General features: G+C 31.9%; 40 protein-coding genes, 1 tRNA gene, 1 pseudogene and 1 riboswitch (1 of these 43 cut by a window edge). Of the genes and pseudogenes, 17 read left to right on the forward strand and 25 right to left on the reverse strand.

The window, feature by feature from the left end:
• The 3 genes in view from hisI to ACMC9J_RS04320 are tightly spaced (at most 9 nt apart) and all read left to right on the forward strand, a layout consistent with a single transcriptional unit that may run on beyond the window.
• On the forward strand, positions 1–131 hold the 3' portion of the coding sequence (gene hisI, locus ACMC9J_RS04310; RefSeq protein ID WP_094516116.1) for a phosphoribosyl-AMP cyclohydrolase. It extends 268 nt beyond the left edge of the window; the window shows 131 of its 399 coding nt (coding positions 269–399); its start codon lies beyond the left edge, outside the window; its stop codon occupies positions 129–131.
• 1 nt (position 132) lies between these two features.
• Positions 133–1983, forward strand: a complete 1851-nt coding sequence (locus ACMC9J_RS04315) for a PINc/VapC family ATPase (protein WP_427003603.1) — start codon at positions 133–135, stop codon at positions 1981–1983.
• Positions 1984–1992: 9 nt separating this feature from the next.
• A complete protein-coding gene (locus ACMC9J_RS04320) occupies positions 1993–2739 on the forward strand; it encodes a sugar phosphate isomerase/epimerase family protein (RefSeq protein WP_019266801.1) in 747 nt (248 codons plus the stop codon).
• On the opposite strand, the gene ACMC9J_RS04325 is transcribed toward ACMC9J_RS04320, so the two are convergent.
• Positions 2722–3231 (reverse strand): methylated-DNA--[protein]-cysteine S-methyltransferase, encoded by a 510-nt coding sequence (locus tag ACMC9J_RS04325; protein WP_427003604.1) that lies wholly within the window; start codon positions 3229–3231, stop codon positions 2722–2724. The genes ACMC9J_RS04320 and ACMC9J_RS04325 overlap by 18 nt on opposite strands.
• Before the next feature lie 32 nt (positions 3232–3263).
• A riboswitch (Fluoride riboswitch) is annotated at positions 3264–3337 on the forward strand.
• 26 nt (positions 3338–3363) lie between these two features.
• On the opposite strand from ACMC9J_RS04325, the gene ACMC9J_RS04330 reads away from it, so the two are divergent.
• Entirely contained in the window at positions 3364–4497 is a 1134-nt protein-coding gene (locus tag ACMC9J_RS04330; RefSeq protein WP_427003605.1) for a cation:proton antiporter, read from the forward strand.
• A gap of 23 nt (positions 4498–4520) precedes the next feature.
• Here ACMC9J_RS04330 and ACMC9J_RS04335 read toward each other — a convergent pair whose 3' ends face one another.
• The 8 genes from ACMC9J_RS04335 to ACMC9J_RS04370 form a co-directional block, all read right to left on the reverse strand.
• On the reverse strand, positions 4521–6839 hold the full coding sequence (locus tag ACMC9J_RS04335; RefSeq protein WP_019268788.1) for a DEAD/DEAH box helicase: 2319 nt from the start codon (positions 6837–6839) through the stop codon (positions 4521–4523).
• Between the two features lie 139 nt (positions 6840–6978).
• Complete coding sequence (locus ACMC9J_RS04340) at positions 6979–21858, reverse strand: beta strand repeat-containing protein (RefSeq protein WP_427003606.1); 14880 nt, start codon at positions 21856–21858, stop codon at positions 6979–6981.
• 364 nt (positions 21859–22222) lie between these two features.
• Complete coding sequence (locus tag ACMC9J_RS04345; RefSeq protein ID WP_427003607.1) at positions 22223–23755, reverse strand: Mur ligase family protein; 1533 nt, start codon at positions 23753–23755, stop codon at positions 22223–22225.
• Positions 23748–25130, reverse strand: coding sequence for a Mur ligase family protein (locus tag ACMC9J_RS04350; protein ID WP_427003608.1), 1383 nt, complete (start codon positions 25128–25130; stop codon positions 23748–23750). Before ACMC9J_RS04350 ends, ACMC9J_RS04345 begins: the two co-directional genes overlap by 8 nt.
• 238 nt (positions 25131–25368) lie before the next feature.
• On the reverse strand, positions 25369–26556 hold the full coding sequence (locus ACMC9J_RS04355) for an aconitase X catalytic domain-containing protein (RefSeq protein ID WP_295869895.1): 1188 nt from the start codon (positions 26554–26556) through the stop codon (positions 25369–25371).
• Position 26557: 1 nt separating this feature from the next.
• On the reverse strand, positions 26558–27892 hold the full coding sequence (locus ACMC9J_RS04360; protein WP_427003609.1) for a DHHA1 domain-containing protein: 1335 nt from the start codon (positions 27890–27892) through the stop codon (positions 26558–26560).
• Entirely contained in the window at positions 27882–28280 is a 399-nt protein-coding gene (locus tag ACMC9J_RS04365) for a 30S ribosomal protein S15 (protein WP_004032740.1), read from the reverse strand. Before ACMC9J_RS04365 ends, ACMC9J_RS04360 begins: the two co-directional genes overlap by 11 nt.
• Before the next feature lie 56 nt (positions 28281–28336).
• Positions 28337–28885 (reverse strand): XTP/dITP diphosphatase, encoded by a 549-nt coding sequence (locus ACMC9J_RS04370; RefSeq protein WP_019266811.1) that lies wholly within the window; start codon positions 28883–28885, stop codon positions 28337–28339.
• Positions 28886–29279: 394 nt separating this feature from the next.
• Between ACMC9J_RS04370 and ACMC9J_RS04375 the strand changes: the two genes are divergently transcribed.
• Both ACMC9J_RS04375 and ACMC9J_RS04380 read left to right on the forward strand, forming a co-directional pair.
• Entirely contained in the window at positions 29280–30440 is a 1161-nt protein-coding gene (locus ACMC9J_RS04375; protein WP_427003610.1) for an AAA family ATPase, read from the forward strand.
• 236 nt (positions 30441–30676) lie between these two features.
• Positions 30677–31950, forward strand: a pseudogene (locus ACMC9J_RS04380) (ATP-binding protein).
• A 217-nt stretch (positions 31951–32167) separates the two neighbouring features.
• Here ACMC9J_RS04380 and ACMC9J_RS04385 read toward each other — a convergent pair.
• Positions 32168–33784, reverse strand: coding sequence for a bifunctional N(6)-L-threonylcarbamoyladenine synthase/serine/threonine protein kinase (locus ACMC9J_RS04385; protein WP_427003611.1), 1617 nt, complete (start codon positions 33782–33784; stop codon positions 32168–32170).
• 137 nt (positions 33785–33921) lie between these two features.
• Between ACMC9J_RS04385 and ACMC9J_RS04390 the strand changes: the two genes are divergently transcribed.
• Positions 33922–34383, forward strand: coding sequence for a hypothetical protein (locus ACMC9J_RS04390; RefSeq protein ID WP_304160806.1), 462 nt, complete (start codon positions 33922–33924; stop codon positions 34381–34383).
• Entirely contained in the window at positions 34380–35447 is a 1068-nt protein-coding gene (cobT, locus tag ACMC9J_RS04395) for a nicotinate mononucleotide-dependent phosphoribosyltransferase CobT (RefSeq protein ID WP_019268000.1), read from the forward strand. The genes ACMC9J_RS04390 and cobT overlap by 4 nt, the downstream gene beginning before the upstream one ends.
• Positions 35448–35450: 3 nt before the next feature.
• Here cobT and uppP read toward each other — a convergent pair whose 3' ends face one another.
• Together uppP and ACMC9J_RS04405 are read right to left on the reverse strand one after the other, a co-directional pair.
• Positions 35451–36284 (reverse strand): undecaprenyl-diphosphatase UppP, encoded by an 834-nt coding sequence (gene uppP / locus ACMC9J_RS04400; protein ID WP_019265723.1) that lies wholly within the window; start codon positions 36282–36284, stop codon positions 35451–35453.
• 12 nt (positions 36285–36296) lie between these two features.
• Entirely contained in the window at positions 36297–37220 is a 924-nt protein-coding gene (locus tag ACMC9J_RS04405) for a branched-chain amino acid transaminase (RefSeq protein WP_019265091.1), read from the reverse strand.
• A 153-nt stretch (positions 37221–37373) separates the two neighbouring features.
• On the opposite strand from ACMC9J_RS04405, the gene ACMC9J_RS04410 reads away from it, so the two are divergent.
• The 3 genes from ACMC9J_RS04410 (at position 37374) to ACMC9J_RS04420 (ending at position 39661) form a co-directional block, all read left to right on the forward strand.
• Entirely contained in the window at positions 37374–38516 is a 1143-nt protein-coding gene (locus ACMC9J_RS04410; RefSeq protein WP_250415678.1) for a M48 family metallopeptidase, read from the forward strand.
• A 60-nt stretch (positions 38517–38576) separates the two neighbouring features.
• Positions 38577–38648: transfer RNA gene (locus ACMC9J_RS04415), tRNA-Val, on the forward strand.
• Positions 38649–38833: 185 nt separating this feature from the next.
• A complete protein-coding gene (locus ACMC9J_RS04420; RefSeq protein ID WP_019265093.1) occupies positions 38834–39661 on the forward strand; it encodes a F420-dependent methylenetetrahydromethanopterin dehydrogenase in 828 nt (275 codons plus the stop codon).
• 62 nt (positions 39662–39723) lie between these two features.
• Here the strand turns inward: ACMC9J_RS04420 and ACMC9J_RS04425 are convergent, their stop codons facing one another.
• From ACMC9J_RS04425 to ACMC9J_RS04450, 6 genes are all read right to left on the reverse strand, one after another.
• Positions 39724–40359 (reverse strand): TMEM175 family protein, encoded by a 636-nt coding sequence (locus ACMC9J_RS04425; RefSeq protein ID WP_427003612.1) that lies wholly within the window; start codon positions 40357–40359, stop codon positions 39724–39726.
• Positions 40360–40938, reverse strand: coding sequence for an imidazoleglycerol-phosphate dehydratase HisB (hisB, locus tag ACMC9J_RS04430; protein WP_019265095.1), 579 nt, complete (start codon positions 40936–40938; stop codon positions 40360–40362).
• A gap of 45 nt (positions 40939–40983) precedes the next feature.
• On the reverse strand, positions 40984–41190 hold the full coding sequence (locus tag ACMC9J_RS04435; RefSeq protein WP_094516602.1) for a 4Fe-4S binding protein: 207 nt from the start codon (positions 41188–41190) through the stop codon (positions 40984–40986).
• Positions 41191–41200: 10 nt separating this feature from the next.
• Entirely contained in the window at positions 41201–41893 is a 693-nt protein-coding gene (locus tag ACMC9J_RS04440) for a TOBE domain-containing protein (protein ID WP_019265096.1), read from the reverse strand.
• A gap of 316 nt (positions 41894–42209) precedes the next feature.
• Positions 42210–43766, reverse strand: a complete 1557-nt coding sequence (locus ACMC9J_RS04445; protein WP_019266819.1) for a flippase — start codon at positions 43764–43766, stop codon at positions 42210–42212.
• Between the two features lie 91 nt (positions 43767–43857).
• Positions 43858–44445: a flavodoxin family protein gene (locus ACMC9J_RS04450; RefSeq protein ID WP_427003613.1), complete on the reverse strand. Its 588-nt coding sequence runs from the start codon at positions 44443–44445 to the stop codon at positions 43858–43860.
• A gap of 125 nt (positions 44446–44570) precedes the next feature.
• Here ACMC9J_RS04450 and ACMC9J_RS04455 point away from each other — a divergent pair, with 125 nt between their 5' ends.
• Together ACMC9J_RS04455 and ACMC9J_RS04460 are read left to right on the forward strand one after the other, a co-directional pair.
• Entirely contained in the window at positions 44571–46070 is a 1500-nt protein-coding gene (locus ACMC9J_RS04455; protein WP_427003630.1) for an MFS transporter, read from the forward strand.
• 39 nt (positions 46071–46109) lie between these two features.
• Entirely contained in the window at positions 46110–46895 is a 786-nt protein-coding gene (locus ACMC9J_RS04460; RefSeq protein ID WP_304130374.1) for a phosphoserine phosphatase, read from the forward strand.
• Here ACMC9J_RS04460 and ACMC9J_RS04465 read toward each other — a convergent pair.
• The 3 genes from ACMC9J_RS04465 to ACMC9J_RS04475 form a co-directional block, all read right to left on the reverse strand.
• A complete protein-coding gene (locus tag ACMC9J_RS04465) occupies positions 46892–47170 on the reverse strand; it encodes a zinc ribbon domain-containing protein (protein ID WP_019265103.1) in 279 nt (92 codons plus the stop codon). The genes ACMC9J_RS04460 and ACMC9J_RS04465 overlap by 4 nt on opposite strands.
• A 51-nt stretch (positions 47171–47221) precedes the next feature.
• Complete coding sequence (locus ACMC9J_RS04470; protein WP_019265104.1) at positions 47222–48448, reverse strand: bifunctional 5,6,7,8-tetrahydromethanopterin hydro-lyase/3-hexulose-6-phosphate synthase; 1227 nt, start codon at positions 48446–48448, stop codon at positions 47222–47224.
• A gap of 414 nt (positions 48449–48862) precedes the next feature.
• On the reverse strand, positions 48863–50689 hold the full coding sequence (locus tag ACMC9J_RS04475; protein ID WP_094516603.1) for a threonine--tRNA ligase: 1827 nt from the start codon (positions 50687–50689) through the stop codon (positions 48863–48865).
• 101 nt (positions 50690–50790) lie between these two features.
• Between ACMC9J_RS04475 and cfbB the strand changes: the two genes are divergently transcribed.
• Together cfbB and ACMC9J_RS04485 are read left to right on the forward strand one after the other, a co-directional pair.
• Complete coding sequence (cfbB, locus tag ACMC9J_RS04480) at positions 50791–52146, forward strand: Ni-sirohydrochlorin a,c-diamide synthase (RefSeq protein WP_019265106.1); 1356 nt, start codon at positions 50791–50793, stop codon at positions 52144–52146.
• Positions 52147–52150: 4 nt separating this feature from the next.
• Positions 52151–53242 carry an oligosaccharide repeat unit polymerase family protein gene (locus tag ACMC9J_RS04485; protein WP_427003614.1) on the forward strand — a complete coding sequence of 364 codons (1092 nt, stop codon included), beginning with the start codon at positions 52151–52153 and terminating at the stop codon, positions 53240–53242.
• Here the strand turns inward: ACMC9J_RS04485 and ACMC9J_RS04490 are convergent.
• The gene (locus ACMC9J_RS04490) at positions 53228–54136 is read right to left on the reverse strand and encodes a restriction endonuclease (protein WP_250415673.1); all 909 of its coding nucleotides are present in this window, start codon (positions 54134–54136) and stop codon (positions 53228–53230) included. The two genes, ACMC9J_RS04485 and ACMC9J_RS04490, sit on opposite strands and share 15 nt — an antisense overlap.
• Before the next feature lie 122 nt (positions 54137–54258).
• Between ACMC9J_RS04490 and surE the strand changes: the two genes are divergently transcribed.
• The gene (gene surE / locus ACMC9J_RS04495; RefSeq protein WP_019265109.1) at positions 54259–55035 is read left to right on the forward strand and encodes a 5'/3'-nucleotidase SurE; all 777 of its coding nucleotides are present in this window, start codon (positions 54259–54261) and stop codon (positions 55033–55035) included.
• 1 nt (position 55036) lies between these two features.
• On the opposite strand, the gene ACMC9J_RS04500 is transcribed toward surE, so the two are convergent.
• A complete protein-coding gene (locus ACMC9J_RS04500) occupies positions 55037–55180 on the reverse strand; it encodes a hypothetical protein (RefSeq protein WP_004032715.1) in 144 nt (47 codons plus the stop codon).
• A 110-nt stretch (positions 55181–55290) separates the two neighbouring features.
• Between ACMC9J_RS04500 and ACMC9J_RS04505 the strand changes: the two genes are divergently transcribed.
• A complete protein-coding gene (locus tag ACMC9J_RS04505; RefSeq protein WP_019265110.1) occupies positions 55291–55488 on the forward strand; it encodes an LSM domain-containing protein in 198 nt (65 codons plus the stop codon).
• Here the strand turns inward: ACMC9J_RS04505 and ACMC9J_RS04510 are convergent, their stop codons facing one another.
• Both ACMC9J_RS04510 and ilvC read right to left on the reverse strand, forming a co-directional pair.
• A complete protein-coding gene (locus tag ACMC9J_RS04510) occupies positions 55489–56493 on the reverse strand; it encodes a methanogenesis marker 12 protein (protein WP_427003615.1) in 1005 nt (334 codons plus the stop codon).
• Positions 56494–56556: 63 nt separating this feature from the next.
• Positions 56557–57549, reverse strand: a complete 993-nt coding sequence (ilvC, locus tag ACMC9J_RS04515) for a ketol-acid reductoisomerase (RefSeq protein ID WP_019265112.1) — start codon at positions 57547–57549, stop codon at positions 56557–56559.
• Positions 57550–57671: the final 122 nt, after the last annotated feature.

Raw genomic sequence — 57671 nt, forward strand, 5'->3', positions numbered from 1 at the left:
GAGCTGCATGCCATGAAGGCTACTTTTCATGTTTTTTTAGAAAATTAAACACTAAAAATATTGAAAACATAAAAGAAGAGGAACTTGAAACAATTTTAGAAAAAGTTTTCAATCCCGATGATGTGTATTAAAATGAAAACAATAATACCAGATACAAGTGCTGTAATAGAAGGAGCTATAAGTAAAATAATAGCTAAAGAGGATTTGGATTATCCTGAAATTATTGTTCCTGAAGCTGTTGTTTGTGAACTTGAACATCAGGCAAATGCAAATAGAAATGAAGGAATAAATGGTTTAAAAGAACTTCAGAAATTACAGGAAGCTCAAGACAATGGCGAGTTAGCTATTACCTTTAAAGGAAAACGTCCGACTAATTATGACATCAGATATGCCAAAAGCGGAGAAATTGACAGCTTAATCAGAGATTTAGCCAGAAGTGAATTTGGAACATTAGTTACAAACGATAAAGTTCAGGCTGAAACTGCAAAAGCTCAGGGAATTTCTGTTTACTACTTCAAACAGGAATATAAACATGCAGAACTGTCTATTGAAAAATTATTTGACGACGACACAATGTCTGTTCATTTAAAAGAAAATGTTGTTCCAATGGCTAAAAAAGGAAAACCTGGACATGTGGAATTTGTAAAAATTGGAGACAAAGCTTACACATACTCTGACATGTTAGATATCTATAATGAAATCCTGGAAAAAAGCAGAAGCGATCCTAAAAGCTATCTGGAATCAGACAAAGACGGATCAACAGTTATTCAATCCAGAGAATACAGAATTTCAATGGCCAAACCTCCATTTTCAGAAGCTTTTGAAATAACCGCAGTCAGACCTGTAGCTAATGTTAGTCTGGAGGAATACAACATCTCTGAAAAGCTGATGGAACGGATAAGCAAAAGCGCTGAAGGAATACTTATTTCAGGTTCTCCAGGAGCAGGTAAAAGTACATTTGTTCAGGCACTAGCTAAATATTATGCTGAAGATTTAAATAAAATTGTAAAAACAATGGAATCTCCAAGAGATCTGCAACTTCCGGCAGAAATTACACAATATGCTCCTTTAGAAGGAAGTATGGAAAATACTGCTGATGTTTTATTGCTTGTCAGACCGGACTACACAATTTATGATGAACTTAGAAAAAACAGTGATTTTAACATATTTGCAGATATGAGAATGGCCGGAGTCGGAATGATTGGAGTAGTTCATGCTACAAGACCAATAGATGCTATACAGAGGATTTCATCAAGAGTGGAGCTTGGAATAATTACTTCAGTAGTAGACACCAGCATTTACATTGAAGATGGAGATATTAAAGAAGTATTTGAAACAAAAATGACTGTTAAAGTTCCATCAGGTATGAAGGAAGCAGATTTAGCCAGACCAGTTATTGAAATTCGTGATTTTGAAACTGGAGAGCTTAAAAATGAAATCTACACATATGGTGAGCAGACAATTGTAATGGACCTTGATTTAGTTAACAATTCTTCAGGAGATCCATCTACTTCCAAATCTGCTGTAGACAGGCTAGCTGAACAGCAAATCCTTAGAAAAATTAAAAGACTAATTCCGAAATCCAAAGTAGGAGTAGAAATAATTTCTCCTGAAAGGGCAAATATCTACATTAATGAAAAGTATATTCCAAAAATCATCGGTAAAAACGGGAAAAGAATAGCTGAGATTGAAAAGGATATTGGAATAAGTTTAGGTGTTGAAATTCTTGAAAACACCCCAGGACATCTGGCCCGCGGTGAAAAATTTGAAGTGGATATTATTCACACTAAAAAACAGCTGATTTTAGATTTGGGAAAAGTCAATGGTACGCAAAACTTTGATATTTTTGTTGGAGGAGAATATTTGCTTACAGCTACAACAAGCAGAAAAGGAGAAATTAAAATAAAAAGAGGCATCGAATTATCTGACCTATTGCTCGATGCCATAGAAATGGGTTTAGAGATAACTGCAGTTAAAAAATAGGTGAAATAAATGAAAATAGGTGCATCAACATTATCAGGATTTAAAGATGATATAGGAACAAATTTAGAATATTTTGAGGAATTAGGACTGGATTATGCAGAGATATTGCATCAGTATCCAAATCAGGATTTAGATACAGATATCTTTGAGAATTACAATTTAAAATATACCGTCCATTCTCCTATTATCAATTTGAACATAGCATCATTAACTGAAAACATCAGACAGGCTTCAATAGCTGAAATTAAAAAATCCATTGACCTTGCAAATGAAATTGATGCTGAAATTGTTGTTGTTCATCCTGGATCTATCCCTTTTTTAGGCAGAGACTTTGAAGATAAAATTTTTGAATTGAATAAACAGTCTATTGAAGAAATTGGAGAATATGGAAAAGAATTAGGTGTAAATGCAGCTATTGAAAATATGCCTACTTTTGAAGGATACATGTACTCAAATCCCTATGAATTAAATGAACTGGTCACTTCCCTGGACATGTCCATGACTTTAGATATCGGTCATGCAAATCATGCAGGATATGGGCCGGAGGATATGTACTTTGATTCCATTAAACACATACATGCCCATGATAATAATGGTGATGATGACTCACACTATGCATTAGGTGATGGCTCTATTGATTTAAAAAGTATCATCTCTACTTTTGAAGATAAAAAGTATAATGGTACCTACATCATAGAAGTAAATGAGAAGGATTGGGTTAAAAAAAGTTATGATTATTTAAAAAATAACTTTTAAATCCCTTATTTTTACACCTTCCAATTCCAATAATTTAATCTTATTTTCCAAACCGCCAGCATAACCGGTTAATTTGCCGTCAAAACCAACAACTCTATGACATGGAACAATAATAGAAATAGGATTATGGCCTACAGCACCGCCAACTGCCTGAGAAGACATATCAGAACTTATCTTTTTTGCAATATCCCCATAGCTAACAACTTCACCATAAGGAATTTCTTTAAGCAAATTCCAGACTTTTAATCTGAACTCAGTTCCCTGCAGATTTAAATCCAAATTTTTAACTGAAGGATTTCCCCCTCTAAAATAGCTATCCAGCCACTTTTCAGTTTTTTTAAAAATAGTTAAATCATTATTTTCCCCTGTTTTATCTTTAAAATTTCCAAAAAAATGTTTCTGACCTTCAAACCACAAACCAATCAGTTTATTGTTTTTACCAGCTAATGTTAATTTTCCCAAAGGAGAATCATAGCAAGTTGTATAAATCATAATGAAAGTTTTAAATAATAAAATATTTAAAATAATAACTTGGTGATGGGGTTCACCAGAAACTTATTTTCAAACCGCAAAAATTGCTGATAACTCCTATGTTATATAAAAAATACTTAGGAGGATAATTTAATGGCTGATGTATTTCCATTAATTTTAGGGATAATAATACTTCTAGCTAGTGTAATTTCTATTAAAACTGGAATTAGTGTAACAGTAGTTGAAATTGCAGTAGGAGTAATAATAGGAAATCTGGGATTCTTCCACAGCGAATCCTGGATGATTTATATAGCTAGTTTTGGAGGAATATTGCTTACATTTCTAGCTGGAGTCGAAATTGATGTTGACTTAATGAAAGATAATTTTAAAGAAAGTTTTACAATAGGATTTTTATCATTTCTAATTCCTTTCGTAATCGTGTTTTTAGTAACTTATTACATTATAGGATGGGAATTAAATCCCGCGCTATTAACAAGTACCGCATTATCTGAAACAAGTATTGCAGTTGTTTATTCCGTTTTAACTCAAAAAGGACTATTTAAATACAAAATCGGAAAATTAATAATGGTTGCAACATTTATAACAGACATATGTACTGCAATAGCTTTAAGTGTTTTATTTACAAAATTTGACATTTATACATTATTATTTTATGTAGTGTCTTTAGCAGTTCTTGTAATGGCTTATTATAAATCTGATTTATTTTTCGAAAATCCATTATTTAAAAATAAAATAGGAGAACTGGAAATAAAATATGTTTTTGTCTTACTTTTAGGATTTATATTCTTTGGAAGTCTTGGAGGCGGGCAAGCCATATTACCTGCATTTATATTGGGAGTAATACTTTCCGATCACTTTAAAAACACTCAAAAAGGAGAAGTTAAATCCAGATTCAAAACCGTTGCATTTGCTATTATAACTCCAATATTTTTCATAATTGGAGGAATGAAAGTTTCCATACCTTTAATATATAGCTGTTTTGGAATCTTTTTAACATTATTTGTATTACGTCAACTAAGCAAATACATTGGAGTTTATTATCCAAGCAAAATCTTTTTAAAACAAAACTATAACTATGTTACAATGATGATGAGTACCGGTTTAACCTTTGGGCTTGTTGCTGCAGTATTCGGACTAAATAATGCATTAATCAATCAGACAGAATATAGTGTAATAACTGGAATACTCGTATTAAGTGCTATTTTACCTACATTTGTAGCTGAAAAATATTATACTCCGGTACATAGTGAAGATTTAGGAGATTGATGGTTAAATTACCTTCAGTTTTCCTACAATAATTTTTTTTCCTTAATCTCATTTTGGAAATATAAATACTTGGAATCAACTACTTTTCGAATATTTGCTGCTGTTTTTTTACCGATACCTTCAACTTCCTGAAGCTGACTTTCAGAAGCATTAATAATATTAGCTACTGTTCCAAAGTGCTCCAATAAATTTTTAGCATTAACCGGACCTATATTTGGAAGGGATTCTATTATAAACAGCTGCTGTTCCCACAAGTTAACAGGTTTTTTATCAGTTCTTATCTGAATTGGTGTTTTTTCACCACTTTGCTCTCTGATAGCTATTCTTTTAATCATAGCTGCAGTATCCTGAGCGTTTCTTGTTGGTATAATACTGATTCCAAAGTCAAGAGCTATTGAAGCTATTGAACCTCTAATTGCATTCGGATTAATCATACCATTGTACAAATCATCCCCTTCAAGAATAATTAAAGGACGTTTAAATTCCTCCATTAAAGACCTTGCCTGTTTAAACAGTCTTTTGTCAACAATTGAATCAACAAAGTCTTTAGCTGTTTTACGTTCTATAACAACTTCATCACTTACCTGATAATCACCAACAGCCATTGCCTGAACTTTAACATCAATTTCCATTTCAGACAAATGACGTATGACCTTTGAATTACCTTCACGAGTATCTGCAAAAACAACCGGAAGTTCTTCCTTTTTGGGAGCAGGATCTAAAACTTTTACTCTTTTTTCATTTTCCATCCTTTCAATAGCATTGGAATTCAACTCTTCCAATACCTCGGGATCAATTAACTGACGTTTCATTCTGCGTTCTTTATTAATTGAAGCCCAGTAATAACCTTCATCTCTGGTTCCATTTGTAATAAGAACTTTTACACGACCTGAACGTTTACGGCCTGTTCTTCCTCTCCTTTGAATCATTCTAACTTCAGAAGGAACAGGTTCATAAAGAATAACCAAATCAACAGCAGGAATATCAATTCCCTCTTCAGCTACACTTGTTGAGAGAAGTACATCATATTCACCAATTTTAAAGGCTTTAATGATTTCTTTTTGTTCCTTTTGAGTTAATCCCTTTTCACCATCTCTTGAAGCCTGACCAAAGAACTTGGCAGATTTAATTCCTTCTTTTTCAAGTTTCTGATGAATCATTTCAAGAGAATCCCTATACTGAGTGAAAACCATTATTTTTGAAGATTTCTGGTCAGCATCTTTAACATACCTCTCAGACTGCAATTTGGTTTGACCATTTTGCCCCAATTCTTTTTTAATGATATCAGTTACTTTTTTAAGTTTAGGATGTTCCAAACCATGTTTTTCAGCTTCTCTTGCAAGATAAATAGCCTTGCCAAAATTAGGATCCTGAATTAATGATTTGGCAGCTTTTGTTTTCTTTTTACGTAATCTAGCTACATATTTGTTAAATGTAACTACTCCCTGTGTTTCAATAAGTTCCTGAGAATGCTGTATATTGATAACTGCACTCAAAATTGAAATAGCCTGGAAACATTCCTTTTTAGGATTTACAGTTCTTGCAATTGCACTTTGAACTCTTCCTCTTGCTCTCAATATATCTGTTTTGTTAACAGAAACTGTTCTAATAATTCCCATATTCTTAAGACCTTTAAGACGAACTTTAAGAGCTTTATCAACATGTTTTTTAATTTTTTCCAATTCAGAACTCATTTTAACCCTAACCCAATCGATTGCAACCGGATTAAAATAAGGCCTTACATCATAATCCTCTTCAGTTTTAACTACAATATTTTGAACATATAAATTATCACAAACTTCTTTTATTTTTTCTTTATCAGAACCTGGAGAAGCAGTCAGTCCTAAAATCAGGTTAAATTTAGATTCTTTAACATATCTTGAAGCCAAATATACATAAGAATAAGATCCAACACCGTGATGACACTCATCAAAAACAACTAAAGATACATCTTTTAGAGAATATCTTCCTTTCAACAAGTCAGATTCAACAGTTTGCGGAGTTGCACAGATTATTTGAGATTCTTCCCATCTTTTAACTCTTTCATCAGTTTTAACAGCACCTGTAATTGATGAACAGGGGACAGTTAAAAATTCCTTAAAAGTAGACTCGTGCTGTATAGCTAATGGTTTACTTGGAGCCAATACTAATATTTTAGAGTTTTTAACTTTATCCAATCTATCTGCTGCTACTAAAGTAGCTACTATAGTTTTACCTAATGCCGTAGGTGCAACAATCATCGTATTTCCTTTCTTTAACACATCGGCAGCTAAAACCTGTTGATATAACCTAGCTTCGATAGAATCGGATTTTATTAATGGGTGGTCAATATAATGTGCCATGATAGAACATAGTAACTGAATGTTTATAAATGTTTAATAAGAGCATGTGAAAACTAATCAAAAAGTAGTGTAATTTAATTTTAAAGTAAAGAACTTGTTAAAAAAAAGAAAAAGGAGAGATTAATTAAAATCTCCCAAATTAAGATATTATTATTGTGTTTCCTGTTTGGAAATCATTCCAGTAAGATGTAATAATGTATTTTCCACTCATTAATCTCATAGCTAATGAAGCAACACCATTTTCATCAGTGACTTTATTATAGAACACACCATTTATGTTAAATGTTACATTTTGGTTAGCTAATGGTTTACCTTGACCATCTAGTGTTTGTGCAGTGAAGTTACTGCCATCTTCATGAGTCATATTAAGGTCACTGGTAACTAAAGTAGGTAAAACAGTTATATTGTTACCTACAGCTAATCCTTCATATATTGTTGTAATGATATATTCTCCAGGTCTTAAACTGATTCCCAAACTTACTACACCTTTATCATCAGTGCTTCTAGTATAGAATACTCCATGAATGTTGAAAGTTACAGTTTTGTTTACTGCTAAGCTTCCGTTTTTATCATAGATAGTTGCCTCAAATTTGGAAGCGTTTAAGTAATATTTGGTTAAGTCATTTTGCACGATTAATGATTTTACGGTTATGTTAAATCCTTGTTCTTCACCAGTTACAGGGTTGTAAGCAGTTAAAATATAATTTCCAGGTCTTAACATAATACCTAACTCAGCAATACCATCATCATTAGTAGTTCTATTGTAGAATACACCGTGAATGTTAAATCTGACAGTAGTGTTAACTAATGCTTTTCCATCACTGCCAATGAATTTAGCATAGAATTTAGTATCATTTTGATACATTTTAACTAAATCTTTAGCTATGATACTTGGATTAATAGTAACAGTAACATTTTTGGAGATTTTACTGTAGATATCAGATCCATTATAAGTTACAGTTACTGCATATACATTGGAATCTAAATTAAGACCCATAGATGCAGTACCATTATCATCAGTAGATTTAGCATAGTCCACACCATTAATATTGAAGTATATAGTAGCATTAACTATTGGTTTACCTTGAGAATCTGTTAATTTAGCAACTAAACGGGTTCCGTCATGGTAAAACATTACAACATCATTAACATCTAAGTTTACATTTGGAATTACAGTTATGTTTCCTTTTTTAGTCATGGAATCATATTTAGCATCACCAGAGTAAGTTGTAGTGATATTATGATTTCCAGCACTTAAAGCAGGAATATTTACTTTTGCAGTTCCGTTAGTTACATTTGCAGTGTATTTTTTACCGTTGATTTCAACAGTGACTGTTCCAGTTGCATCTTTAGGTAAATCCACACTAATAGTAGAGTTTACTCCTTCTTTAAATTCAGGAACAGAAACATTCATGTTATAATCAGTTACTTTAGATACAACTACAGTTGCATTAGCTTTGTTTTGTGCATATTTGTCATCAGCGAAAGTAGCTGAAACATTATAAACACCAGCACCTAAACCAGAAACAACAACTTTAGCAGAACCATTACTAATTACAGCATTATAAACATCTTTACCAACACTAACAGTAACATTACCTGAAGCGTCTTTAGGAACGTTTACTATAATAACAGCATCTTCTCCAACTTTAACATCACCAGGAACAGTAATGTTCATATTATAGTCAGATATTTTGGATACTGTGAATTTGGTTGTGTTCTGATTAGCATTATAATTGTTGTCTCCATCGTATTTAACAGTTACAGTGTAATTGTTTGCTTTAAGATCAGCTATTGTTTTAACTGCTTTACCATCTACAATAGCTACAGTGTAATCTTTACCGTCAACAGTAACAATCACATTACCTGTAGCATCAGAAGGCACATTTACACTTACTGTTACATTTTCACCAACTTTAATGTCATCAGCATTAACTGCAACAGTTGAGTTTAATTTATTAACTTTGAAATCACCGTTTTCATCAACAGCAGCATAATTATCATTTCCTGCCCAAACAGCAGTAAATCCATAAGTACCTGCAGCTAATTTAACACCAGTTAAAGTACCTTTACCGTCAGTAACATTCACAACATAGAATTTACCATTAACAGTAACAATTACATTACCATTTAAAGGAGTACTGTTAACACCAGTTAAGGTAGCTTCAATAGCAAATTCATTGCCGTAATTTACATCAGCAATAACAACACCTAAAACAGGTTGTGCTTTATCAACAATTACAAATCCGTCAACTACAACATCATTATATTTATCATCACCACCGTATTTGACACCAACAGTGTGATAACCAGCAGTTAAATCTTTAACAACTTGTGTAGCTTTACCATCAGTAATATTTGCAGTATATGGAGTTCCATCAACAACAATAACTACTTTACCAGTAACATCAGCAGGTAAAACAGCTTCAACAGTTAAATCTTCACCAAAGACAATGCCATCAACAGTTACATCCATAGTAGGATCAACTTTAGACACAGTAAAACTGGAAGTAGCAACTACAGCATTATAATTGTTATCACCAGAATATTTAACAGCTACATCATAAGTATCAGCTTTAAGACCAGACACTTTTACATTAGCCATACCATTGATAACAGTTCCATTGTAATTTTTACCATTTACATTAACAGTTACATTACCAGTAGCATCACTAAGTAATTTAACAGTAATAACAGCATCTTTCCCAACTTTAATGTCACTAACAGCAACATCAATAGCAGAATCTACCTTATTAACATTGAATTTACCGGAATCACTAACTGCATTATAATTATTATCACCTGCAAATTTAGCAGTGAAATCATAAGATCCGGCAGCTAATTTAACACCAGTAACATTACCTTTACCATTAACGACGTTTACAGTGTAATCTTTACCATTAACAGTAACAATCACATCACCGGTTAAAGGAGCATTATTAACACCAGTTAAAACAGCATTAACAGTAAATACATTACCATAATCTACATTATTAATAATAACATTTAAAGCAGCATCTGCTTTAGCAACATTAACAACGTCAGTAAATTCAACACCAGTGTATTTATCATCACCAGCATATTTAACAACTACAGTGTAATCACCAGCAGCTAAATCTTTAACAACTTGTACAGCTTCACCATTATCAATAGCTACATGATAATCTTTACCATTAACAGTGATAACTACTTCACCAGTAGCATCACCAGGTAAAACAGCGTTAACAGTTAAATCTTCACCAAATACAATGTTATTAACAGTTACATCCATATCAGAAGTTATTTTAGATACACTAAATTCAGCACTGCCTGTTGCTCCATTATAATTGTTGTCACCAGCATATTTAACAGCTACAGTGTAATCACCAGCTTTAAGATCAGATACAGTTGCACTAGCTACACCATTTTCAATAGCTGCAGTGTAATCTTCACCATTTACAGTAATAACTACTTCACCAGTAGCATCATTAGCTAATTTAACACTAATAACAGCATCTTCCCCAACTTTAATATCACTAACCGCAACATCAATAGCAGAATCTACTTTATTAACTTTGAAATCACCGTTTTCAGTAACACTAGCATAATTATTATTTCCTGTCCAAGCAGCAGCAAAACCATAAGTATCCGCAGCTAATTTATCACCAGTTAAAGTACCTTTACCATTAATAACATTCACAACATAGAATTTACTATTAACAGCAACAAGCACATTACCATTTAAAGGAGCATTGTTAACACCAGTTAAGGTAGCTTCAATAACAAATCCATTGCCATAATCAACATCAGCAATAACAACACCTAAAACAGGTTGTGCTTTAGCAACATTAACAACACCAGTAACTTCAACACCAGAGTATTTATCATCACCAGCATATTTAACAACTACAGTGTAATCACCAGCAGCTAAACCACCAATAGTTTTAATAGCTTTACCATTATCAATAGTTGCAGTATATGGAGTTCCATCAACAGTGATAATTACTTCACCAGTAGCATCAGCAGGTAAAACAGCGTTAACAGTTAAATCTTCACCAAAGACAATGTCATCAGCAGTTACATCCATAGTAGGATCAACTTTAGACACAGTAAAGCTGGAAGTAGCAACTGCATCATTATAATTGTTATCACCAGAATATTTAACAGCTACATCATAAGTATCAGCTTTAAGACCAGACACTTTTACATTAGCTATACCATTAACAACAGGTCCAGTATAATCTTTACCATTTACATTAACAGTTACGCTACCTGTAGCATCACTAAGTAATTTAACAGTAATAACAGCATCTTCGCCGACATTAATGTCACTAACAGCAACATCAATAGCAGAATCTACTTTATAAACATTGAATTTACCAGAATCACTAACTTCATTATAATTATTGCTTCCTGCGAATCTAGCATTGAAGTTATAAGATCCAGCAGCTAATTTATCAGCATGGAAAGTACCTTTACCATTAACAATAGCTACAATGTAGTTTTTACCATTAACTGTTACAATTATATTAGTATCTAAAGGAGCATTATTAACACCAGTTAAAACAGCATTAACAGTAAATACATTACCATAATCTACATTATTAATAATAACATTTAAAGCAGCATCTGCTTTAGCAACATTAACACCTTTAGTAACATCAACTGCATTATAATTGTTATCACCAGCATATTTAACAGAAACAGTGTAATAACCAGCGTTAATACCAGAAACAGTTGCACTAGCTACACCATTTTCAATAACTGCAGAGTAATCTTTACCATTAACAGTAATAACTACTTCACCAGTAGCATCAGCAGGTAAAACAGCGACAACAGTTAAATCTTCACCAAATACAGCACCATCAACAGTTACATCCATGTCCGGAGTTATTTTAAGTACACTAAATTCAGCACTGCCAGTTGCTCCATTATAATTGTTGTCACCAGCATATTTAACAGAAACAGTGTAATCATCAGCTTTAAGATCAGATACAGTTACAGTAGCTTCACCATTTTCAATAGCTGTAGTGTAATCTTCACCATTTACAGTAATAACTACTTCACCAGTAGCATCATCAGCTAATTTAACACTAATAACAGCATCTTCACCAAAGTCAATAGTATCAACAGCAACATCAATAGATGAATCTACCTTATTAACTTTGAAATCACCGTTTTCAGTAACAATATTGTAATTATCATTTCCTGCCCAGACAGCAGCAAAACCATGAGATCCAGCAGCTAATTTATCACCAGTAGCAATACCTTTACCATCAGCAGCAACTTCAACAGTATATTCTTTACCATTAACAGTAACAATCACATTACCAGATAAAGGAGCATTATTAACACCAGTTAAAGTAGCTTCAATAACAAAACCATTACCATAATCAACATCAGCAATAACAACACCTAAAACAGCATCTGCTTTAGCAACATTAACAACTTCAGTAACTTCAACACCAGAGTATTTATCATCACCAGCATATTTAACAGATACAGTGTAATCACCAGCAGTTAAATCTTTAATAGTTCCAGTAGCTTTACCATCAACAATAGCTACAGGATAATCTACACCATCAACAGTGATAACTACTTCACCAGTAGCATCAGCAGGTAAAACAGCGTTAACAGTTAAATCTTCACCAAAGACAATGCCATCAACAGTTACATCCATAGTAGAATCAACTTTAGACACAGTAAAGCTGGAAGTAGCAACTGCATCATTATAATTGTTATCACCAGAATATTTAACAGCTACATCATAAGTATCAGCTTTAAGACCAGACACTTTTACATTAGCCATACCATTAACAACAGGTTCAGTATAATCTTTACCATTTACATTAACAGTTACACTACCTGTAGCATCACTAAATAATTTAACAGTAATAACAGCATCTTCCCCAACTTTAATGTCACTAACAGCAACATCAATAGCAGAATCTACCTTATTAACTTTGAAATTGCCGGAATCACCAACATCATTATAATTATCACTACCTGCGAATTTAGCAGTGAAATCATAAGTACCAGCAGCTAATTTAACACCAGTAACATTACCTTTACCATTAACGACATTTACAGTGTAATCTTTACCATTAACAGTAACAATCACATCCCCATTTAAACCAATAGCATCTACACCAGTTAAAGCAACATTAATGTTAAATGCGCCATAATAATCAACATCTGAAATAAATACATTTAATGCAGGGTCAGCTTTAGATACAGTTAATAAAGCATTGCTTACACCAGGCAAGTATTTATCATTACCTGCAAATACTGCAGATATAGTATAATCACCAGCATTTAATTCACGTAATGGAAGTTTTGCAAATCCATTTTCAACAGTTACAGGATAAACTTTACCATTTACATTAACAGTAACTACTGAACCGTCAATATCAGAAGGTAAAGTGATTATAACAAGTCCGTTTTCACCAAAAGTAATATCTTCAACATTTATTTTTAAGTTAGCTAAAACTTTATCTACTTTAAAGACTGTTGAATTTTCAGCAGCTACATAATGATTATCACCAGAATAACTTGCAGATACTTCATACTCATCAGCAGTTAAATCTTGGAAGTAGAATTTAGCTTCACCATTGTAAATAGGCAATATATAATCAATACCATTTAAAGTTAAAGTTATAAGACCAGTTGCATCTTTAGGTCCGGTTACAGTAATTATTTCAAGATCTCCAACAGTAATATTTAATGCACCGACAGTTAAATCAGGAGTTGCTTTTGATATATTTAACATACCTGTTTTAATATTAACATCTGATCCGTCATAAACAATGCCGACTGTTTTACTACCAACATCTTTTACTTCATAAGATGCAATATAAGAACCATTTCCTAAACTATTTGCTATATACTCAACATTATCAATAACGAAGAATAATTTTTGACCAGCTACAAGAACACCATCAGCAACAACAGTAGCATGTAAAGTTACAACATCACCGTAACAAACATTTACAGTTTTATTATCTAAAACAGTTACAATTATTCCACCAGTACTTGAAATAGTATTTATATCACCAATATTAATAATTGGAGCTTTGTTTTCAGTGTAATTACTATACTTGTTACCATTAATACTTAAGATACCTTCCTTATTGTAAATCTTATTATTGTAAATAATATCTCCAAATTGTGCTTTATTATTGTCAAATTCTGAACCGGAAACTGTTAAATCACCAAGATTATAAATAGCTCCAGCATAAGAATCTGCAGTATTGTTTACAAATTTAGAAGAATCAACAGTAGCGATAATTTTAGTATATTGTGAATCAAATCCAATAGCTCCAGCAGCAGTAGTAGCTGTGTTGTTTATAAAGTTAGAACCGTCAATATCAACAGTTCCTTCATTAATCCAAGCAGCTCCACCATATTGAGCTTTGTTATTAGTGAAATTAGAGTTAACTATTTTACCTGAAACAGGTATATTATCCTGAGTTACTATAAGTGCTCCACCATTATTGTCATTAGGACTCATATCACCTTTACCAAATGCTGAATTGTTATCAAATACAGAGTTGGAAATAGTGTAATTAGATGCCCATACAAACATTGCTCCACCATATAAAGCTGTGTTGTTAACAAATTTAGTTCCATCTACACTAATAGTGTTTATAGCACTGCCAGATACTCCACCAGTTGCAGCTAAAGCTCCACCCCAACGGCCAGAGTTATTAACAAAGTAAGAATCACGAATAGTAGCATTACCAATAGTAGTTACAGCACCAACTAAACGATCACCATTTACATAGTTTTTAATATTGTTTGTAAAGTTAGATTTTGAAATATCTAATTTAGCATTTTCCCAGTTGTAGATAGCAGCTCCACCATGATCAACACCAGCAGAACCACGATTAAGAATATCATTAACATCAAATACAGAGTTAGTAACAATCAATTCACCATTGTTTAATACAGCACCACCATAACTATCAGCAGCATTATCTTTAAATGTAGAATTATCAACAGTTAATTTTGCACCATTCTCATTCAAAACAGCTCCACCTTTTGATGCTGTGTTTTTAGTGAAGTTTGAATTTGTAATCTTTGAATCAACATTTGTAAAAATAGCTCCAGCAACAGGTGCTTTATTACCTACAAATGAAGAATTATTTATTGATACAACTAAATCTTTAACACTTGCACGAGAAAAGCCAACAGCTCCACCTTCAGCAGTAGCTATGTTATTTTCAAATACGGAATCAGTAATAGTTACAAATCCTTTATTGAAGTAAGCAGCACCACCATATTGAGCTTTATTATTAGTAAATTTAGAACCGGAAATAGTACCAGTGATTGGTTCATTGAATTTACTTACTTGAGATACAACAAGAGCACCACCATTATTATTATTTGGAGTCATATTACCTTTACCAAACGCAGTATTGTTATCAAATACACAATCAGCTATATTGTAATTAGATCCCCATATGTAAACAGCACCAGCATATAAAGCAGCATTATCCCTAAATATAGTATTAGATACTGTTAAAGTACTTGAATTTTTCCTTAATTCAGCACCAGTAGCTGAAATAGCTCCACCCCAACGGCCAGAGTTATTAACAAAGTTAGAACCACTAACAGTAGCATTACCAATAGTAGTAATAGCACCAACTAAATTATCACCATTCTTATAATTCTTAATATTATTAGTAAAATTAGAATTAGTTACTTTTAATGTGCCCTCTTTCCAATTATAAATCGCTGCACCACCATAATCAACACTAGCACTACCACGATTAACAATATCATTAGAATCAAATACAGAATCAGAAACAACTAATTCACCATTGTTGAAAACAGCACCACCATAACTATCAGCAGCATTATCACTTAATTTAACATCACTTAAAGTTAAAGAACCATCATTATAAATAGCTCCACCCTTATCAGCTTTACCATTAATCAAAGTAGCATTAGTTAAAGTAACAGTAAATCCTTCACCAATACTGAAAATCCTACCTAAATTCTTAGCATCAATAGTATGACCTTTACCATCAATTTTAATATTTTTATTAATAACTACACCATTTACAAAGTTAGCAGCTTCATCATCAGTCATTACAACATTTTGATTAAGAGTTAAAGTACCGGTAACAAGACCAATAGCATTTTGCAAATCAGTGAAATTCTCAATACCTAAATCAAGGTTGCCTCCAAAGCCAACATAATTAAATATGGCATCAGGAGCATTGTTAACAAATTCAGTATTTCTAACAGTTAAATCTTTCACATTAACTATAGCACCACCATAGGATGCGCTATTGTTAATGAATTTAGAATCGGAAATTAAAACTTCAGGATTACCATTAACAGTATTAATATCAATAGCTCCACCTTCAACATCAGCAGAGTTATTAACAAATTCTGAATCCGTAATTTTAATGTTACCTTCACAAATATCAATAGCTCCACCATATTGAGCTTTATTATTGGTAAATTTAGAACCAGTAATAGTTCCAGCAATAGCTTTATTAGTATCAGTTACTTCAATAGCTGCTCCATTGTTATTATTAGGAGTCATATTACCTTTACCAGATGCAGTATTCTTATCAAATACACAATCAGACACAATAAAGTCAGATCCCCATACAAAAATACCTGCACCATACAATCCGCCATTCTCTTTAAAAGTAGAACCAGATACAGTTAAAGTATTTACATCATCACCAGCAATCAAAGCGCCAGAAGTAGTAATAGCTCCACCCCAACGGCCAGCATTATTAACAAAGTAAGAATCGGAAATTGTAGCATCACCAATAGTAGCAATAGCACCTACTAAACGATCACCATTCTTATAATTCTTAATATTGTTAGTGAAATTAGAACCAGATACAGTTAAAACACCATCATACCAGTTATAAATCGCTGCACCACCATAATCAACACTAGCAGAACCACGATTAACAATATCATTAGAATCAAATACAGAATCAGAAACAACTAAATGACCATTGTTGAATACAGCACCACCATAACTATCAGCAGCATTATCACTTAATTTAACATCACTTAAAGTTAAAGAACCATCATTATAAATAGCCCCACCTTCAGCAGCCCTACCATTAATCAAAGTAGCATTAGTTAAAGTAACAGTAAATCCTTCACCAATACTGAAAATCCTACCTAAATCTTCTGCACTAATAGTATGACCTTTACCATCAATTCTAATATTTTTATTAATAGTTACACCATCTTTAAAGTTAGCAGCTTCATCATCAATCATTGCAATATCAGAATCAAGAGTTAAAATACCATCAACAAGATTTATAGCATTTTGCAAATCAGTAAATGTTTCAATACCTAAATGTAATTCTTTAGAGTTATGAATAGCTTGTGGAGTATTATTAACAAATTTAGAATTTTCAACAGTAACTACAGGATTATTTATTGCAGAATCAATATCAATAGCTCCACCTTCAACATCAGCAGAGTTATTTTCAAATAATGAATCAGAAATTGCAATATTACCCTCACAAATATAGATAGCTCCACCATATTGAGCTTTATTATTAGTAAAGTTAGAACCAGTTATAGCTCCAGTAATATCTTTACCAGTATCAGTTACTACAATAGCTGCTCCATTGTTATTATTAGGAGTCATATCACCTTTACCAAATGCAGTATTCTTATCAAATACACAATCAGACACAATAAAGTCAGAGCCAGCTACAAAAATACCTGCACCATATAATCCGCCATTTTCTTTAAAAGTAGAACCAGATACAGTTAAAGTATTTACATCATCATCAGCAAGCAAATAACCTGCAGTTGAGATAGCTCCACCCCAACGGCCAGCATTATTAACAAAGTAAGAATCGGAAATTGTAGCATCACCAATAGTAGCAATAGCACCAACTAAACGATCACCATTCTTATAATTCTTAATATTGTTAGTGAAATTAGAACCAGATACAGTTAAAACACCATCATACCAGTTATAAATCGCTGCACCACCATAATCAACACTAGCACTACCACGATTAACAATATCATTAGAATCAAATACAGAATCAGAAACAACTAAATGACCATTGTTGAAAACAGCACCACCATAACTATCAGCAGCATTATCACTTAATTTAACATCACTTAAAGTTAAAGAACCATCATTATAAATAGCCCCACCTTTATCCGCCTTACCATTAATTAAAGTAGCATTAGTTAAAGTAACAGTAAATCCTTCACCAATATTGAAAATCCTACCTAAATTCTTAGCATCAATAGTATGACCTTTACCGTCAATAACAATATTCTTATTAATAACTACACCATCTTTAAAGTTAGCAGCTTCATCATCAGTCATTGCAATATCAGAATCAAGAGTCAAAGTACCTCTAACAAGACCAATAGCATTTTGCAAATCAGTGAAAGTTTTGATACCTAAATCAAGATTTGCTACTCTGAAATTATAAATGGTATCTTTGGAATTGTTAGTAAATGTTGAATCAACAACTGTTAAATTATAATAGTTATATATAGCTCCACCATATTCTGCAGAGTTACTATCAAATTTAGAATTAATTATTTCTACAGCAGGTTTATTTATCTGTGAATCAACAGCAATAGCTCCAGCACAATACTCCGCAGAGTTATTTACAAATATTGAATTTTTAATTGTGATTTTTCCTTCACAAATATCAACAGCTCCACTGAAATGAGCTTTGTTATTAGTAAAGTTAGAATCAGTTATAATACCAGTAATATCTTTACCAGTATCAGTTACTACAATAGCTGCTCCATTGTTATTATTAGGAGTCATATCACCTTTACCAAATGCAGAGTTTTTATCAAATACACAATCAGATACTGTAAAGTCAGACCCTGCTACAAAAATACCAGCACCATACAATCCACCATTCTCTTTAAAAGTAGAACCAGATACAGTTAAAGTATTTACATCATCACCAGCAAGCAAATAACCTGCAGTTGAGATAGCTCCACCCCAACGGCCAGCATTATTAACAAAGTAAGAATCGGAAATTGTAGCATCACCAATAGTAGCAATAGCACCAACTAAACGATCACCATTCTTATAATTCTTAATATTGTTAATGAAATTAGAACCAGATACAGTTAAAACACCATCATACCAGTTATAAATCGCTGCACCACCATAATCAACACTAGCAGAACCACGATTAACAATATCATTAGAATCAAATACAGAATCAGAAACAACTAAATGACCATTGTTGAAAACAGCACCACCATAACTATCAGCAGCATTATCACTTAATTTAACATCACTTAAAGTTAAAGAACCATTATTATAAATAGCTCCACCCTTATCCGCTTTACCATTAATCAAAGTAGCATTAGTTAAAGTAACAGTAAATCCTTCACCAATACTGAAAATCCTACCTAAATTCTTAGCATCAATAGTATGACCTTTACCATCAATAGCAATATTCTTATTAATAACTACACCATTTACAAAGTTAGCTGCTTCTTTAGCAGCCATTGCAACATTTTGATTAAGAGTTAAAGTACCTGTAACAAGACCAATAGCATTTTGTAAATCAGTAAAAGTCTTTATATTTAAATTAAGATTACCTCCAGCACCTACCCAATTAAATATAGTATTAGGAGTATTGTCAATAAAAGTAGATCCTTTAACAGTTAAATCATGTACATTGCATATAGCTCCACCAACTGGTGCACTATTGTTAATAAAATTAGAACTGGAAATTGTAACTTTAGGGTTACCATTTGCAGCATTAATATCTATAGCTCCACCTTCAACATCAGCAGAGTTATTAATGAATTTTGAATTTAAAATTTTAATGGTTCCTGCACAAATATCAATAGCTCCACCATATTGAGCTTTGTTATTGGTAAATTTAGTTTTACTTATAGTTCCAGTAATAGCTTTATCAGTATTGGTTACTTCAATAGCTGCTCCATTATTATCATTTGGAGTCATATTACCTTTACCAGATGCAGTATTGCTATCAAATACACAACTAGTAATCGTGAACTTAGAACCTTCTATAAATATACCTGCACCGTATAATCCTCCATTTTTACTAAATGTAGACTCACTAATACTTAATTCATTAACTTTCTTACCAGGTAATGAACTGCCTGAAGTAGTAATAGCTCCACCCCAACGGCCAGAGTTATTAACAAAATAAGAATTTTGTGAAATTGTAGTTTTACCAAGAGAAGTTACAGCACCAACAACATAATCCCCATTTTTATAATTTTTAAGGTTGTTGGAAATAGTACTATTTTTAATAAATAATGTACTATCATACCAGTTATAGATAGCTGCACCACCATAATCTTCAGAGGCAGAAGAAGTACGTTTGGTTATATCATTATTATCTACTATACATTTTTGAATAGTTAAAGTTCCTTTGTTGAATACTGCACCACCCATAGTAGCAGCAGTATTGTCTTTAAAAGCAGTGTTGTATGCATATACAGAACCAGTATTATATATTGCACCACCAATATCAGCATTACCATTAATTAAATTAGCATTATATATATTTAATTTATCAGCTGTTGAGGTAACATTAAATATCCTACCTAAATTATTAGCATTAATAGTAAAACCATCACATTTAAGATTAACAAGATGGTCAACAACAATACCATTTACAAAGTTATCAGCTTCACTATCTAACATAGTTACATTAGAACTTAAATGGATATCACCTTCAACCATGTTTATAGCTTTTTGCAAATCAGTAAAGGTTTTAATTTCACCTATGTTTAAAGTACCTGTATAATACATATAAACCATATTATTAGTAAATGTTGTATCATCATCAATATTTAAAGTATATCCACTATAAATAGCACTACCTTCTTTTTTTGCAGAGTTATTGGTGAATGTGGAATTTTTAATATCTAAAGTAGCTTTACCTGTTTTTCCACCTTCATATACAGCACCACCTTGATTGGTTGCAGTATTGTTTATAAAAGTACAGCTGTCAACACTGGCACTGGAAACACCATTATTATCATCTCCTAATCTATAAGCAGCACCATTATCTGCAGTATTGTTTATAAAATTACAATCAGATATTGTACCTTCACAGCCATACCATGTAAGAAGAGCACCTACATTAGGATTTCCACTTCCATAACCAACACCTTTATTGTTGGTGAAATTGGTTCCGGATATTTTGAAAGTAGAACCTATAACATTTACAGCTGCACCTTGGAATGCTCTATTTGCATCAAATACTGAATTTTCAATGATAATCTGATTTTTACCTGCGCTAGTGTAACCTAAAGAAGTTACAGCACCACCATAACATCCGCTGTTATTTCTAAAGTAAGATTTTGAAATTTTAGTATATCCTGTTGCAACTACTACACCATCTACAAGATCTCCAACATTATTGTCACGAATAACCATGTTTTTATGGTTATTAATTATTTGTGAATTAGAGATTAATAATGAAGCACCATTATCTGCATAGATAGCTGCACCTCCATTGTCAATATTTTGACTTCTGAATTGCACATCATTTCCATCAAAAACAGAACTGTCTACAATACAAGTTCCAGTAGTGTAAATTGCACCACCATATTTATAGACAGTATTGTTTTTGAAATTCACATTATTTACAATTAAAGTAGAACCATCAAAGTAAACAGCCCCACCATTACTTACAATTCCTGAACTATCAGAAACAGGATTTGCATTAATTAAAGTCAAATCATTTAATGTTAATGTAACAGAAGAATCTTTTACTACAAAAATACTTCCATGACCATTAGCATCAATTGTATGACCATTTCCGTTAATTATAGTAGTCTTTGTAATAGAAATACCATAATTATCCTTTTCATCATCTCCGTGTTTGACATCATAATTAAGCTCAAATACATTTTGAGAATTATCAATGTCTGTTTGTAAAGATGTGAAATCTTTTTGTGCTTGGTAAGTATCATTAGTATTAATAGACACATCTTCAGCAGAAACTGCAGACATGCTTAAAAGTACTAATAAAAGAACTAACACACCAATATTCTTTTTTAGACTCATGAGATTTTTCTCCTTTTCTAAAAATTACAATTAAACACATTAAAATTTAAACTGAACTAACAAATAGTTAGACAATGTATATATCTTTAACACAACTTATATAAAACTACCTATTTAATATGAATAAATTAAAATATAACATAATCAATCAAATAGTTAATCAAACAAAAAACCATTTTTAAAATATAAAAATGAACAAAATTAAAATAAACCAAATAATAAAAATAAGTAAAAAAAGGTATAGGATTAATAAATAAAAATTAAATTATGTGTAAAAAATAATATTAAAAATAATACTAAGTAAACAAAATATATATTAAATAGCTAAAATTTAAAAAACATGATTAAACATAAACTATTTAATTTATAAATTATCAACACATTTTTTAAATTTTGTAGCAGCCTCCCCAATAGCTATTACCTTATTACAGTCTAGTTTTAATGCCTGATTAATTCCCTCCCGGACTTCATCAAAAGTTGCACCAAGAGTGCCTTTTTTAACAAAATCATCAACATGATTCAGTATAATTTTTTCTTTAAGTTCAGGATGTTCACTTATTTTATCACTAGCTATTTTTTGAGAAGCACTTGAAGCAGGAACAACATATTTGGAAAATTCTAAAACATTATCAAATATTTCCAAATCCCCTTTAGCACCGGATTCTGATGAAATTGTAATAACTGTAGTAATATCACCATATAACTTTTTAAATTCCCGTAAAACCGTTTCAACACCTGCAGGGTTATGTGCAAAATCTACAACAACATCCTTTTCGCCAATGGTGGCTACTTTTTCCATTCTACCGGAAACCCCTCCAAAAGTAGCTATTGATTCCAATATTTTATCATAAGGTAATTTTAGAAATTCATGAGCTGCAATAATTACGCCTGAAACATTATAGACATTATGAATTCCATCAAGAAGCATTTTAACTTCCAGTTTTTCATCTGGAGTATGTAACTCAAAGGATCTATTTTTCAAATCAATATTAGTTGCAATATAATCCAGCTGCGGAGTTGTTAGACCGCATTCACATAAATAATATCCTGAACCTGAAATAATCTCTTTAACATCAACGGTTTTGCCGCAAACACATTCTTTAGAAGATACACTTACAGGCATTTCATCTACTCCAAAAGTAATTACTTCACCTGCAAAGTTCAATTCCCTTAAAAGCCCCATAATTGTCGGATCCTGACCGTTTACAATAAGTTGCTTTCCATTTAATCCTTTTATAAATTCTGCTTTGACATGTGCATACTCCATAAAGCTCCCCAAATCATTTAAATGATCAGGAGTTATGTTAGTTATTAGTCCGGAACTTAACTGAGAATTTCCAACTATTCTCTCAATAGTACCCGGAACTCCAAATGTGCCTACTTCCAAAATTCCCACATCACCATTTAACCGGGACTGTAAAATTGGAATATACTCGGCATTTCCCTGCATTTTTTCCAAGTTATGTTCAACAGGTACAATATTATTATCACAGGCTATTTTTTTCAAAAGAGTTGTGGTAGTCGTCTTACCGTTAGTGCCGGTTATTCCAAATACCGGTTTGTTTACTTTAAAAATATCTATAATATCACTAACTTCCATAACAGGAATGTTTTTTTCCTGAATAATGTCAAATACTTTAGCTGTTTTAGGTAAACTTATTGGTGGAATTATATAATCTGCTTTTTCAAAAAACTCTTCCGGATGAGATTCATAAAATACTTCAATATCATACCCTTCCAAAGATTTTTTAAACCTGCAGCCATTAGCAGATGCCATGTCTGTTCCAATAACATCAAATCCACGGTCTTTAAGAATTCTGGCTACCAGATTACAGTTAGCTCCACAAATCCCAATTACACCAAATGTGGTATCTTTCGAAAAATCAGACTCATTCATATTTTTTACTTCCCTCTTCAAGTCCTTTCATGATTTTTTCAACAGTGGTGAGTCTGTCATAAGCTATAAGTGGCCCCATATGCAAAATAATGTCTCCAGGTTTGGAATATTTGAATGTTAAAGCAGCAGCTTCAGTAATATCTCTGGTAGCTACCTTAACCGCATTCGGATTTTCAACAGCATCTAAAACTTCATATGCCGCATTCATTTCAACTTTCTGGTTAACTTCATTAAATCCGCTAGCTATTATAACATCTACATATTGTCCAACAAGCTTTCCAACTTCTGCCTTATCTCTTTTAGACAATGTATCAAAATGATCTAAAAACAGTACAACATTGTCATCTTTAAAATAATCAAGAGTGATTTTCATTCCATCATATAAAAATGCAGAATCCAGAATAACTTTTCTTCCATTGTACTCACCAACATCCTCCATATGTGCCGGAAGTCCTTTAAATTCAGACAATGCCTCAGTAATATCTTCCTGAGAAACACCATATGTTAAAGCAACACTGCTGGCCCCTACAGAGTTTTCAAAGAAATAGCTGACCATGTGGAATGGTGTTGTAAATTCCCCTTTTGAATATCTGACGGTTAATTTTTCATCACCGGCAGTTCCAATGAAATCACAGTCATCATCTAAAGCATAATAAAGTGCATTGTCCCTTACCGGAGCTATAATGTCCCTGCAGGAATTATTTGCAATAAATGTTTCACTCATTCTTTCCAAAATCAATTTACGTTGCTGATATTTCTCAAGAGAACCTCCAAATTCAGACAGATGGTCTTCAGCAATATTGGTTAAAAGACCAATTTTAATATCCAATTCATCCAGAAGTCCTATAGTTCCATGAGGAAGTTCAAAAATAGCTATATCACAATTTTGAGCTTTACCTTTAACTATGCCATCAATAATAGCTTCACTAACTAAATTATTAACTAAAGAAGAACAGGACCATACTTTATAACCTGCCTGTTTAAAAATGCTTGTTGTAATAAATGTAGTAGTTGTTTTACCCATAGTTCCCGTGATTCCAATAATATCAACAGGAATCAAATCATTTACCATTTTTGAAAAGTCTTCATTAGTAATAACATCTAAATCAGCTTCAGCAACCTTTTTTGCAATAGGTGCACTGTCAGGCAAACTTGGAGCCTTATAAACTTTATCAATACCATCAATAGAAGGATTATCATTGCCTAAATCTAAAATAACTCCCTCTTTTTCCATTTGTTTTAAAATACTTTGCACATCTTGTTTAAAATCAGATAACTGTTTTGGATCAGTTATAATAACCTTATGATTTTGATTATTAAGTAACCTTGCAACAGGCCTACCAGCATTTCCTGCACCAATAACTAAATAATTCATAAATTTATTCACCTATAATTATTATATGATTTTATTAAATTTAAAGTTGAAGACAACACCCTAAAAAGTTAATTACATTTCGACTAAGCATTATTAAAAACAACCTAATGAGTGTCTTATAGAATACCCTATCAAATTATTTACATAAATAGTTTCTTATAAAATACGCTTTTAAGAAAAATAGCTGAAAAGTATTCTATAGAAATTTATTGAAATTTAAAAAAAATAGTGGAAAAAATTATTCAAAGTGAATTAAATTTTCCACATCATCATAAACAACATCAAGTCCGCACATAGAGGGAACATAATTAGCTGCTTTTGCTGAATTTACACCAATTACTTCAAAGCCCATATCTTCAATAGGCGCTACGACCATACAGGTATCACAGACCACATTACCACCTGCATCTTCAATAGCTTTTGTATAACCCATTCTGTCAGCTGTTGCTTTTACGCTAACTGATGTACAAATCCATAATTTATTTTTAATTGATTTTCCCCTGACAATATTTGCAACTTCTTTTATTTCTTCCAATGAAGCATGAGGACAGCCTAAACAGATTAAATCCGGTTCATCAGCTGTAGTGGATAATTTGTTACGGGTGTCTAAAATGTCGTCTTCAGAGATTGTAATATGATCATCAGCTTCACTTTTAGCAGCCAATTCATATTCCGGAGTAACGTTCTCCATATGATAAAGAGCTACTGAACCTGATGAGGCAAGTGCTGCTCCCAATGTTTTTAAATTATTATTGTCAGGAATATTTTTAAGGGTGAAGTAAGGCACTCCTCCACCGACAATTTTCCCAACAATATATCCGAGAGCTCCGAAATCAGCACCTGCGAGTTCGGTTTCAACATCCACTACTAAATTAGCCTTCCTATTTTCATCTAAATGGAATCCATAAAGAGGAGTTTTACCAACAATAGCTGCAGCTAATGCTGCCGGACCACCTTCACGGTTAGTTTTAGCACCAATTACAGAATTAACATAAGCTACTGCTGAAGATTCTGACCAGGACACATGGTCTCTAAATCTGGGAACATTTCCAACAAGATAAGGAGTACAAGTACATGTTTTTGAGATTCCAAGTTTGCCGTAAGCTTCTACAATCTGATTTTGCTTAACTGAAAATTCTTTTGGAAATCCGAGAGCTTTCCAATTATCCAAATCAGTTCCAGGAGGATTTAGGGAAGAATTAACACTAGCTACCCCTTTATCATCACTGGCTAAATCCTGAAGATATTCCAGTCCCGCATCACCAATAGTTTTATAAGAAACTCCAGAAACCTGTGCTGAAGTGATATCCACCAATTTAGAAGCACCATAAATATCTCCTAAAGCTACTAAAATATCCATGCTTTTTCTAACAGTTTCTCCAAACTCCCCATCACACATTTGTTCTTCTTTTTTTGTTAAAAACATATTAATCATTATTTATTTGATATTCAACCATATCATTAACCAAGTTTAAAAAGTTGTCTTTACTGTCAAATGGAATCATAGCTCCTGCAGCAATATCATGACCTCCACCCTGGCCACCAAAATTGTTGGAACTGTCCTGTAAGGCTTTTCCCAAATTAACTCCATTTTCAACTTGCTGTCTGGTTGTTCTTCCGGAAACTTTAATATCCTTATGAAGTCTGGATAATCCTAAAACAGGTTTTGAATCATCCAACAGGTTAATAGACAAACCTATACTAGCTATTGTACCCATTACAGATTTCAACACTTTATCTTCACTGTATAAATATTGAATATGAGAAAGATTAACTGAACCTTCCTTTTTAATCCATTCCAAACCTTTAACAAGCTGATCGCGATATTTGCGCTGCAAATCAGTAGCTGTTTTTAAGGCTTTTTCACGTTCTCCAAGAGCAATGCTTAAACCTAATCCAAACTTCTTATTTTTACCGCATGCATCAAGAATATAGGAATACTCTTCCAAATCACGAAGCAGAGGTATTTCTTTTGGAACTGTATAACAGTCACCGAAAATATCCGGATTAATCTTAATAAGTTCATCTTTAAGAATATCTTTTTCCTCTTCACCTAAATCAGAAAATTTAATTCCATAAGACAGATTCATCCTTTCTAAAAACTCAGTTGAACCTTCCAAATCCCCAGTTATTCCGGGAAGCGGCGGAGAAAAAGTGTAAGCTAAAGACTTGAAAAGTGGTTCAGAGGATTTGGAAACTATTTTCAAACCATCATGAATTTCCAGATTACCACTTTGTTTAGCATCATCAACAATGAGTTTATTAACTCCGGTAAATCCGTCCTGACCTTGCATATCACCAAAAGCACCAATTAAAGCAAAATAAGCCAAGTGTTTTTTATCAAGGTCCCTAACTGCCAAATAGCTGGAACCTGCTCCACTTAAATCCCTGCTTCCGTCAATATCAAACAGATGAGGATTTATGTGAACCACATTGCTTTCTGCTTCAACATCACTGACCTGATGATGATCAGCTATAATAACATCACATTTAAAGGAATTAAGTTCACCTACAAAAGAACTTCCCATATCTGAAAAAATGACCAAATCATGTTTTTCATGTCTTAACTGATTTATTAAATCTTCTTTAAGACGAGGAACAATTGTAGTGTGAAACTGAACCTTTTCCTCTTTTAAAGCATTAGCTAATACAGCTGCTGCTGAAATTCCATCAGCATCGTTATGAGAAATAATTCTTATAACGTTGTTGTTTTCTATGTGCCCTTTAAGCACATTACTAGCTTCACTAGCTCTATTTAACAAGGAGTGCTGCTTCTTTTGGATTGTATCTCCATCCTTCAGGTAATGCACCTTCATTTACATAATATGAAGCTAATCTCCTGATTCTAGATTCAATGATAGTTAAACCTCTTTTAGAGTGTAAATCTTTAGGATTTTCAGCTAAATGATCTCTTATATTTACTGCTCTTTTGATTAAGTTCATTAAATCTTCAGGGTATTTTCCAGCTTGATCATTTCTTTTTAAGATTTGGGTGATTCTTTCACCGGTTACTTCTTTAACACTAGGAATACCGTATTGGTCTCTTAAGATAATACCAATTTCACTGGTACTTTTTCCTTCTTTGTTAAATTTTAAAATCATTTCTTCAATTTCTTCATCACTGTAAGTTACCCATTCTGGTCTTGCCATAATAATTACCTCTTAATATTAGTTATAAAGTAAGCCCATAATAATAAATTAGAAAATTATTGAACAGAATACCATTTAATAAATTTTTCTAAAGAATTTTTTCTATGTGAAAACTGGTTTTTTTCTTCAGTTGTAAGTTCTCCAAAAGTCTTATCTTCATCTGGAACATAGAAAATAGGATCAAAAGCAAAACCTAAATCTCCTTTTTCCTCAACTGCGATTTCACCTATGACCTTACCTAAAAAGATCTTGGGCTCAGAATTGGGGGCGCAGTACCCAATAACTGACCTGAATTCGGCATAACGGTCATCGACACCATCTAAAAGCTTTAATATTCCCTGATTTCCAAGAGTTTCTTGAACATAAGAAGAATATGTTCCCGGAAAACCTTTTAAAGCTTTTATGAATAAACCAGCGTCTTCAACAATCACAGGTTTATTAAGTTTACGACTAGCATATTTTGCACCTGATATAGCTACTTCCTCAAGAGTTCCCTGAGGTTCACAGTAACCTAAATCAATATGCTCCAAGTTAATGTCATAATCTTTAAATATATTCTCTGCTTCTATAACTTTATGTTTGTTACCAGTTATAAATGTTATCATAAAGTTAATTATGAACTAAATTTTTTATAAAATTAACCATAATCAGTTAAAAGATTTAAATGAACAATTAATTGTTTAGGAAATTTTAGCTAATCTAAAGTAATTATATATTATCATCAGTCTCCAATAATGGTTTAAATTCCCTTCCAATAGTTTTATCATTTCCCAATATGTAAAAAACTTGAACATTATTGTTTTATTTGCTTTTCTTACAAATTTAATCCTTTAGCGAATGCTCTTATGAAAATTGATACTTTTTATTTTATGATTTAAAAAATTATTAGAATAGCATTTATTATATGTAAATTTCAAAATTCTTGAGAAACATAAGAAACATAAGAAACATAAATTTTTTTTATGTTTTTTATGAAATGTATTATCAGAGGTTATAAACATGAAAAATAATCCTTTTAGAAAACGAACTGGAATTTTGCCTTCGTATTTCACTGGCCGTGAAAATGAATTAAATGAACTTAAAAAAATATATAACTCAACTAAAATAGGAATTCCCGGCCATTTAATATTATATGGACCAAAAGATATTGGAAAAACATCTTTATTATTAAAATTTCAAGAGGAAATAACTAATCTTGATGATGTATATTCAGTTAGAATTCCATTAATGGAAGGAAATTTTGAAGACATTTACTCATTAATAATAGAAAAATGTTCTGACACGTTAAATATTAATATTAGCCATTTTTGGGAGAAAATAAGTTCATTAGGTATTAATATACCATTTATCGGAGGCATATCTGTATCACGTGAAATTCCCCAAACCAGCCCTGCAGTTGCATTTGAAAAAATTTTAAACGTGATTTATGATGAGCTAGGCTCTGACAATCCTGTTTTAATCCTGCTGTTTGATGATCTTCAAAGGATTATGGGCAATGATGAAACAATGAAGATATTGAGTATCTTGCAGAATGCTCTTGTAGAATTAAATCTAAAAGGAAAAAACATAATGTTTGTAGCTACTGGTTCAGAAGACATTTTCAACAAAATACAAGACAAACTTGACTCAGCAGTACGGATATTCGAACCTTACTTAATTGGACCATTATCATACGGCGAAGTATATGATGCAATCAATATTCCTACTAAAGAACAAAATGTGGCCTTTGAAGAGAATGTCATAAAAGAAATATATGAATTATCAAACGGAATTCCATATTACATGCAAATCCTAGCTTACAGCTGTTTTGAAGAAACAAATGAAGATGATAAAGTGACTATGGATGAGTTTAAAAAGGCATCTGTGTATTCCTTAAACATTTTGGCCCAACGTGAATTTAAATCATTATTCTCTAAATCCACTACGGAAGAGCGAAAAATACTATGCTTAATGGCTGAAAGCAACGAAACAATTTTATCCTATTCCCATATCAAAGATAATGCTCACCTAAACTCAGAACCTTCAGCATTGCTAAAAAGTTTAATTAACAAAAACATGATAATCAAACCAGCAAGAGGCAAATACAAATTAAAAAGTAATCTTTTCAAATTATACCTGCAAAATTTACGTATAAATCAGGATACTGGATTAATTAGATAGTGATAAACTTGCCTAAGTTACACTATCCAATATTATTTAAAACAAGCATATTCAAAAAACAAAAAATGAAAATGAACCAAAATGATGAAACAATCGATATGACAAGAAAACATACCTAGTTTTCGAAAAAAATATTGCTTTTCAAAATGCTCTAAATAAAATAAGTAACAGATTTTTGTATTAGAAAAATTGTAAAGTAATATACGGAAAAAATGTAAAATTAAGGAGTAATCATTATGGTTGTTAAGTATTTGCCGAGAATATTGGATGAAGATTTGGAAAAATATCTTACAATGATTGGTGCAATTCTCATTGTTGGACCAAATGGTGTGGCAAGACAACTACTGCCGAACAGCATGCCAAAAGTGTATTAAAACTACAAGACAAAGATAATTATAAAACAAATATTATGTGGGCAGACATAGAGCCTTCCAGATTATTAAAAGGAAACAAACCGCGATTGATTGATGAATGGCAGGTGGCTCCAGTATTGTGGGATTCCGTCAGAACAAGCATAGATGAAAGCGAAGGATATGGATTATATATTCTAACCGGTTCAACAGTGGTTGATGAAGACAGCATTATGCACTCAGGAACCGGAAGAATCCATAGAATGTTAATGAGGCCTATGAGTTTGTATGAAAGCGGTGAATCAAACGGGCAGATTTCAATTATGGACTTATTTGACAATCCAGACATTAACATTAATGACTGTGAATCCTCTTTAACAATAGATGATTTGATATTTGCTGCCTGCCGTGGGGGTTGGCCAGATTCATTGAATCAAAAAACTCGAGAAGGCAAACTCTTTGTTGCATATAATTATTTGGAAAACATTTGTAACACAGATGTTTCTGCTGTTGATGGGGTTAAAAGAGATCCTGATAGGGTAAGAGTATTATTACGTTCGCTTGCAAGAAACAATTCCACACTGGCTAAAGATCAAACCATTATAGAGGATATTAATGCTAATTTTATGGATATAAGTAGACCCACATACTATTCATATGTTGATGCCTTGAAAAAATTATTTGTAATTGAAGACAACAGAGGATGGTCGCCAAACATCAAATCAAAATCAGCAATCAGATCAGGAAATAAAAAAGTATTCATTGATCCTTCAATTGCCGTAGCAGCATTGAATGCAAATCCTAAATCAATGGAAAATGATTTGGAAACATTCGAATTTATTTTTGAAAATTTATGCATTCGTGACTTAAATGTTTATACAAATTCCTATGGCGGAAAAGTTTCATATTATCATAACAAGTCAGATTTGGAAATTGACTGTGTTGTTCACTTGAGAGACGGAAGATATGCATTAATAGAATGCAAGCTTGGAAGTGAAAGAATAGAGGAAGGTGCCCAAAATCTTCTTAAAATCAATAAGTTAATTGAAAAGAATAAAAAATTGGATAATCCCACATTTCTTGCAGTGCTGACTGGCGGAAAAGATGCATATACTCGTCCGGATGGTGTTAAAGTAATTCCAATCGGTTGTTTAAGATAGTATTTAATATATCCAGTCAGTTATCCTGATTAACATAATAACTGCTGAATGCATATTCTTCAAATAACTACAAAAGAAATTTTGTATCAGAGTTTTAGTGCAAAAATCAATAAGCATCAGAATTATATGAACTGATTAGAAATTTGCTCTCATCCATTATATTTCATACACTAGAAAAAGAGGTTCACCCATACATAAAGAATTAAATTATGCTTTCCTAATGGGTATAACGTCCTCTTGATTCAATTTCTTTTATTTTTTTAATTATTTTATCTTTATTTTCCCCGTATGAATCAGCATAACCGTCTAAAACATCATCAAAATATTTGCTGGCTGTAGTGCTGTCTATACTTTGCAGGGATTTCTTTAATACAAGCAAATCAACTGCCTTATCTTCAAATAAATCAGAATGTCTTCCAAGACCAAAATCTAAAAATACCAATTTTCCGTCTCTAAGCATTATATTTGAAGTTGTAATATCTCCATGAATAATATCCAAACTGTGTATTTTAGCTATTTCAACTCCGATTTTATAAGCTAAACTGTCATCAATAACTTCTTTAAGCATCTTCCCTTCAATAGCTTCCATCAATATAGATTTATTTTCCAAATCAACATCATATAATACAGGAGCAGTTACACCTGCTTTTTTAACATCAGACAATAATTTGGCTTCAAGTTTGGTTCTTGACTTTCTTATTTTAGAATCAATCTCAGCAATTCTGTAAGCTTTCGGAATTCTGCTTTTCAATACGGCATTTCTGCCCAAATATGAACTTTTAATAATATCTGATTCAGCACCTTTAGCTATTAAATTATCAGGTAATTTCAAATGTGATTCATCACTATTTACCCATGGAGCCTCTACTTCATCAGTTCTGAAACGCTGAATAATCCCAGTATCCCTAATATCCAAAGGACCAAACTGATTGTACATAAGCAATCCCAGCCATGCAATCATTACTCCGTTATCCCCACATAGTTTCATTTCAGGCATATAGAATTTGGCCCCATGCTCCTCAGACATTGTCTTAAGCATTTCCCTAAGTCTTGAGTTTGCAGAAACTCCACCGCACAACATAACCTCATCTTTTTGTGTATGGGACAGTGCCCTTTCTGTTACCTCAACAAGCATTGAAAAAGCTGTTTCCTGCAGTGAAAAACAAACATCCTCAATTGGAGTGCCTTTTTTAACTTTTCTTAAAGCTGCAGAGAGCAATCCTGAAAATGAGAAATCCATTCCTTTTACAACATAAGGTAAATCAACATAAGAACCTTTTTTAGCCAGTTTTTCAATTACAGGACCTCCAGGATGGCCTAAACCTGTTTCACGACCGAAATGATCAAGACAGTTTCCCGCAGCAATGTCTAGTGTTTCACCAAAAATCCTATACCTTCCGCTTTCATGAGAGATTACCTGACTATTTCCACCACTTACATAAAGAGTTACAGGATTAACTGCACCAGTGTCTAATTTTCCCACTTCAACATGACCAATACAATGATTAACACCAATTATTGGTTTATTTAAAGATAGTGCCAGTGTTCTTGCAGAAGTAGCTACAATTCTTAAAGCAGGACCAAGACCAGGACCCTGTGAAAAAGATATTAAATCCAAATCATCATAAGAGATTCCCGCTTCATCAATAGCTTTTGGAATTAACTTTGGAATCCAATATCCATGATGTTCAGCAGCTATTCTTGGATGAATACCTCCTTTTTCCGGGAATAACTGTTCCCCAGCCATAGCTAGTATATTTCCATCACTATCAACGATTCCTACACCTGTCTTTTCAGCAGTTCCTTCAATTCCTAAACATATCAAAATAATCAACTTAAAAAAATAATTTAATTTAATATTAGTTATTTGAAATATAAATAAGATACAGTTCACAAATATTGCAGAAATACACATTTTATTAATTTCACATTTCCTACAAATATTTAAATTTCAAAAATAAATTAATAATCATGGGATTTTATAGCACAAAAACTTCTGAAGAAAAAAGAGTTACACAATTAACAGGAGATGTACGTCTTAGAGAGGAGTTTAAAGAAGAAATCGAAAACAGAGGCATACCCATCTATCAGGGATACAATATCCAAAAAAGATTAAGATTTGAAGTTGAACAAGGTCAACTTAAAGGTGATGAAGTAGATTCAAGATTAATGGAACTGTTAGAAGAAAACAGTAAACAGACCGTCTCAAATATTTACACCAAAGACATTAAAAAAGATTCTGACAGTCCAAATAGGATTCCTCCAAGACCTCAAACAAATGAAATCAAAATACCTCCAAGAGCCAGAGACGGAAAAACATTCAGCACGGATTTGACTCAAAAAGAGATGTTGGAAAAAATTATTAAGCAAAATCAAAAAATTATAAATCAAAATAAAATTATTATTGAAGAATTAAAAAAGGTGAATAAATGATTGACGGAATAACAACATACGGTTCTGATGAATTAATAAACCAAATAAAATATGGGGAACCAGTATTTATATGTGTAATTGGTACAACTGAAACTTCCAAAATACCTGGAATATCTGGAGCTGGAGCAACTCCCGAATTAACTGAATATACTCCTGCAGCAGATGCTGAAATAATGGTTCATGGAAGTGTTCATTGTATGGAAGAAATTCCTCAAACAGTGGTTGGAGAAACTGCTGCACCAACACCATCAATGCTGACTAAAGCATCCTTACAACTTGCGGATATACCATTTGTTATAGTAGATGCTGGTTCTAAAGTTACCCCTCATTTAGAATGCAACAGACTTGGAAATGAATATGGAAGAGATATCAGAACAGGAAAAGGAGTTTTAAATCCATTGGAAATTTATGAAAATGCAAAAGAACTTGGAGCAAAGCTTTCAATGATGCATGATTATCTAGTAATCGGAGAAAGTATAGCTGCAGGAACAACTACTGCTCTTGGAGTCTTAAGAGCTCTTGGATATGATGCTAATGAGAAAGTCAGCGGAAGTATGCCTACAAATCCTCATGATTTAAAAACAAAAGTAGTAGATGAAGGATTGAAAAATGCAGGTCTTGACCCTGAAACTGATGAAATTGATGCAATGCAAGCTATTGGAGCTGTTGGAGATCCAACCCTTGCAGGAATGGCTGGACTTGTAATATCTACAGATATCCCAATAATTTTAGGCGGCGGAACACAAATGGCTGCTGTTTGTGCAATTGTAAAATCCATAAATCCTAATTTTGATTTCTCAAGAATAAACTTAGCTACTACAGTTTTTGTGGCTAATGATGAAACAGCTGATTTATTTGACCTTGTAAAACAGATTGATAAAGATATTACAGTCAATATTGTAGACCCTAATTTTGAAGAAGCAGAATATCCTGGATTGAAAAATTATCTGGACGGTTTTGTTAAAGAAGGTGTTGGAGCTGGGGGTGCAATGTTTACAGCATTAATTAGAGGAAACTCTGTTGAAAGATTAAGAAAAAAAATAGAAAAGGTTTGCAGTGAATAGTATTTAGAATAAATGGGTTATTGAACCCATAAATACTATTATTCCTACAATCCAACAGTAATATGCAAAAATATCCAAACTTCTTTTTTGAATTAATTCAAGTAACCATTTAATAGCCAAATAACCGGATATTAATGCTGCTAAAAATCCTAATAAAACAGCTAAAGCATTGAAATCAGTAATTGTTCCAATATCCTTAAGTTGGACTATAAATGCTCCTAAAATAGCCGGAATAGATAATATAAAACTGAATTTAGCAGCAAATTCTTTATCCAATCCAATTACAAGACCTGCAGCTATTGTAGTACCTGAACGTGAAAGACCAGGTAATATAGCACATGCCTGACCTAATCCCATAAATATTGATTCTTTAAGTGAAAGATTTGATAAATCAACCTCTCCGGAATTCATTCTTTGAGACAAGTAAAGAATAGTACCGGTTACAAATAGGAAAAATGCCGGAACATACAATGCACCTGCAAACAATGACTCTACCTGACTTTCAAATAATACTCCAACTAAACCTACAGGAATAGTAGCTATAATTACATACCAGACCAATCTTTTATAAGGATCAGAGTAAAATCCCTCCTTAAATCTGTGTTGAATAATATCTCCAATACTTAATAAGAATGCCTGAATCATTCTGATAATATCTGCACGGAAGAACCATAATACAGCTATTAAACTTCCTAAATGAAGAAAAACATCAAAAGCAAGAGAAGATTCTACCCCTAATGCATTTTGAGCAAAGATTAAATGAGCTGAACTACTTACAGGTAAAAATTCAGTTAATCCCTGAACAATACCAATAATAATTGCCTGAATTATATCCATTTCCCACACCATTTAAATATAATCCAACCAGCCAAATTTATCATCCTTTTTACCTTCAACAATGTCAAAGAAAGTTTTTTGTAATTTTTCTGAAATTGGACCTCTTTTACCCGCACCAATGATTTTATGATCAATTGAACGAATAGGAGTAACTTCAGCAGCAGTTCCACTGAAAAATACTTCATCAGCAAAGTATAATCTTTCTCTTGAAATTCCTTCTTCAACAACTTCATATCCTAAATCATTAGCTAGCTGTTTGATAGATTCTCTTGTAATTCCTTTAAGATTGGAAGAATCCATTGAAGGAGTGTATAATACACCATCTTCTACAATGAAAATGTTTTCTCCACTACCTTCAGAAACATGGCCTTCATAATCAAGCATAATAGCCTCATCATAACCATGTTCAATAGCTTCCAATTTAGCCAATTGGGAATTCATATAATTAGCACCGCATTTAGCTAATGTTGGAAAAGTATCTGGAGCTGGTTTTCTCCAGGAGGAAACTCCGACATTTACACCATTAGCCATTCCTTCTTCACCTAAATATGATCCCCATTCCCAAGCAGCTATTACACTATTAACAGGACAGGTTAATGGATTTACTCCTAACTGACCATACCCTCTAAATACAACAGGACGTATGTAACAGGAAGCTAACTCATTGATTTTAACAGTATCCCTAATTGCCTGTGCAATTTCCTCCTGAGTATAAGGAATATCAATTTTATAAACTTTTGCAGAATTAAATAAACGTTTTACATGTTCATTTAAACGAAAGATACATGTGCCTTTTTTATTATCATATGCCCTAATACCTTCAAAAACACTTGTACCATAATGGACTACATGTGAAAGTGCATGAATTTTTGCATCTTTCCAATCAACCATATTTCCGTCCATCCATATTTTGCTAGCAGAATCATCCCATGCCATTTATATCACTTTTAATTAATAATTTATTAATATATAATATGGTTTTATTTTTATTTATAAGTTACTTTTAGATATAGGCTACTTTTATACACAAAGTAAACCCATGATTTTATAAAGTATAAAAAATAAAGTAATAACAAATATGGTGGTAAAATGAGTAAAGATGATAGAAGTGGCCTTAACCCATTTACTGGAAAATCACATTATGACAATGTAGATGATGATAAATTTTTAGATGAATATTATAATCACTATTACGATATGATAAACAAGTATGAAATATTAGACCAAACACAACAAGGCCAATTAATCTTAAAAGTTACTTCAAATTTAATAAATGCTGTTGAAAAATATTTAGCTAAAATCGGTAGGTCAGATTATACTGCAGACTATTATGACTGGGAAGTCCATTTAGTTGAAGATGACACAGTAAATGCAATGTGTATACCTGGAGGAAAAATCATTGTACTTTCAGGAATTTTGCCAATAGCAAATACTGAAGAAAAAATAGCATTTATTTTAGGTCATGAAATTGCCCATGCTCTTTTAGACCACTCCAGAACCGAATCCAGTATCAGAAATACAAAAAATACAATAACAACCATTTCCAGAATCGGAAGCATCGGACTTATTCTTTTAGGTCAGGAAGAGCTGGGACTTGCTGCAGGTGCAATTACAAATATTGCAGATATCGGATCTGAACTTTTTTTAATACAGCCATTTGGAAGGTCTCAAGAAATAGAAGCTGATAAACTTGGAATGATGATAATTCACTGGGCAGGTTATGACATAAGTGAAATTCCGGCATTCTGGCAGTCCATGAGTGAAGAAAATGCCAATGATTTTGATTTCTTTTCTACCCACCCCTCTGATGATAAAAGAATTGCTGCAATGAATGAAATGATATTTGAAATAGAAAACCGAACAGACTTTTATAGTCAGCCAGTTTTATCCGACAGCACATCAACAAGTTCAAATATGCTTGAAAAAGTACCTACATTAGGTACCGCAAGTGCTGAAGTATCAGGAATAAGTGCAGCTAAAAATAAGCATTCTGCCAATACCTGCAAATATTGTGGAAATACTATAAAAGCAGATGATATATTCTGTACCAACTGTGGAAACAAATTAAAATATGAATTAACTTGTAATAAGTGCGGACATCAGGTAAATGATGATGATGCATTTTGCACCAACTGCGGAAACAAATTAAAACATGAATTGAAATGCAGCAATTGCGGAAGTGCAATAAAAGAAGATGATGTTTTTTGTTTCAATTGTGGAAATAAAATATAAATTCCTTAAAAAAACCAAAAGCTTTATATATTATAACATCAATAAATAAGGATGTGCTATGGTTCCGTGGTCTAGTGGTATGATACCTCCCTTACAAGGAGGGGATCACGAGTTCGAATCTCGTCGGAACCACTTCCCAACTATTTTTAAAAATTTAACTATTATTTTATGAATATTTTATCATTTTCTAACTACTTTTTCTAAAATTTTTGAACAAAATATAAAAAATATTCAAATTAATTAATCAGAGCTAAATCAAAAGATTAATAAATATACAATTCTATAAACAATTGTATAGAAATAATAGGTGAATTAAAATGGTTGTAAAAATAGGTATTATAAAAAGTGGAAATATTGGAACCTCTCCAGTATTAGACCTTCTTTTAGATGAAAGAGCAGACAGACCAAATATTGATGTAAGAGTATTTGGATCTGGAGCAAAAATGAATCCTGAACAAGTTGAAGATGTTGTACCAAAAGTTGATCAATTTGACCCAGATTTCTGTATCTTCATTAGCCCAAACCCAGGAGCACCAGGACCAGCTAAAGCAAGAGAAATGTTATCTGAAAAAGACATTCCAGCTATTATCATTGGTGATGCACCAGGTAAAGGTAAAAAAGATGAAATGGATGAACAAGGATTAGGTTACATTATTGTAATGTCTGACCCTATGATTGGTGCAAAAAGAGAATGGTTAGACCCAACTGAAATGGCTATTTTCAATGCAGATATTCTCAAAGTGCTTGCAGAAACCGGAGCTTTAAGATTAGTTCAAAACACAATTGACGGTGTAATTGACGGAGCTGCAGCAGGAAATATCGAATTGCCTAAACTTATAATTACTGCTGAAAAAGCTGTTGAAGCAGCAGGATTTGAAAACCCATATGCAAAAGCAAAAGCTATTGCAGCATATGAAATGGCTGGAGCTGTTGCAAACTTAGATATGAAAGGATGTTTCATGACCAAAGGTTTCGAAAACTTCATCCCATTAGTAGCAGCGGCACACGAAATGGCAGCATCTGCAGCAGCATTAGCTGATGAAGCTAGAGAAATTGAAAAAGGTAACGATTCTGTTTTAAGAACCCCTCACATGAAAGAGGGAAACACTGGTTGCAAAACAGATTTAATCAGCAAACCAGAATAAATATAAAATTAAAAGTAGCTTTTTAGCTACTTACATTATCTTTTTTTATACATCTAAAAAAATTAACTCTTTATAAATCTTTTAGCTATTTTTTTTATCACTGCTGCAAAAAGCACAACAACATAAACATACATTCCTGCTAAAGGATTAAACAGTGCCAATATTAATGATATCAAAGCCAATATTGGAGGAATACTTAATCCAATAATCATTATCCTTTTATGAGGTTCTATAAACTTATAAATCCGTTCTTTAACTAAATTTTCTTTAAATAAATAAATATATAAAATTAAATAAAGTAATCCCACTAATAAGATAATTAAACTAAAAACAATTACACTTTGACTGTATTGATAAAAAGACAATACAAAAGAAGTTGAAAAGGGTATTAAAACCACTAATGCCAAAATAGCTAAATTTATTGTAAGAATAGTATTATCCACTTTTTTATACATTGGAATAGCATTAGTAGATGCCCAAAAATTTGAAAGTATAATGAAACTAACAAAATACAAAGATAACTGAGGTAACAAATTATTAAGCACATAAATATTTAATTGAGAAGAAGAATGTATTGAATTAACTGATGGAACAACAATCTCCAAAGCAAGTAAAGTTAAAGCTACAGCATAAACTCCATCAGTTATTGCACTTAAACGATCATGAGATGCACGTTGAGAAAAGTCTTCACCTGCCAATTATAAAACACCTTTTGTACTTGGAATTTCATCATGTTCTATTTTTATTGCTTCTTTTAATGCTTTAGCAAAAGCTTTAAAAACTGCTTCTGCTTGATGATGGTCATTTGCTCCTTTTGAAACACCATAAATATTTAATTTAGCTGAAGATGCAAAAGACTCGAAAAAATGAATAACAATTTCAGAAGTCATGTCCCCAATTTTTTCATTAGTAAAGTCAAATTCCATATTACAATAGCTGCGTCCTCCAATATCAACAGCTACTTTAGCTACTGATTCATCCATAGGCACTGTAGCATCAGCCATTCTTTTAATGCCTCTTTTATCTCCAATAGCTTGATTGAAAGCTTCCCCCAACAATATACCAACATCTTCAATAGTATGATGATCATCAATTTCAATGTCTCCTTTTGCATCAACAATCAGATCAATCATTGAATGCTTTGAAAATGCTTCCAGCATATGATTAAAAAAATTCACACCAGTTGAAATATCATATTTACCTTTTCCGTCAAGATCCATTTTTATTTTTATATCTGTTTCAGATGTAGTTCTTGAAACATTTGATTTTCTATCCATAGCTATTCCTCAAACTATTGTTAAATTAAAAGAAGAGCAAATAATTCACTCTTCCGGAGCATTGCGTATAATTTTAATGCAATCTTCAGGGCATGCCATTGCACATATAGTACAAACATGACAATATCTTAAATCCAATACATGTGCAACAGTATTTATTTTCCATATTTTGCCTGCTTTTGGACAAATATCATAACAGGATCCGCACCCTGTACACTTACTTTCATCAACCTCAATTTTTAAAATAAGAATTCCCCCAAAATTATAACTTTAAAGTAGCAACAGACATGGCTTTAAATCCAATATACACTTCTTTACCAATTGTAAGATTTAAATCTTTTTCTGCAGACAGAGTTATGTCAGAATATAAACCAAGCCCACCAACATCTATCTTTACACGAATAACCTCTTTTTCCAGTTTCATTTCAATGATTTTTCCTTTAATAATATTACGGATACTGGAAGTTTGAGGCTCCAGCATAACAAAAATATTATCATAGCTGATTAATGCCAGTAATTTATCTCCCACTTTATAATTTCTGTTTAATGGAGTGTTAATCTCAAACTGGTTCATTTTAATAGTCATGATTCCTTTAGATTCATCAACATTTAAAACTTCAGATTCAATTTCATTAACATCCTTATGTAATTCCATAATAGCATTGATTTTCTTACATTCTTTTAAAATTGAATAACCTTCATCAGTAAGGGTAGTTCCCCCACCCCCACCTTTTCCACCTTTAGTTGTATTAACAATTTTAACATTAAGTGCAGATTCTATTTTATCAATATAATTCAATGCAGTTCTATAAGAAACCTTAATTGATTTAGCTGATTCAGTCATTGACTCAGTATTAAGGATGCTTTCAAGCAACTGATATTTTTTACTGTCCAATAAGAACGAATTCCCATCAACATTAATCTTATACTCAACACCTGCCTTCACATCGGTCATAAAATTCCTCCAAAATATAATATAGAATTAATATGATTTTTATAATTAAATAATGTTTCGATGAAAAATATTAAAAATATAAATAAATACTTATAAAAAATCATTAAATAATCAAACAGAGTTATTTTAAAAAGTAATATTTATTAATTATCGATATTTTTCAATGTATCTTTAAATATGTGCTGAATAAATTAAAATAATAAAAATAAAAATAAAATAATCTTAATAATCAAATATAAAACTTAAAATATTATTTTTTAGCTATTTTAAGAAATATCAATAAATAAAAGAAAAATTAAAAAAATATAATCGTGCCTTATCTGAATTCGATTTTTTCGACCAAGTCTAACATTTTGTTCATAATTTTAGATAAAGGTCCGAATTTAGATGATAATGCTCTTAAACTAATAATATCCTCCTGAGTAAAGAATTTTACAAGTATTAATGCAAAGAAGTACACAATAATACAGACAATAATTCCTACAAATAACCAGGAAGTTGTTTTAGGCATAATATATGCAACAACACCCATTATCATTGAAGCAGCTAATATTTTAACTACTGAAACTTTAGGAGCTTTAACTTTAGTTAATTTAAATACCATATAAAGTATAGGCACCATCATTGCAAAACAGGCTATTGAAGTAGCTGCAGCACCTCCGGCAATACCTAATGTAGGAACCATGACCCAATTTAAAATAGCTGTTAAAATAGATCCAAATATTAATATATACATAGGAATCCTTGGATTTCCAATTCCCTGAACAATACTTGTTGAAATTGAAAACAATGAGTAAAATGTCATACCAACAGACAAAATAGCTAATGCAGATGCCCCTGCAACATAAGCAGGATTAGTGAAATAAAGCAATCTTAAAATAGGTGCTGCAAAACAAGCTAATCCTATACACATTGGAACAACAAACAGTAAAGAAAACTTATATGCTTCAGAAACATATTTTTCTAGTGCTACCTTATTTCCAGATTTAAATGCTTCAGAAGAAGCCGGCAAAATTGTTGTAGCTATTGAAATAGAAATCATCAACGGCAATCTGGATATAGGATCCGCAGCTGCGAAAAATCCAACAGCTTCCAAAGTTAAAAATTTACCCATAACCATAGTACAGATATTATAAATAAGCATTTCAGCAATAGCAGTAATAATTACCGGAATTGAGAATTTAACTAAAGTAGTGGCTAAATCTAATTCATCTCTCCAGGTAAATTTAAAATCCACACTAGCTGGAGGAATATATTTGGCCATATGATATTTAAATATATATACTGCAGAAACAGCTGCTGCTGCAAAACCTATTACAGTACCCCATAATGCACCAGTAACAGAAAATCCAATTAAAACAAATGCTGTTGCAAACAAAATCATTCCCAACTGCTCTACAGCACGGGTATATACAATATACTCCATTTTATATACTCCCTGAAATGCTCCTCTAAAAGCACCGACAATAACACTAAAAGGAGTAATAAGACCTACAATTTGCAAAGGAACAAGTGTTTCAGGCTTTCCCAAATAATTGTAAGCAAGCCATGGAGCAACAACGAAAACCATAATCACTCCAAAGAATATTCCCAGAAATACCATGATTTTTAAAGCTACATAAATCGTTTTACGAGCCATGTCATGTTCATTTACAATTTCATATTCTGCAACATACTTAGCTATTGCAGGAGGAAGCCCCCCAGCAGACAATGTTTGGAATATTCCCTGAAATGGCAAAGTAGTAGCTAAAATACCCCAGCTAGTTGGGCCTAAAAGAGCAGCCATTAAAAAACGGTACAGATATCCCCCAATACGGAAGATAATATTACCTATAAAAATAATAAAGCTACCTCTAACTAACTTACTCGCCATAACATAACCTAATAAAAAAAATTTGATTAAATTAAAAAAACTATACTAATATAAATTAATTTTACTATATAAATATACTCATTGCAATAACTTAATCAATGTATTTTTTTAAAAATTTTTCAAATTCCACTAATGTTCTGTTTAATGATTCAAATCCGTAATCATCTTTTTTTATATCTTCAAGAGAATCCCTAGACCAGAAAGAAGCTCCTAAATTAGATCCGAAAGGACCTCCACTTACCGGAATTATTCCATGTATCATGAAATAAGTTATATTTTTTAAATGGGCAAAATCCTGACCGCCAGTTCTGTCTCCGCCAACAGCTATGCTCATTCCAATTTTACCTCTTAAAATATTATAATCAACAGCTTCCAGAGCACGTGTTCTGTCCATAATAGCTGACAGATTACTGCTTATGCCTCCGCTTTGAACCGGAGTAGCCAGTATCAGTCCGTCACATTGCTGAAGTTTTTCATATATCTCCAGCATATCATCATGATTAATACATTTTTTGTGTTCCAAACAATAATCACAATGCATACAAGGTCCAATATTCTTTCCAGAACAACTAAACAGATATGTTTCAAATCCATTGTCCTCTAATTTATTTAATGCTTCCTTCAAAACATAATATGTTGTACTGTTTCTAGGGCTTCCGCAAATACCAAAAACTTTCATTTAATCAGCCTCAGCTAAATGTTTATAATTAAATACTTTAAATAGTTTAAACAAATTGAAAAATAATTAAATTAAATTTGGTGAGAAATATTACAAAAGATAAAACAACATGGCTCCCACTTATACTGGTGGCATTAGCTTCATTTATAATAACTCTGGACTCGACTTTCATGAATGTAAGTATTTCACAGCTGGTTATAGACCTGAATACTTCATTAAGCACAATACAATTAATTATCTGTTTTTATACTTTAATTACCGCTTCACTGATGCTTGTTGGATCTAAATTACAAGACATCGTTGGAAAAAAGAAAATATTTTTAGCAGGTGCGCTAATTTATGGAATCGGTGCATTAATCGCATCTGTAAGTCAAAATGCAATTACTTTATTTATTGGATGGTCTCTGCTTGAGGGATTAGGGGGAGCATTAATGACTCCTGCTACAATCTCCATTATCAGCGGAACATACAAAGATGACAAACGTACCTTTGCCCTTGCAATCAGCAGTGCAATTGCAGGAATAGCTGCAGCTATAGGACCATTATTTGGAGGAGTTGTAACTACATTTTTGAGCTGGAGAGTTGGATTCGTACTTGAACTGTTAATAGTTGTGTTCATATTTTTATTCTCATATAAAATTAAAAACTTTAAACCTCACCTCAATAAAAGTGATTTTGACATAATTGGAGCTATTTTATGTGTAAGCGGATTGATAAGCCTTGTTTTAGGAATATTATGTTTAAAACACCACCACCTAACAACACTGATTTTAATTTCATTGTCAGTTATTTTACTTGTAGCCTTTGGAATATTCGAAAATAAACAAAAGAAAAAAGGAAAAATACCTTTAGTAGATATCAGTTTACTTAAAAACCATAATTTAAAAACAGGAATGGGAATACGTTTAATAACTAATTTATCATTAGGAGGAGCATTATTTGCAGTGTCTGTATTTTTACAAAGTGTATTGCATTTAAGCGCATTCAGAACCGGATTAACTTTACTTCCGGCTACATTTGGACTTTTAGTAACTTCCATACTTGCTCCAAAATTAGCTATGAAATTCAACCATAAAATCATAATGATTATAGGATTTATATTAGCTATCGGATCAACATTTTTACTCAAATACCAATTTGGATTAAATACTCACTTTATAGACATAGCTCCGGGATTAACTGTCTTTGGATTAGGTTTAGGATTTGTCATTTCCCTAGGTGTAGACATTTCACTTAATACTACTCCTGAAGAAAAGCAAAGTACAGCATCAGGACTTATTACAACAAGTCAGACACTAGGTTCATCAATGGGAACTGCTATAATCGGTTGTATTCTTATAATTGGAGCATTTAGCGGATTACATGATGCAGTAGATACTTATGCACCAGATTATCTAGACAGCAACAATATTACTCACCATAGTGGAAAATATCTTGAAAAATTAGGGCATGTAAACACAACAGAATTAAAACACGAACACAGCTTAACTGAAAAAATTGTAGATACCATATTAAAAGATGCAATGAAACTTGTAATGGATGTTACGGCAATCCTGCTAACAGTCGGATTATGTCTAACATTAACATTAAACGATGAGAAAATTAGAAAAAGATATAATAACTAAACTACAAAATTATAATGTTAAAATATTGAGGAATAAAATATGAAAACTGGAAAAGGTATTGTAAAAAAATATTCTAGAGAATACAACAGAACTCTTAAAAATGGTGAAAAGAAAAAATACACAACAAAACAGATACAAATCACAATACCTAAACATGATGACATATACGAAGATCAAGAAGAAGTTTTAATTATTCCTCAAAGTGAAGTTAAAGAGTTTGAAAACCTGGAAGATAAAGTTAGTGCACTTGAAATAGCCAATTATCTATACACCAACCAAATAGAAACCACTCCAAAAGTAGATGTTGAAGCATTTGAAAATGAAATTAATCTACTTAAACAAGAAAAAGAACAGTTATCAGCTACTCTTGAAAATGAATCTTCAAAATTAGAAAGTTTAAAAGACAAACATTCTAAATTAATTGAAGAAAATGAAAACATTAAAACCAAATTCGTAAATATCAAGCAGGAAACTGAAAATATTAAAACCAAATTCACAAGCATAAAAGAAGAAAATAAAAATCTTAAAGACAAATGCTCCTACATAAAAGAAGAAAACAAAAGTATTAAAGACAGCTATGAAAGAATAAGCAATAAATATACTACTTTAAAACAGGATACACTTAATACCAAAACCAGCTATGCAAATATTTTTGAAAGTAATCAAAACCTAGAAAAAGAACTTAAAAGTATGTATGATGAATACAACGAATTAGTTGATAAATATAATGAATTAGAAGAAGAAAATTACTTCCTCAAATCAAATAAAAGTCATGATGAGTATATAGCTAATAGAATTAAAGAATTTATTTTAAAAACAGACTAAAATTTATCGTCCCAATATTCTTCGGGACACCATCTTTTTAAACCTGGTATAAATCCAACAGTAATACCTGTAGCCTGGTTTTCAGGTAATCTAGGATTTTTTTCCATCATTTCTTTTGTTTTTCTTATAATCATTTCTTCAAGAGTTATATCAGGTTCTGTAAATTCCCCATTTTGAAAACAATCTTTACAATATTCATCATTTAAACTACCATCTGCGTTAGTGCCGTAATCTGCTTTTACAATTGGCCTACCACAAGAATTACAAAATCCCATATTATAATCTCCTTTTTTAAAAAAAAGTAAAATAAATTAAATCAAAAAGATTTAATTTACTTGTTCATCTTCGTCAAGTGCAAGTCTCATACTATCTGGATCTTGTGGGAAATGTGCTAAGAAGTCTTCAGCAGCCCTTCTTACATCTCTAGAACCAATAATGTATCTACCTGCAATAATAATATCTGCACCTTTTGAAGTAGCTTCTTCCACTTTATTAGGAGTGATTCCTCCAGCTACTGCAACTAAACCATCACCAATGAGTTTTTTAATGGATTTGATATTACCCCATTCAGTCATTTCACTGGTATCTTCACCTTTTTCAGCTTTGTAAGTTTCTAAATCCACATTTCTGTGTAATAAAACTATATCAGGTTTTAAATCATCTGGAAGAGCAGATAATTTTTCTTCAAAGTCAGATACATTCATCATATCAAGAATTGAGTAAATACCTTGTTTTTGAGTTTCATGAATAGCTTTCTTAATAGATTCAATAGTTCCAAGACCAGAAATAGCTACTGCATCTGCTGTTTCATCTGCAGCCATTTTTATTTCTACCCTACCAACATCTAAAGTTTTTAAGTCAGCTATAATAAATGCACTTGGACGTAATTCTCTAATTTTTCCAACAACACCAACACCGAATTTTTTAACAAGTGGAGTTCCAGCTTCAATAAGAACTCTTTCTTTGTCCGGTAAATCATTAATGATTCTTTCCATAGCATCTAAGTTGTCTAAATCAAGTGCAACTTGTAAATATGGTGGAGACCAAAGTTTCTGTACTCTGAAGCCCATAATTGGGTGAGTTCCACGGTCTTTTTCTGCAAGTACTTTGTCAATAGATGGATAACCTTCCATAGCTCTTCTAATAGCTAATTTAGTTGCTCCATAGTTGTACTGATATATTTTCCTATAATTTTTTGCAGCAGGGTCAATGAATACACTTACATTAATTACGATATCTTCAACAATATCTTTTGGAATGTATCCTTCTTCTACTGCATCAGCTACTGCTCTACCGACAGCAGTTTGTGCAGGTCCGAATACTTTAGCAGCATCATCTAAATCTCCAACAGTAACTTTAGGAATAATTAAAGTTGCTGGTTTAGTCATTAAGTTTGGTCTAATTACAGTGGTTAATGGAGTGTGGCCAACAGATAAATTTGATAATCCATTTGCAAAAGCTTGACCTACAGGCCCTTCTTTTTCACCGATTATTAAATCAATATGAGCTAACTCGTTTCCATCACCAATGAGAGCTTCTCCTATATTGTACATTAAATAGTTCCTCCGTATATTATATACAGTATATAATTATATTTTTTTAATTAAATAAAGCTAACTACTAAAAAACAGATTATTGATAATATTGATTTAAAAGTGTAAATTTTGATTTAAAATACAATAATAACATTATAACATATAATTAAAGCTTAAAAAAAGATAAAAAATATATACAAGTCTTTACAGAGTATAATCTGGAATATGTGATTAAAACATATTTCAAAAACTTAGTCGTGAATGTATTATCAAACCTCCATATATTCAAAACACATCACTTAAATAAACAGATATGTGGATTTTATCCCCCCACATATCTATAAAATATATTTTAATTAGTTTACACTAAAAAAAGAGATTAAAAGAATTATTTTCAAAAAAAGAAGATTAAAAACCTTCAAAAAAGAAGGTTTATTGGAAATTAATCCTTGTTGAGATATCTTTTGGTAAAGGTAGACCTCTGTAAGGCATTCCTTTAGTTTTATCAAGGACCTCATTAATTAACTCATCAACAGTCATGTCAACTTTTTCACCGGTTTCACGAACTGTTACAGAAAATACACCAGATTCTTTTTCATTGTCTCCAACAACAAATATGTAAGGAATCCATTCAGTAGCTGCATTCCTTATTTTTTTACCGACACTTTCATCTCTGTCATCTACATCAACACGAATATTTTCAGCATTGATTTTATCATATAATTCATTAGCAAAGTCTTTGTGATCTTCACCAACAGTTATGATTCTTACTTCAATCGGACTTAACCAGGTAGGTAACATTGGAGCTTTTTCATCTATTTCAATAGCTGTTTTTTCAAGTAAACTGCAGATAACCCTTTCTATACTTCCAGTTGGACTGCAGTGAAGAATAGTTGGATAATGTTCTTTTCCATCTTCTCCAAGATAGGTAATGTCAAATCTTTTACCACTTTCAACATCTATCTGAACTGTCGGATTTTCAATTGGCCTTCCCAGGTAGTCAATAGCTGCAAAGTCAATTTTACAGGACCAGTAATGTTTTCTTTCAGGTAAAATTTCAAGTAAAACAGGTTTACCTATTTTTTTACCAATACTGTACATCCAATCTTTATTTTCATCATAGAAGTCTTTAGTAGCTCTGAAAATTATTTCATAATTAACATCTAAATCCAAACCAGTCTGAATACACATATCTGTTTGTTTTGAGAATTCTTCTAAGGTACTGCCCATATCAGCACAGAAACTATGGAAATCCGGCATGGTAAATGCCCTTAATCTTTTAAGACCTACAACTTCTCCTTTTTTCTCAAAACGGAAACTGTAAGTAGATAATTCATAGAGTTTTGCTGGTAAATTTTTCCATGTAATAAATGGGTCAGCCATTACTCTAAATGCACCAAAACAGCATGCAAATCTAAGCATTAAGTTTTTCTTAGTGTCTGTTCTGTATTGTCTTTCTCCAAATTTAGCTGCATGAACATTAATAGCTTCATTATCCAAATCATAGAAAATTGGAGTTTCAATAGGCATTGCCCCTTGGTCTACAACTAAATTATAAACATAATCAGCAAGTAAATCACGAACTAAACGTCCTTTTGGGAACCATTTAAGGTTTCCTACATCAGATGCACTTTCATAGTCACATAACTCTTTTTCTCTCATTAATTTAACATGAGGAGGTTCACCTGCATCAGATGCTCCAGTACCAAGTTCATAGCTAACAAGTTTTTCTAACTGATCATTTTCAAATTTAAAATCATCAATATCAATGAGTTTATCTCCGTCAAGAATAGACCAGGAAGAAGGTTTTTTCTCTACTTCCTCTTCGTCTTCCTCTTCAGCAGTAATAGTTCTTGAAAGTTCACTTAACGGATGTCCTTTACAGGAGATTTCAAATGCTTTATACCATCCGAAGGGTACTCTTTTAACATTTAATCCTTCGCCAATCAAAGCTTCTTCAGCATCTTTCAATACTTGAACAGCTACTTTTGGAGAGCTTAAAGAAGAAGATAAATGAGCATATGGATATAAAACTATATTTTCTGCTTTAACTTGATCATTAGTTTTAATAACTTCTTTAACTAAGTTTTTAACAATTCCTTGTGGGTTATTTTCGTCGTCTTTTTCAACAGCTGTAAATACAACTAAAGATTCATCAAATGCTCCTTGTTTTTTAGCATCTTCGATTTCTTCAGCTACAGGTGTTTTATTTTTTACATTGTAATTTAAATAATCAGAATGAATAAGTAGTATTCTCATTTAACCACCATAAATATATTAATTTAAATTATATTGATTATATTATTTAAAACATGTTATGCGATAAATAATTATACAACAACAATCCATAAAATAATATTATGAGAATTATATTAGCAGGAACCGGTAGTGCAGTTGGAAAAACAACAATAGCTACTGGAATTATGAAAGCATTAAGCGAAGAATACAATGTTCAGCCCTTTAAAGTAGGGCCAGACTACATTGATCCGACTTACCACACATTAGCTACTGAAAATACCTCAAGAAATCTTGATTCATTTTTTATGAAAGAAGGCCAGGTAAGAGATGCTTTCTTAAAAGCTATGGAAAAAAAAGATATTGCAATTATTGAAGGAGTCCGTGGACTTTATGAAGGTATTGATTCCATAAATGATATTGGAAGTACTGCATCAATAGCTAAATCTTTAAATGCTCCTGTTATTTTAATTATTAATTCCAGAAGTTTAGTGAAAAGTGCTGCTGCTTTAGTTTTAGGATTTAAAGCTTTAGACCCAGAAATTAATATTGCTGGAGTTATATTAAATAAAGTAAAAAACAACGCCCATTACTTAAAAACTAAAAAATCCATTGAAGAAATTACAGGCGTTGAAGTAATTGGAGGAATTATCCGTGATGATTCAATATCCATTGAACAGAGACATTTAGGATTAGTTCCTGCAGTTGAAAGAGATAATTCCCTGTCTTTTATTGAACTCTGGTCAGATATAATAAAAAAATCTATTGATTTAGACAGATTAGTTGAAATAGCTAAAGAAGCTCCTAAATTAACTTCACCAAGAGAAGATATTTGGAATAAACTAAATAAACAGAAAGTTAGAATCGGAGTAGCTTACGACGAAGTATTCAATTTTTATTATAAAGAAAATATTGAATCTTTAGAAGCTAATAGCTGCAAAATAGAATATTTTTCACCTCTAAAAGATGAATCATTACCTGATGTAGACGGATTATACATTGGAGGAGGATATCCTGAATTATTTTCTAAAGAGCTTTGCGAAAATACAAATCTGCTGAAACAGATAAAACAGTTCCATATGGAAAACAGACCTATTTTTGCTGAATGCGGAGGTTTGATGTACCTTATGAACTCTATTCATGAAAACAAACAGGTTGGAATTTATCCCTATAACTCCATTTTAACTGATAAAGTTCAGGCTTTAAAATATACAATAGCAGAAGTGAAGGAAGATAATATAATTTCCAAGAAAGGTGAAAAATTTAACGGACATGAATTCCACTACTCAAAAGTTTTAGTAGACTCTTCCAATATAAAACACAAATTAGCCTTTGATATTTTAAGAGGAAAAGGTTCATACAACAATCAGGATGGATTTATAGAAAAAAACACACTTGCAAGTTATGTTCATACACATGTGGCAGCTATGCCTAATTTTGGAGGGAATCTGGCAATTTCTGCAAGAGAAGTTGGAGGGTAATTTTATGAACTTTAAAAACTTTGACTTTTTTTCACCATATATTGTAGCAATTGCAATAATAGTGTTTTTATCTATGGGATATATTGGATCATTTAATTACAGATTCGAATATCCATTAAGTTTAGAAACAATCGGAACAGTTCTACTTGCAACACTGGTATTTTTAATTGGAGCCGGAATTGTAAAATTCAAAGTTACACTAGATGAAACAGCATCATCCCCAATATATGCGAAAATAAATGATTTTTTTAACAGAAAAATATTAATTGCACTTGTTTTAATAGCTATTATACTTCAATCAATAAATATGATTCTTATTGGAGGAATCCCACTTTTTAACAGCGTACTGAAATCCAATGCAACTACAAACATCTGGAGAATAGCTTATCCGTTATTTTTAATTATGATAAATATACTAATAGCAAAATATTATAAAAAGAGATATCTGATTTTGGTTTTAATTGGAGCTTTAATTTTTGGATTAAATGGATATAGAACATCAGTACTTGGAATTTTAGCTAGTGTATTTATTACAATGTATTATATCAATAAAATAAATAGAAAAATAGGAATTTTATTTGTAGGATTGATTGTAATTGGTTTGCTGGCTATTGGTTATATTGCATCACAGTCTATTTCTGGCCAGCACTGGATGTTAAATCCTCTTGAATTAATATTTTACAGAGCAGGATTTACCCTGGAAGTATTTCAAAGAATTTTAAACCTAGGGGGCACTACCCATGGTCATATTTTATCAATGATCTTTTCAAGCGGCAGTCCAAGAACTTTTATCGGGCAGTATGTTCTTACAGATAATGTCTGCATAACTTCAACTATGTTTGGACCTGCATATCTTGATTTCGGATTGATTGGTGTTTTAATACAGATGTTCTTCATGGGAGTATTCTTAAAAGTCATCAATATAGTTGGAAAATATAAAAAAGAAATTGGAATTGGAATTTATTCCATAATTTTAGCACATACCCTAATATGGATTGAAACAGGCCCTACAGATATTATGATATGGTTCTTGTATTTATTAGGATTTATTTTAATTATTTTAAATTATAAAAATATTAAATTAAATAAAAATTAATATAATCAATATAATTAATGAAATAAAGAATATGACAGTTCCTCTAATGATGAAATATCTGTTTCTTTCTGAAAAGAAATAAGTCAATCCATAGGACATGACTAATGCAACAAGCATTTCGACTAAGCCACCTATTCCACCACCAGCTTTTAAAACACTGCCTAATAGATAGGATAATGCATAAGAAACAATTACAACTAAAAGTATAACTGCAATAGGATTAGCTAAGATTTTAGATACTGTTTCACCAATATTAAAATTCATTCTTGGTTTAGAATCATAATAATAAGAGTTTACAGGAGCTAAACTTGCTCTTTGTTGAGACTCATTATGCCCACCAAATTTAGATAATAATCTATGAGAATGATGGGAATTATCATGAGGATACAAAGAATTTGAATTATTATAAATAAATTCTTTTTCGTCCTGTTTTCTCATTAAATAATCCATGTCATCTGAATCATACGAATAATCGTAATAATCTTCGTTAACTACTTCCTCTTCTTTTTCAACATCCAAAGTTGATTGAGTTTCGGTTTTATCTTGATATTTTTTAGCTAATTCAACTAAATCGTCCCTATCAACAAGTTTAATATTTTTTCTAAGAGCATAATTAGTAGCTTGATTGGTGAAACTAGATGATGCAATAATAGCTACTTTAGAAGCTTTTAAACTTTCAGCTACGCTTTCCATCTCTCTTAATACATCAACACCGACTTCGAAATTTTTATCATAGTTTTTACATGCTACAACTACACCAAAATCCCCGATTGTTGTAGGTAAAATTGCATAAATATCTATAACCCTTTGTGAAGTTTTAAAATTCTTATAAACTTTAAAACCTGAATCCTCCATCACTTTAGCTATAAAATTAATCAATTGTGGTTTTTCCAATTTTCCACCCGTAAGTGTTTATTTCAAAAAAAATTTACTAATATATTTTATACATTAAATTGTTATTAAAGTTTATCATATCAGCATAAATTATTTTAAGTACCAAAATATTATTAAAATATATGAAAGCATTAATAAGTAACGATGATGGAGTAAATGCCACAGGAATATTAGCTGCTAAAAATGCAATTGAAGATTTATGTGATGTTTATGTAGTAGCTCCTGAAACCCAACAAAGTGGAATTGGACATGCAATAACTCTTTATGATCCTTTAAGAATAAATCCAACAACTTTAAGAGATAAAAGCCAAGCTTATGGAGTAACTGGAACACCAACTGATGCAGTTACCTTTGGATTATTTGAAATTATGGGAGAAAAACCAGATATAATGATTTCTGGAATAAATACCGGTTTCAATATTGGAAAAGCTGAATTAACAACTTCCGGAACAATAGGTGCAGCACTTGAAGCTGCAAGTTTTGGAATACCCTCAATAGCTATTTCTCAAGAAGTTACAAGAGATTATATTAAATTTGAAAATGGAACCGTAGATATTGATTTTAGTTTTGCAGGTAAAATGCTTAAAAAACTTGTAAAAATAGTATTGAAAAAAGGATTGCCTGAAGGTATTGACTTATTAAATGTAAATATACCTGAAAATCCGGTAGATGAAGAATTTGAAGTTGCAAAACTTGGAAATAGAATGTACACCCCAATAATTCAAAGAAGATTGGACCCACGTGGAAAACCTTATTATTGGATTGGTGGAGACCCTTACAATTCAGATTGTGAAGGTACAGATGGTCACTGCCTTAAAAAACTAAATAAAGCAACCATAACCCCACTTACAATTGATTTAACTGGAGATATGGATTTAATAAAAGAATGGTTAAAATAGCTTAAAGTTTTAAATCTTTAAGTATTTTATCTCTTTCTTCACGAAGTTCATTTAAAATTTTCTCGTCATTACAGCCTTCTTTTTGCAATCTGGCTAAGGTTTGTGTAATTGCTTCCAAATTTTGTTCTAATAAATTAATTGCCATAATTTATTTTATGTAACAATTAAGTATATGAACTTTTTTAACAAGGCACTGCATAACTTATATAAAGCTAAAAAATTAATATTATACTATAAAAATCAAGGGTTGATTTAATGAACAACAATGAAGAAATTAATAAATTATTTTTACAGTTTAAAGGTAAAAATGTTAGTGTAGATCTTAGAGACGATAATCACAGTGAAGGAAAAGTAATAGCTGTTGATAATTACTTAAATCTAGTCCTTGAAACTGAAAACGGATTAGAAACTATAAAAGGTGGAAATGTAGTTTTAGTTAGTTTAAAAGACTAGCTAATAATCTACTAAAATCCCCAAAATCTCTTTTTTACCATTATAAACATCCATAGCTATTTGTGCTGCACCAATAGCTCCGGATTCTTTAGAAATAACTTTTAAAGAATACTTATTTTTAAAATACTTGTTAATCTCATTTTCAAAATTAAAAGGTTTGGTTGCACTACCTACAGAACCTGTTAAAACAATACCTTCAATTTCATTTTCACAAACAACATCCAATCCTGCAATTTCCATAGCTACAGTCATTATTAAAGTATCAATAGCTAATTTAGCTTTTTCATCTCCAGATTCATAATTATTTAATAACTGATCTTTCATATTAGCTACTTTACCGTCAATATCAGCTATTTTTATAGCCCCAGCATGTGAAAAACGATTATTTGCTGAAAAATCTTCCTCATCAATTTGTCTTATCATTTCCAAATCAATTGGCCCGTGGACAATACCCATAGCACCTAAACAGGCATCCATAGCCCCTTTAATTTTACCGTTTTCAATTAAAATATCTACACTATTGGAACTGATATCTGCTACAATCATATTTTTCCAGCCAGTTTCTAAAAAAGCATTATAGCATATGCTAACTTTCTCTGGACTGGCCTGATGAGAGTAAGCTGCTCTAAATAATTTATCCAATGAATCAGAATCTTTATGAAGGCCAGGTATCATGACCGCAGGAATATTTGAGTTTTCTATTTCACTAAAAACAGAGGTTCCTCCGCCAGTGACCTTTCCAGCCCCGTTAATAGATAAAATTCCCCTATTTTTTACCTGAGCAATGTTTTGAATCTTATTTATTCCATCCCCCATTGCATAAGTAACTGCCATCAAATCAATAGAGTCCAAATCAACTCTTTTAGATAATTCCTCAATAGCTGATACTTTGCCCTGTTTACTTTCTTCCCTTCCAATTTTAAAAACATCTACAACTTCACCATCATCAGACATAATACAAAAAGAGATTCCAGTAGTTCCATGATCCATTCCTATAAAAACCATAATAATTGCATCCAAAAAATAATTATAAAAAAAAGAGAAAAAAGAGAATAATGATTAAATTATTTAATCATCTTTTTGTAATCCGCAAGCTTTTCTGAGTCTTTCTCCAACAACTTCAATAGTTTCTTGGTCTTCAGCAGCTCTCATTTCTTTTAAGTTTGCTGCATCAGTTGCATTTTCATCAGCAAATTGTTTTTTGAAAGTACCGTCTTGAATTTCAGATAAAACTTTTTTCATACCTTTTTTAGTTTCTTCAGTTATGACATAGTCTCTTCTGGTTAATCCACCATATTCTGCAGTATTACTTACATCTTTCCACATTCCGCCGAAACCATGTTCATAAATATCGTCAACAATAAGTTTTACTTCGTGACAGGTTTCAAAGTAAGCAATTTCAGGTTGGTAACCAGCTTCTACTAAAGTTTGGAAACCAGCGTTAATTAATGCAGTAAGTCCACCACATAAAACAGCTTGTTCACCAAATAAATCAGTTTCAGTTTCTTCTTTAAAAGTAGTTTCAATTACACCAGCTTTAGTGAAACCACAAGCTTTTGCCATACCTAATGCAAGTTGTAATGCATCTCCAGTAGCGTCTTGTTCAATAGCTACTAATCCAGGAATTCCAAAACCGTCTAAGTAAGTAGTTCTTACTCTAGAACCTGGTCCTTTAGGAGCAAACATTACAATGTTAACATCTTCATCAGGTTTGATTAATCCAAAGTGAATGTTGTATCCGTGAGAGAAGGAAATGGTATTTCCAGCTTCAACATAAGGTGCAATTTGTTCATTGTAGATTTTTTCTTGAATTTCATCAGGAAGTAAAATGTGGATGATATCTGCTTCTTTAGCTGCATCAGAGAAGGATTTTACAGTCATACCATCTTCTTTAGCTAAATTCCAGGAATTACCATTTTCCCTAAGTCCAACAATAACATTGACACCACTGTCAGCCATGTTTCTAGATTGTGCTCTACCTTGGCTTCCATAACCCATTACAGCTACGGTTTTACCTTCAAGAGCATCAGTATTTACATCTGATTCGTAATACATTTTCATTTTAACTTCTCCTATATAATTGATAAATGTGAGATATTTAAAGTACTTCAAATATCAAATAGTATATATTATTTTTTCTACTTATAAAAGTAACTAATGTTAAGAAAAATTATTATTTTATA

The organism is Methanobrevibacter intestini, from assembly GCF_047402955.1.
GTDB classification, from domain to species: Archaea; Methanobacteriota; Methanobacteria; order Methanobacteriales; family Methanobacteriaceae; genus Methanocatella; species Methanocatella intestini.

Bases quoted from the DNA above. Each gene is read 5' to 3' on its own strand.
- ACMC9J_RS04315 (WP_427003603.1), top strand. From the start codon at position 133: ATGAAAACAATAATACCAGATACAAGTGCTGTAATAGAAGGAGCTATA.
- ACMC9J_RS04320 (WP_019266801.1), top strand. From the start codon at position 1,993: ATGAAAATAGGTGCATCAACATTATCAGGATTTAAAGATGATATAGGA.
- ACMC9J_RS04325 (WP_427003604.1), bottom strand. From the start codon at position 3,231: ATGATTTATACAACTTGCTATGATTCTCCTTTGGGAAAATTAACATTA.
- ACMC9J_RS04330 (WP_427003605.1), top strand. From the start codon at position 3,364: ATGGCTGATGTATTTCCATTAATTTTAGGGATAATAATACTTCTAGCT.
- ACMC9J_RS04335 (WP_019268788.1), bottom strand. From the start codon at position 6,839: ATGGCACATTATATTGACCACCCATTAATAAAATCCGATTCTATCGAA.
- ACMC9J_RS04340 (WP_427003606.1), bottom strand. From the start codon at position 21,858: ATGAGTCTAAAAAAGAATATTGGTGTGTTAGTTCTTTTATTAGTACTT.
- ACMC9J_RS04345 (WP_427003607.1), bottom strand. From the start codon at position 23,755: ATGAATGAGTCTGATTTTTCGAAAGATACCACATTTGGTGTAATTGGG.
- ACMC9J_RS04350 (WP_427003608.1), bottom strand. From the start codon at position 25,130: ATGAATTATTTAGTTATTGGTGCAGGAAATGCTGGTAGGCCTGTTGCA.
- ACMC9J_RS04355 (WP_295869895.1), bottom strand. From the start codon at position 26,556: ATGTTTTTAACAAAAAAAGAAGAACAAATGTGTGATGGGGAGTTTGGA.
- ACMC9J_RS04365 (WP_004032740.1), bottom strand. From the start codon at position 28,280: ATGGCAAGACCAGAATGGGTAACTTACAGTGATGAAGAAATTGAAGAA.
- ACMC9J_RS04370 (WP_019266811.1), bottom strand. From the start codon at position 28,885: ATGATAACATTTATAACTGGTAACAAACATAAAGTTATAGAAGCAGAG.
- ACMC9J_RS04375 (WP_427003610.1), top strand. From the start codon at position 29,280: ATGAAAAATAATCCTTTTAGAAAACGAACTGGAATTTTGCCTTCGTAT.
- ACMC9J_RS04390 (WP_304160806.1), top strand. From the start codon at position 33,922: ATGGGATTTTATAGCACAAAAACTTCTGAAGAAAAAAGAGTTACACAA.
- cobT (WP_019268000.1), top strand. From the start codon at position 34,380: ATGATTGACGGAATAACAACATACGGTTCTGATGAATTAATAAACCAA.
- uppP (WP_019265723.1), bottom strand. From the start codon at position 36,284: ATGGATATAATTCAGGCAATTATTATTGGTATTGTTCAGGGATTAACT.
- ACMC9J_RS04405 (WP_019265091.1), bottom strand. From the start codon at position 37,220: ATGGCATGGGATGATTCTGCTAGCAAAATATGGATGGACGGAAATATG.
- ACMC9J_RS04410 (WP_250415678.1), top strand. From the start codon at position 37,374: ATGAGTAAAGATGATAGAAGTGGCCTTAACCCATTTACTGGAAAATCA.
- ACMC9J_RS04420 (WP_019265093.1), top strand. From the start codon at position 38,834: ATGGTTGTAAAAATAGGTATTATAAAAAGTGGAAATATTGGAACCTCT.
- hisB (WP_019265095.1), bottom strand. From the start codon at position 40,938: ATGGATAGAAAATCAAATGTTTCAAGAACTACATCTGAAACAGATATA.
- ACMC9J_RS04440 (WP_019265096.1), bottom strand. From the start codon at position 41,893: ATGACCGATGTGAAGGCAGGTGTTGAGTATAAGATTAATGTTGATGGG.
- ACMC9J_RS04445 (WP_019266819.1), bottom strand. From the start codon at position 43,766: ATGGCGAGTAAGTTAGTTAGAGGTAGCTTTATTATTTTTATAGGTAAT.
- ACMC9J_RS04450 (WP_427003613.1), bottom strand. From the start codon at position 44,445: ATGAAAGTTTTTGGTATTTGCGGAAGCCCTAGAAACAGTACAACATAT.
- ACMC9J_RS04460 (WP_304130374.1), top strand. From the start codon at position 46,110: ATGAAAACTGGAAAAGGTATTGTAAAAAAATATTCTAGAGAATACAAC.
- ACMC9J_RS04465 (WP_019265103.1), bottom strand. From the start codon at position 47,170: ATGGGATTTTGTAATTCTTGTGGTAGGCCAATTGTAAAAGCAGATTAC.
- ACMC9J_RS04470 (WP_019265104.1), bottom strand. From the start codon at position 48,448: ATGTACAATATAGGAGAAGCTCTCATTGGTGATGGAAACGAGTTAGCT.
- ACMC9J_RS04475 (WP_094516603.1), bottom strand. From the start codon at position 50,689: ATGAGAATACTACTTATTCATTCTGATTATTTAAATTACAATGTAAAA.
- cfbB (WP_019265106.1), top strand. From the start codon at position 50,791: ATGAGAATTATATTAGCAGGAACCGGTAGTGCAGTTGGAAAAACAACA.
- ACMC9J_RS04485 (WP_427003614.1), top strand. From the start codon at position 52,151: ATGAACTTTAAAAACTTTGACTTTTTTTCACCATATATTGTAGCAATT.
- surE (WP_019265109.1), top strand. From the start codon at position 54,259: ATGAAAGCATTAATAAGTAACGATGATGGAGTAAATGCCACAGGAATA.
- ACMC9J_RS04500 (WP_004032715.1), bottom strand. From the start codon at position 55,180: ATGGCAATTAATTTATTAGAACAAAATTTGGAAGCAATTACACAAACC.
- ACMC9J_RS04505 (WP_019265110.1), top strand. From the start codon at position 55,291: ATGAACAACAATGAAGAAATTAATAAATTATTTTTACAGTTTAAAGGT.
- ACMC9J_RS04510 (WP_427003615.1), bottom strand. From the start codon at position 56,493: ATGGTTTTTATAGGAATGGATCATGGAACTACTGGAATCTCTTTTTGT.
- ilvC (WP_019265112.1), bottom strand. From the start codon at position 57,549: ATGAAAATGTATTACGAATCAGATGTAAATACTGATGCTCTTGAAGGT.